Annotated in this window: 50 protein-coding genes (2 of these 50 cut by a window edge); 17 read left to right on the top strand and 33 right to left on the bottom strand. The window is 59.5% G+C overall.

Annotated features, from left to right (window positions below; translation table 11 throughout):
* The 3 genes from pbp4b to LVD11_RS06360 form a co-directional block, all read right to left on the bottom strand.
* Positions 1–813, bottom strand: the 5' portion of a protein-coding gene (pbp4b, locus tag LVD11_RS06370; protein ID WP_237057320.1) for a penicillin binding protein PBP4B. Its footprint begins 546 nt before the window's first position; 813 of the gene's 1,359 nt are visible here — the first part of the coding sequence; the start codon lies at positions 811–813; its stop codon lies off the left edge, out of view.
* A gap of 101 nt (positions 814–914) precedes the next feature.
* On the bottom strand, positions 915–1,112 hold the full coding sequence (locus LVD11_RS06365) for a CPXCG motif-containing cysteine-rich protein (protein ID WP_237057319.1): 198 nt from the start codon (positions 1,110–1,112) through the stop codon (positions 915–917).
* Positions 1,112–1,882, bottom strand: coding sequence for an alpha/beta hydrolase family protein (locus LVD11_RS06360; RefSeq protein WP_237057318.1), 771 nt, complete (start codon positions 1,880–1,882; stop codon positions 1,112–1,114). Before LVD11_RS06360 ends, LVD11_RS06365 begins: the two co-directional genes overlap by 1 nt.
* A 308-nt stretch (positions 1,883–2,190) precedes the next feature.
* On the opposite strand from LVD11_RS06360, the gene LVD11_RS06355 reads away from it, so the two are divergent.
* Positions 2,191–3,354, top strand: a complete 1,164-nt coding sequence (locus LVD11_RS06355) for a phosphoglycerate kinase (protein WP_237057317.1) — start codon at positions 2,191–2,193, stop codon at positions 3,352–3,354.
* Between the two features lie 114 nt (positions 3,355–3,468).
* On the top strand, positions 3,469–4,533 hold the full coding sequence (fba, locus tag LVD11_RS06350) for a class II fructose-bisphosphate aldolase (RefSeq protein WP_237057316.1): 1,065 nt from the start codon (positions 3,469–3,471) through the stop codon (positions 4,531–4,533).
* A 122-nt stretch (positions 4,534–4,655) separates the two neighbouring features.
* Here the strand turns inward: fba and LVD11_RS06345 are convergent, their stop codons facing one another.
* A complete protein-coding gene (locus tag LVD11_RS06345) occupies positions 4,656–7,382 on the bottom strand; it encodes a M1 family metallopeptidase (RefSeq protein WP_237057315.1) in 2,727 nt (908 codons plus the stop codon).
* A 433-nt stretch (positions 7,383–7,815) separates the two neighbouring features.
* On the opposite strand from LVD11_RS06345, the gene LVD11_RS06340 reads away from it, so the two are divergent.
* Entirely contained in the window at positions 7,816–9,384 is a 1,569-nt protein-coding gene (locus LVD11_RS06340) for a hypothetical protein (RefSeq protein ID WP_237057314.1), read from the top strand.
* A gap of 45 nt (positions 9,385–9,429) precedes the next feature.
* Here LVD11_RS06340 and LVD11_RS06335 read toward each other — a convergent pair whose 3' ends face one another.
* Positions 9,430–9,753 (bottom strand): DUF4242 domain-containing protein, encoded by a 324-nt coding sequence (locus LVD11_RS06335; RefSeq protein WP_237057313.1) that lies wholly within the window; start codon positions 9,751–9,753, stop codon positions 9,430–9,432.
* A 916-nt stretch (positions 9,754–10,669) separates the two neighbouring features.
* On the opposite strand from LVD11_RS06335, the gene LVD11_RS06330 reads away from it, so the two are divergent.
* The 3 genes from LVD11_RS06330 to LVD11_RS06320 all read left to right on the top strand — a co-directional run bounded on the left by LVD11_RS06330 (position 10,670) and on the right by LVD11_RS06320 (position 14,890).
* Positions 10,670–11,599, top strand: coding sequence for an alpha/beta fold hydrolase (locus tag LVD11_RS06330; protein WP_237057312.1), 930 nt, complete (start codon positions 10,670–10,672; stop codon positions 11,597–11,599).
* Positions 11,600–11,641: 42 nt separating this feature from the next.
* Positions 11,642–12,505, top strand: a complete 864-nt coding sequence (locus LVD11_RS06325) for a hypothetical protein (RefSeq protein WP_237057311.1) — start codon at positions 11,642–11,644, stop codon at positions 12,503–12,505.
* Between the two features lie 171 nt (positions 12,506–12,676).
* Positions 12,677–14,890 (top strand): transporter substrate-binding domain-containing protein, encoded by a 2,214-nt coding sequence (locus LVD11_RS06320; protein ID WP_237057310.1) that lies wholly within the window; start codon positions 12,677–12,679, stop codon positions 14,888–14,890.
* A 6-nt stretch (positions 14,891–14,896) separates the two neighbouring features.
* Here LVD11_RS06320 and LVD11_RS06315 read toward each other — a convergent pair whose 3' ends face one another.
* The 5 genes from LVD11_RS06315 to pepN (LVD11_RS06295) form a co-directional block, all read right to left on the bottom strand.
* Complete coding sequence (locus LVD11_RS06315) at positions 14,897–15,778, bottom strand: Nmad3 family putative nucleotide modification protein (RefSeq protein ID WP_237057309.1); 882 nt, start codon at positions 15,776–15,778, stop codon at positions 14,897–14,899.
* 102 nt (positions 15,779–15,880) lie between these two features.
* Positions 15,881–16,774 (bottom strand): transglutaminase domain-containing protein, encoded by an 894-nt coding sequence (locus LVD11_RS06310; RefSeq protein ID WP_237057308.1) that lies wholly within the window; start codon positions 16,772–16,774, stop codon positions 15,881–15,883.
* A gap of 319 nt (positions 16,775–17,093) precedes the next feature.
* Positions 17,094–17,810, bottom strand: coding sequence for an energy transducer TonB (locus LVD11_RS06305; protein ID WP_237057307.1), 717 nt, complete (start codon positions 17,808–17,810; stop codon positions 17,094–17,096).
* A complete protein-coding gene (locus tag LVD11_RS06300; protein ID WP_237057306.1) occupies positions 17,794–18,594 on the bottom strand; it encodes a tetratricopeptide repeat protein in 801 nt (266 codons plus the stop codon). Before LVD11_RS06300 ends, LVD11_RS06305 begins: the two co-directional genes overlap by 17 nt.
* A gap of 97 nt (positions 18,595–18,691) precedes the next feature.
* Positions 18,692–21,397, bottom strand: coding sequence for an aminopeptidase N (pepN, locus tag LVD11_RS06295; protein WP_237057305.1), 2,706 nt, complete (start codon positions 21,395–21,397; stop codon positions 18,692–18,694).
* A gap of 271 nt (positions 21,398–21,668) precedes the next feature.
* Here pepN (LVD11_RS06295) and LVD11_RS16890 point away from each other — a divergent pair, with 271 nt between their 5' ends.
* Positions 21,669–21,791, top strand: a complete 123-nt coding sequence (locus LVD11_RS16890) for a hypothetical protein (protein WP_255775409.1) — start codon at positions 21,669–21,671, stop codon at positions 21,789–21,791.
* Positions 21,792–21,875: 84 nt separating this feature from the next.
* Here the strand turns inward: LVD11_RS16890 and pepN (LVD11_RS06290) are convergent, their stop codons facing one another.
* Entirely contained in the window at positions 21,876–24,551 is a 2,676-nt protein-coding gene (pepN, locus tag LVD11_RS06290; RefSeq protein WP_237057304.1) for an aminopeptidase N, read from the bottom strand.
* Positions 24,552–25,042: 491 nt separating this feature from the next.
* Here pepN (LVD11_RS06290) and LVD11_RS06285 point away from each other — a divergent pair, with 491 nt between their 5' ends.
* From LVD11_RS06285 to LVD11_RS06260, 6 genes are all read left to right on the top strand, one after another.
* Positions 25,043–26,323 carry a beta-barrel domain-containing protein gene (locus tag LVD11_RS06285; RefSeq protein ID WP_237057303.1) on the top strand — a complete coding sequence of 427 codons (1,281 nt, stop codon included), beginning with the start codon at positions 25,043–25,045 and terminating at the stop codon, positions 26,321–26,323.
* Positions 26,323–28,479 carry a peptidase domain-containing ABC transporter gene (locus LVD11_RS06280; protein ID WP_237057302.1) on the top strand — a complete coding sequence of 719 codons (2,157 nt, stop codon included), beginning with the start codon at positions 26,323–26,325 and terminating at the stop codon, positions 28,477–28,479. Before LVD11_RS06285 ends, LVD11_RS06280 begins: the two co-directional genes overlap by 1 nt.
* A gap of 153 nt (positions 28,480–28,632) precedes the next feature.
* On the top strand, positions 28,633–28,776 hold the full coding sequence (locus LVD11_RS06275) for a hypothetical protein (protein WP_237057301.1): 144 nt from the start codon (positions 28,633–28,635) through the stop codon (positions 28,774–28,776).
* 14 nt (positions 28,777–28,790) lie between these two features.
* Positions 28,791–28,934, top strand: coding sequence for a hypothetical protein (locus LVD11_RS06270; protein ID WP_237057300.1), 144 nt, complete (start codon positions 28,791–28,793; stop codon positions 28,932–28,934).
* A 24-nt stretch (positions 28,935–28,958) separates the two neighbouring features.
* Entirely contained in the window at positions 28,959–29,108 is a 150-nt protein-coding gene (locus tag LVD11_RS06265; protein WP_237057299.1) for a hypothetical protein, read from the top strand.
* Positions 29,109–29,329: 221 nt separating this feature from the next.
* Positions 29,330–30,256 carry an NAD(P)/FAD-dependent oxidoreductase gene (locus LVD11_RS06260; RefSeq protein WP_255775408.1) on the top strand — a complete coding sequence of 309 codons (927 nt, stop codon included), beginning with the start codon at positions 29,330–29,332 and terminating at the stop codon, positions 30,254–30,256.
* Between the two features lie 78 nt (positions 30,257–30,334).
* On the opposite strand, the gene LVD11_RS06255 is transcribed toward LVD11_RS06260, so the two are convergent.
* Complete coding sequence (locus LVD11_RS06255; protein ID WP_237057297.1) at positions 30,335–31,828, bottom strand: CoA-acylating methylmalonate-semialdehyde dehydrogenase; 1,494 nt, start codon at positions 31,826–31,828, stop codon at positions 30,335–30,337.
* Positions 31,829–31,939: 111 nt separating this feature from the next.
* Positions 31,940–33,280 (bottom strand): omega-aminotransferase AptA, encoded by a 1,341-nt coding sequence (aptA, locus tag LVD11_RS06250; RefSeq protein ID WP_237057296.1) that lies wholly within the window; start codon positions 33,278–33,280, stop codon positions 31,940–31,942.
* A 185-nt stretch (positions 33,281–33,465) separates the two neighbouring features.
* On the opposite strand from aptA, the gene LVD11_RS06245 reads away from it, so the two are divergent.
* Complete coding sequence (locus LVD11_RS06245; RefSeq protein WP_237057295.1) at positions 33,466–34,392, top strand: LysR family transcriptional regulator; 927 nt, start codon at positions 33,466–33,468, stop codon at positions 34,390–34,392.
* A gap of 48 nt (positions 34,393–34,440) precedes the next feature.
* Here LVD11_RS06245 and LVD11_RS06240 read toward each other — a convergent pair whose 3' ends face one another.
* The 6 genes from LVD11_RS06240 to LVD11_RS06215 form a co-directional block, all read right to left on the bottom strand.
* Positions 34,441–35,922: a serine/threonine-protein kinase gene (locus LVD11_RS06240; RefSeq protein WP_237057294.1), complete on the bottom strand. Its 1,482-nt coding sequence runs from the start codon at positions 35,920–35,922 to the stop codon at positions 34,441–34,443.
* A gap of 162 nt (positions 35,923–36,084) precedes the next feature.
* Positions 36,085–36,345 carry a hypothetical protein gene (locus LVD11_RS06235; protein ID WP_237057293.1) on the bottom strand — a complete coding sequence of 87 codons (261 nt, stop codon included), beginning with the start codon at positions 36,343–36,345 and terminating at the stop codon, positions 36,085–36,087.
* Between the two features lie 356 nt (positions 36,346–36,701).
* Entirely contained in the window at positions 36,702–37,265 is a 564-nt protein-coding gene (locus tag LVD11_RS06230) for a phosphoribosyltransferase (RefSeq protein WP_237057530.1), read from the bottom strand.
* Positions 37,266–37,289: 24 nt separating this feature from the next.
* Complete coding sequence (locus LVD11_RS06225) at positions 37,290–38,645, bottom strand: NCS2 family permease (protein WP_237057292.1); 1,356 nt, start codon at positions 38,643–38,645, stop codon at positions 37,290–37,292.
* A gap of 27 nt (positions 38,646–38,672) precedes the next feature.
* On the bottom strand, positions 38,673–39,470 hold the full coding sequence (locus LVD11_RS06220; protein WP_237057291.1) for an outer membrane protein OmpK: 798 nt from the start codon (positions 39,468–39,470) through the stop codon (positions 38,673–38,675).
* Positions 39,471–39,722: 252 nt separating this feature from the next.
* The gene (locus LVD11_RS06215; RefSeq protein ID WP_237057290.1) at positions 39,723–41,117 is read right to left on the bottom strand and encodes a MutS-related protein; all 1,395 of its coding nucleotides are present in this window, start codon (positions 41,115–41,117) and stop codon (positions 39,723–39,725) included.
* Positions 41,118–41,392: 275 nt separating this feature from the next.
* Here LVD11_RS06215 and gst point away from each other — a divergent pair, with 275 nt between their 5' ends.
* Positions 41,393–42,094, top strand: a complete 702-nt coding sequence (gene gst, locus LVD11_RS06210) for a glutathione transferase, Atu5508 family (RefSeq protein ID WP_237057289.1) — start codon at positions 41,393–41,395, stop codon at positions 42,092–42,094.
* A 109-nt stretch (positions 42,095–42,203) separates the two neighbouring features.
* Here gst and katG read toward each other — a convergent pair whose 3' ends face one another.
* Complete coding sequence (gene katG, locus LVD11_RS06205) at positions 42,204–44,423, bottom strand: catalase/peroxidase HPI (protein ID WP_237057288.1); 2,220 nt, start codon at positions 44,421–44,423, stop codon at positions 42,204–42,206.
* Between the two features lie 438 nt (positions 44,424–44,861).
* Here katG and LVD11_RS06200 point away from each other — a divergent pair, with 438 nt between their 5' ends.
* The gene (locus LVD11_RS06200) at positions 44,862–45,278 is read left to right on the top strand and encodes a VOC family protein (protein WP_237057287.1); all 417 of its coding nucleotides are present in this window, start codon (positions 44,862–44,864) and stop codon (positions 45,276–45,278) included.
* 77 nt (positions 45,279–45,355) lie between these two features.
* Here LVD11_RS06200 and LVD11_RS06195 read toward each other — a convergent pair whose 3' ends face one another.
* From LVD11_RS06195 to LVD11_RS06180, 4 genes are all read right to left on the bottom strand, one after another.
* Entirely contained in the window at positions 45,356–45,946 is a 591-nt protein-coding gene (locus LVD11_RS06195) for a YdeI/OmpD-associated family protein (RefSeq protein WP_237057286.1), read from the bottom strand.
* 170 nt (positions 45,947–46,116) lie between these two features.
* On the bottom strand, positions 46,117–47,277 hold the full coding sequence (locus tag LVD11_RS06190) for an APC family permease (RefSeq protein WP_237057529.1): 1,161 nt from the start codon (positions 47,275–47,277) through the stop codon (positions 46,117–46,119).
* Positions 47,278–47,526: 249 nt separating this feature from the next.
* A complete protein-coding gene (locus LVD11_RS06185; protein ID WP_237057285.1) occupies positions 47,527–47,997 on the bottom strand; it encodes a DUF6942 family protein in 471 nt (156 codons plus the stop codon).
* A gap of 49 nt (positions 47,998–48,046) precedes the next feature.
* Positions 48,047–48,508: a GFA family protein gene (locus LVD11_RS06180; protein ID WP_237057284.1), complete on the bottom strand. Its 462-nt coding sequence runs from the start codon at positions 48,506–48,508 to the stop codon at positions 48,047–48,049.
* Between the two features lie 271 nt (positions 48,509–48,779).
* Between LVD11_RS06180 and LVD11_RS06175 the strand changes: the two genes are divergently transcribed.
* Complete coding sequence (locus tag LVD11_RS06175; RefSeq protein WP_237057528.1) at positions 48,780–50,537, top strand: ABC transporter transmembrane domain-containing protein; 1,758 nt, start codon at positions 48,780–48,782, stop codon at positions 50,535–50,537.
* 23 nt (positions 50,538–50,560) lie between these two features.
* On the opposite strand, the gene LVD11_RS06170 is transcribed toward LVD11_RS06175, so the two are convergent.
* The 9 genes from LVD11_RS06170 to LVD11_RS06130 all read right to left on the bottom strand — a co-directional run.
* Complete coding sequence (locus LVD11_RS06170) at positions 50,561–50,863, bottom strand: putative quinol monooxygenase (protein WP_237057283.1); 303 nt, start codon at positions 50,861–50,863, stop codon at positions 50,561–50,563.
* Positions 50,864–51,277: 414 nt separating this feature from the next.
* Entirely contained in the window at positions 51,278–51,970 is a 693-nt protein-coding gene (locus tag LVD11_RS06165; RefSeq protein ID WP_237057282.1) for a hypothetical protein, read from the bottom strand.
* A gap of 31 nt (positions 51,971–52,001) precedes the next feature.
* A complete protein-coding gene (locus LVD11_RS06160) occupies positions 52,002–52,835 on the bottom strand; it encodes an FTR1 family iron permease (RefSeq protein WP_237057281.1) in 834 nt (277 codons plus the stop codon).
* 19 nt (positions 52,836–52,854) lie between these two features.
* On the bottom strand, positions 52,855–53,184 hold the full coding sequence (locus LVD11_RS06155) for a cupredoxin domain-containing protein (RefSeq protein WP_237057280.1): 330 nt from the start codon (positions 53,182–53,184) through the stop codon (positions 52,855–52,857).
* A gap of 501 nt (positions 53,185–53,685) precedes the next feature.
* On the bottom strand, positions 53,686–53,895 hold the full coding sequence (locus tag LVD11_RS06150) for a cold-shock protein (RefSeq protein ID WP_091515875.1): 210 nt from the start codon (positions 53,893–53,895) through the stop codon (positions 53,686–53,688).
* A 248-nt stretch (positions 53,896–54,143) separates the two neighbouring features.
* Positions 54,144–55,751: an ABC-F family ATPase gene (locus tag LVD11_RS06145; protein WP_237057527.1), complete on the bottom strand. Its 1,608-nt coding sequence runs from the start codon at positions 55,749–55,751 to the stop codon at positions 54,144–54,146.
* Between the two features lie 210 nt (positions 55,752–55,961).
* Complete coding sequence (locus LVD11_RS06140) at positions 55,962–56,687, bottom strand: polyamine aminopropyltransferase (RefSeq protein ID WP_237057279.1); 726 nt, start codon at positions 56,685–56,687, stop codon at positions 55,962–55,964.
* Positions 56,688–56,902: 215 nt separating this feature from the next.
* Complete coding sequence (locus tag LVD11_RS06135) at positions 56,903–57,508, bottom strand: DUF6624 domain-containing protein (protein WP_237057278.1); 606 nt, start codon at positions 57,506–57,508, stop codon at positions 56,903–56,905.
* 44 nt (positions 57,509–57,552) lie between these two features.
* Positions 57,553–57,671, bottom strand: the end of a protein-coding gene (locus LVD11_RS06130; RefSeq protein WP_237057277.1) for a PH domain-containing protein. Its footprint extends 250 nt past the window's final position; 119 of the gene's 369 nt are visible here — the last part of the coding sequence; its start codon lies off the right edge, out of view; it ends in the stop codon at positions 57,553–57,555.

The raw sequence follows: 57,671 nt of genomic DNA, 5'->3' as shown, positions 1-57,671 counted from the left end.
AAGCTCAGTCGCAGCGAAATCGTCGGGAGCAAACCCTTTTGCCAGCGGGTTGAAGGCGGTTCGCTGCAGGCCCAGGGGCCGGTAGATGTTTTCTTCCACATAGGTGTCCAGGGGAATGCCGGTGATTCGCTCGATAATCAGCCCCAGCAGCATGTAGTCGGTATCACTGTAGGTTGCCCTGGTGCCTGGCTTGTAGCGCAAGGGTGAGCGGGGAATAAAACGGAGCGTTTTTTCCCGCTGCTGCGAATAGAGTGCACCGGATACCGCCGGGTTATGGTATTGCGGGTCGGGTGCAAACCCGGCTGCGTGGTGCAGCAGGTCCACCACCCGCAGACCGGCCTTGCCTGGTACCGGCTCCCCTGCCCGATCCACGAACTCCGGTACATAGCGGCTGACCGGCGCTTCCAGGTCGAGCCGCCCCTCACTCACCAGTTTCTGCAGGGCAAAGTTGGTCGCGAACATCTTGGTGTTCGAGGCCAGGTCGAACATCGTATCTGCGCGGACTTCCTGCAAAGTGTCCAGGGGCCGGTGGCCGTCGAACTTTTTCCTGTAACCATAAAACGACTGCTTGGCGATACGGCCGTCCCTGATGACCACCAGGGCGGCACCGGGAAAGCCCGCCGCCACATCCGCCTCGATCAGCTTGTCCACCCCCGTCAGTCCGGCCGCCGCAAAGCCAGCCGCTTCCGGCGTTGCGGCTCGCTTCAGGGTGGGGAAGTCGCAAGTCGCTTCAGATCCCGTGGCGGGGAATGCCAGCAGCGCCGCCAACATGAGGGCAGCGAGCGGGGTGGCGGTATGGCGGGGCAGGTGCATGGCTGGAACTCGGGGTCCGGATTGCGGCGATAAATTATTCTGAAAATCCCGGATACAGGTGATGGTGCGCGGGTGCTTCCGGGCGGTCAAGCCCGCCCGCTTCAGCCAGCACTGTCCTCGTCCCGCAGGGACACGGAGAAGGTGCCATCGGGCTCCACCGCCATCGAGATCGATATCGGCCGGCAGCACACCTGGCAGTCCTCGATATAGGATTGTGATCCCGCAGACAGGTCCATCAGCAGCGTGATGGGTTCGCCGCAGTAGGGACAGCTGGCCTCGTATTCCTGCAGGGCTTCCATCAGCGGCCCCCCGGCAGGTACCGGGATACCCACGCGGCCATGGTTTCTGCCACGTAGTCCGCGTCCTCCTGGCGGGTCAGCAGGTGGTCGGCATCGTCGAGGCTGATGAAGCTCTTGGGGTGCATGGCCCGGTTGTAGATGTCTGCTGCCTCATCGATGGGCACGGTGCTGTCCCGCGGGGAGTGATAAATCAGCAGTGGCCGACCCAGTGCGCGGATGTAATCCGGCTCATGTTGTTCAAGGTCGTCGAGGAACTGCTTCTTGATGGTGAATGGTCGCCCGGCCAGCTCCACCTCTGCCTGGCCCTGCGACTCGATGATATCCAGGGCGCAGGCAAATTGCTTGATGACGTGGTCCGGGTCGGCCGGGGCGGCGATGGTGACGATGGCCCGGGCCTCCTCGATCTCGCCGGCGGCAGCAAGGACGGCGGCGCCGCCGAGACTGTGGCCGATCAAAAGGTCCACCGGGTGGTGCTCACGGTGCAGGAACTCTGCGGCGCTCAGCAGGTCGCGGATATTGGAGCTGAAATTGGTATCGGCGAAATTGCCCCCGCTGTCACCCAGCCCGGTGAAGTCGAATCGCAGCACCGCACAGCCCAGGTCTGCCAGTCGCCGGGCGATCCGGGAGGCTGCAAGGACGTCCTTGCCGCAGGTGAAGCAGTGCGCGAACAGGGCCCAGGCGCGGGGCTCCCCCCTGTCGGGCATCTCCATGACGCCGGCCAGGAGGTTGCCACTGCCGCCGGGGAAGGTGACTTTCTGCCGCTTTGCCATGCTCTCTCCACGCTTTATCAGGTTGTCCTGGCACGCATGGTATGAACCGCAGGCGCCCCGGGCAATGTCCCGCGGTCCCGGGCCACCGCTGCGGGGCGCCTTGCCATACTGACGTACCGACCTGCCGCGGTGCTGGCCGGGGTCCTGCGGAGAATGCCGGCGAGCGGGGCCGTGCGGGGAGGAATGGTCACTATTGACAGCGTTATCAGGCGGTCAGCAGTCGGCACCGGAGGCCCGCTGTTGATATAATCCGCGCCCACTTTTCTATCTCACCGCAACATTTCACAAAACAGCAGAGGGGATTGGCGATGGCGGTCAAACTGATGTCGGATCTGGACCTGGCGGGCAAGCGCGTACTGATTCGCGAGGACCTGAATGTACCGGTCAAGGGGGGCGAGGTGACCTCGGATGCACGTATCCGCGCGGCCCTGCCCACCATCAAGGCCGCCGTCGACGCCGGCGCCAAGGTGCTGCTGATGTCCCACCTGGGCCGCCCCAGCGAGGGCGAGTACGCCGAGGAGTTCTCCCTGGCCCCGGTGGCCGCGCACCTGGGCAAGCTGCTGGGCCGTGACGTGCCGGTTATCAAGGACTGGCGCGACGGGGTCGAACTGGCCGAGGGCGATGTGGCCCTGCTGGAGAATGTGCGCTTCAACGAAGGCGAGAAGAAGGATGATCCGGAGCTGGCCCGGGCCTACGCGGCCCTGTGCGATATCTTCGTGATGGACGCATTTGGCACCGCCCACCGCGCGCAGGCGTCCACCCATGGTGTGGGCAAGTTCGCCCCGGTTGCCTGTGCCGGCCCGCTGCTGGCTGCCGAACTCGATGCACTGGAAAAAGCGCTGGCCAAGCCGGCCCGCCCGATGGTGGCAATCGTGGGTGGCTCCAAGGTGTCCACCAAGCTGAGCGTACTGGAGACACTCTCTGACAAGGTGGACCAGCTGATTGTCGGCGGCGGCATCGCCAACACTTTCCTGGCTGCCAGTGGCAAGCCGGTCGGCAAGTCCCTGTGCGAACACGATCTGGTGGATACCGCCAGCGCGCTAATGAAAAAGTGTGAGATCCCCCTGCCCGTCGATGTGGTCACCGGCAAGGAGTTCAGTGAGTCCGCTGCCGCCGAGACCAAGCCTGTGGATGATGTGGCGACCGACGACATGATCTTCGATATCGGTCCGGAATCCTCCGCCAGGCTGGCCGAGATCCTGAAGGATGCGGGAACCATTATCTGGAATGGTCCGGTGGGAGTGTTTGAATTCGACCAGTTCGGCGGCGGTACCGAGCGCCTGTCCCGGGCGATTGCGGACAGCGATGCCTTCTCCATCGCCGGCGGTGGCGACACCCTGGCGGCCGTGGACAAGTACGGCATTGCTGACAAGGTCTCCTATATTTCCACTGGCGGTGGCGCCTTCCTCGAATATGTGGAGGGCAAGACCCTGCCGGCAGTGGCAATGCTGGAAGAGCGGGCCGCTGAATAACCCGAGTTGATAACCGGGCCGCATCGACCGGCCCGGTGAAGTTCCCGGTGTTACCCCGGCGAAGATCGGGGAACCATTTACAGAGATGTCAAAACAAAACCAAAGGTACTTTCCATGGCACTGATTAGCTTGCGTCAAATGCTGGACCACGCCGCCGAGCATAGTTACGGCGTGCCGGCGTTTAACGTCAACAACCTGGAGCAGATGCGCGCGATCATGGAGGCGGCGAAGGAAACCGACTCCCCGGTGATCGTGCAGGCCTCTGCCGGCGCCCGTAAATACGCCGGCGCGCCTTTCCTGCGCCACCTGATCCTGGCGGCGATCGAGGAATTCCCGGAAATCCCGGTGGTGATGCACCAGGACCACGGCACCAGCCCGGCTGTGTGCCAGCGCTCCATCCAGCTGGGCTTCAGCTCGGTGATGATGGACGGTTCCCTGCAGGAAGACGGCAAGACCCCGGCTTCCTACGAGTACAACGTCGACGTCACCCGCCGCGCGGTGGAAATGGCGCACGCCTGTGGCGTGTCCGTCGAGGGCGAGCTGGGCTGCCTGGGCTCACTGGAGACCGGCATGGCCGGCGAGGAAGACGGCGTTGGTGCGGAGGGCAAGCTGTCCCACGATCAGCTGCTGACCGACCCGGAGGAAGCCGCGGACTTCGTCAAGAAAACCCAGGTCGATGCGTTGGCGATTGCCTGTGGCACCAGCCACGGCGCCTACAAGTTCACCCGCCCGCCGACCGGTGACATCCTCGCCATCGATCGTATCAAGGAAATCCATGCACGCATCCCCGACACCCACCTGGTGATGCACGGATCCTCCTCGGTGCCGCAGGAGTGGCTCAAGGTGATCAACGAGTTCGGCGGTGAAATCCCGGAAACTTACGGTGTGCCCGTGGAGCAGATCTGCGAGGGCATCAAGCACGGCGTGCGCAAGGTGAATATCGATACCGACCTGCGCCTGGCTTCCACCGGTGCGGTGCGTCGCTTCCTGGCCGAAAACCCGTCCGAGTTCGACCCGCGCAAATTCCTCAAGGCCAGCACCCAGGCCATGAAGGACATCTGCGTGGCCCGCTACGAGGCCTTCGGCACCGCTGGCAACGCCAGCAAGATCCGCCCGGTGAACCTCGAGACCATGTACCAGCGTTACGAGGCTGGCGAACTGGAGCCGAAGATCAAGTAGGCATATCCCCGGTTGGCCCGCTTGGGGCCCGGGGATACGGGAAAGGGCGATCGGGAGATCGCCCTTTTTTATTGGCCAGGCAGAATACAAGACCAAGCTGGGGTTGCCTTGACCCCGGAGAGTCAGCGGGACAGGGCGCGGATAAACTCCGGTGCCTGCTCGCGCTGCGCCATGCACAGCTCGATGGTCTCTTCCGTCTGCGCCATGCTGCGCTGGTATCCCGGCGTCAGTTCACTGTGTCGCTCGAACAATGCCTGTAGCTGGTCCAGCCGGTCGCTGGTGCAGAAGGTGCGGGCAAACGACGGGGTGCGGCGGCGCCACTGTCCGGGAATCTTTTCCACCACAGTGGGGAAGTTGTCCCGCAGCCACTGCCAGTGTTGTTCCTGTACCGCCGGTTGCGCCAAGGCGGTGGCTATCAGGCCGAAGGCCTCGCGCGGACCCATATCCTCACTCACCGCCAGGCGCTGGACATCCTGCACCTGTTCCGGGTCGTTGGCCGCGCCGATGGCGTTGGCGCTGGCATTCTCGAAGCGCGGGTCGTCCAGCTCGCCGCGGATCTTCACCAGGTGTGGCAGGAATTCCCGGCCGGCATCCTGCACCGCGACTACAAGGGCCGGTTGGTACAGGTCGGAATCCAGTGCCCCGGAATCGCGTTCGCGCCTGAAGCCGGTAAAGGCAATCGCCTTGTCGGCGAGAATCTCGCGCGCCTGTGAATCCTCGGCCACCAGTGCCATAAAGGCCAGCAGCTCGCTGTACAGCAGCTTCTGCTCGGCATCATCGCTGCCGGCGGTGCGCTCCAGTACCGGCTGGTAGAGCCCCTGCAGGAAGCGGGTGAAATCCGGCAGGGCTTTTTCCGGCAGGATGTTGCGACGGTACTTTTCCAGGTACTGCAGCGGCGCGGTGATCACCTGCCGGCGCTCGGCGACAGCGGACTGGCGCACCACGTCGAGCACGGTGGCAATCGGCAGCTCGCCGGCCTCGAAGGCCGCAAAGGCGCTGTCGATGATGGAGAGCTGTTCTGTCGGGGTGAAGTCGGCAAAATTCTTCACCAGTGGCTGCCACTGTTCGCCGGCAAGGTTCCAGCGGTAGTAACCGCTGCCGTCGGCATTGGGCAGCAACCACTGCGGGCACTGTTCACTCTCCAGTTCGACCGTCTGCTCGCTGTCCGCCAGCATCAGGCACTGCCGGCTTTGGTCGCTGCGCAGGCACAGGGGAATGGTCCACTGCTGTCCGCTCAACTGGATCGGCGAGCCCAGGGGCTTGTAGCGTCCCTGGCGGATGATGACCTGCGGTTTATCGCCGGTCTCGCAGTCCAGGTTGACCGCCAATTCCGGTACGCCCTTCTGCTCGACAAAACTGCGGAAGGTGTCGGTCAGTTCCGGAGTGTTGGTCTCTTCGCCGATGACGCGGTAGAAATCGTCTGAGTCCGCCACACCGTCGGCAAAGGTCTCGATATAGCGGCCCAGTGCGGGGCGGAAACGGTCTGCGCCAAAGTACTGGTCCACCATATGGATCACGCCCAGGCTCTTGGAATAGGTGATGGAGTCGTAGGCGTTGCGGATATCGTCATTCTTGTCGATGGGCTCGCGAATGGCGCGGGTGCTGGCCAGCGAATCCAGTTGCATGGCGCCAATGGCGCGCACCGCGGCGTTGAGGTCATGGCCACCCTCGGGCTCGAAGATTGTCAGGGTAAGCGGTGTGCCCCAGGTGGAGAAGCCTTCCTTCAGCCACAGATCGTCCCACCAGGGTGGGGTGACCAGGTTGCCGAACCACATGTGCGCGATCTCGTGGGCGTGCACACCCAGCAGTGCCAGGCGCGCGCCCGGTGCCGGCTCATCCCCTTCCACCAGGATACGTTGCTCGCGGTAGGTAATGGCCGCGGACAACTCGGTGGCGCCACTGGGCCACTGCGGCGCGGCGATGATGTCCAGCTTTTCAAACGGGTAGGGGCGCTGCAGTTCCGTCTCGAATATCTCCAGCATGCGCGGCGTGACATCGAGGATATAGTCCAGGTCATCACCGCGGCCCTTGCGGGCGAAGCCGCGCAGCGGGATCGGTTCCTTGCGGTACTTGTTGGGCGGAATGACGTCGCGCTCCACCACGTCGAACGGCCCTACTGACAGGGACAGCAGGTAGGTGGGCGTTGGCCGGGTGGTGGCGAAGGTGACCTTTTCCAGCCCCTCGCCCGCGGGTTCGCGCTTCAGTTCCGCGCCGTTGCTGATGGCGGCATAACCCTCGGGCACGGTCAGGCTGATATCGAACGGCGCCTTCAGGCCTGGCTCGTCAAAGCCGGGCAGGTACTTGCGCGCCTGGATCGACTCGGACTTGGCCAGGGCGTACGCGTCGCCCTGCTCCTCCACCTTGAACAGGCCCGACAGATTGCGATCGAAGTCGGCGCTGTAAGCCAGGCTCAGGGTGAATTCGCCCGCGGGCAGCGGCTCGGCGAAGCTGACCCGCACCACGCCGCTGTCGAGCACCTGCTGGTAGTCGGCGGCAATCGATTTGCCGTTCGCGGTGGTGGCGGTGGCTTCACTGACGCGGATGTCCTTGCCGTGCATCCAGATATGGTCCGCGGGCTCGTCCAGCTGGATATCGATGTCCACGGTGCCGGAAAAATCATCCCGGCGCGGGTCCAGCAGCAGGTCGAGTCGGTAGGCGGTGGGGCGGACTCCCTCGGGCAACCGGCCGTCCGGTGCCTCGGCTTCCGCATCGCCGGAGATCTTCACCAGCTGGGAAGTGGGTGGCTCGCCGCTGGAGTCGGCATTGTCCGCAGGTTGTTCGGACGGGCTGCAGGCGGCCAGTGCCAGTAGCGGCACTGCCAGCAGGCTGCGCAGTGTTATCTTTTTCATAAGCTCCCGTTGCTTGGCAAAAACCTGCATTGTAACGGTTTGGCAGGATCATGGCCCGCCGCCGGGGAGCGACGGGCCCCCGACCAGCAGCGTGAGCGCGGGCACATCGTTCCCGCGCTACAACGCGCTACAAGCAGTCATTAAGTAGTGTCTGCCCGGTTCTGTTGGCAGGCAAGCGTGCCTGAATGGCTAATCGGGCCTCAGGGGCATGTTGGCGACGGCTTTTGGCCCGGTTAACCTGACTGGCAGTTCAATTCGTGGACTGGGCTACTGTAGGGTTGACTGTACGCCGTTTTGCGGTCCCATTTAGTCAGACGAACGCCCGGTTCTCGTCTAAAATTGTTCTTTTTTTGATCAATAAAAACCGGTAGTGTGTGAACCTGTTATTCCCGCCACGGAGGGCCAGAGTAAAACTCACCAAGTGGCCAGAACTATGTTCCATCGCACACTCGCTCTGTTGGTAATATTTTCCGGTTTTATGTTGTCGGCGTGCAGCGCGCAGCAGAACCTGGGAGAGGAAACCTGGTATCAGGTGGACAGCACCAACTTCCGCATCGTTACCAATGGCGACCCGCAGGCAGTGGAAACCCTGGCGCGCGACCTGGAACGCTACCGGGCGGTAGCGCTCAAGCTGCTGGGAGCCAAGGGCGCCCGACAGGAGCAACACAGGCTCACCATTTATGCCACCGCTGACCGGCAGACCTACGCCGGCCTGGTGGGGCCGGAGCTGGCGGAGATGACCAATGGCCTGTTTGATACCACGGCCCAGGGTAGCTACGCGCTGGTGAACCTGGATGGCCGCTCCGGCGAGCGTCAGCTGGAAGCGCGGGAGTTCCTGTTCCACGAGTACACTCACTTCCTCAGCTATAACCGCAACACCACGCATTACCCATACTGGTACAGCGAGGGCTTTGCCGAGTTTATGTCCACCATGACATTCCCGGTGGCCGGCCGTTACAAACTGGGTGCCATCCCGGAAGAGCGGGCCATGACCTTGCTTTACACCAGCCCCATGCCGCTGGAAGAGTTGTTGCGAGCTACGGTGATCAGTACGCCGGATGAAGAGAAGCCGCGTGTCTACGCCAGCGGCTGGATGCTGGCCCACTGGCTGATCATGGAGAGTGGAAAGGTGGACCAGTTCAGGGATTACGTGCGTGCTTACAACAATGGCGCCGATCCCGTGGAGTCCCTGGAAAGCACCTTCGGTGTGAAGCTCGAGGATGTTGAGAAGCGCTATGAGCAGCTGTTCCAGGAGGGTGAGTTCGACATGGTGGGCGGAATTGTGCCGAAGGAATTCCGTGAAGTGTCCCCGGATGTGCAGCAGCTGTCTCCGCAGCGCGCTGTGGCCGAGGTCGGGCATTTCCTTGTGTTGTCCGGTTATAACCTCGCTGGCCTGGGCTCGCTGCTGCAATACGCTCACGCCAATGGCCTGATGAGCCCGGAGCTGATCGCCGTGCAGGCGGATGCCGAGACCCGCATGGGTAATTACGAGGTCGCCGAGGAGCTGCTGGCATCGGTGCCGGTGGCCGAGCGCAACAAGTTCCGCTACCAGAATGTGGACGCCTGGCTGGGACTTACCCGGCAGGCCAACACGGCTGGTGAAGAGCGCGACCGCGACGAACTGAAGAAGGTGCGCGACAAGTTCGTATTCCTGGTTAACAACGACGAGGAAACCGCTTCACACTGGTACGGCCTGGCCATGAGTATGCAGATGCTGGGTTACCCACAGGAAAAATACCTGGAAATGCTGGAACAGGCCTACCTGCGGGCGCCGCGCCAGGTGCATATCGCCCAGTGGCTGGCGCAGGAACTGTACAACAAGCGCGACGCGGACTATTTCGCCCGAGTCGCACAGCCACTGCTGATGGAGCTGGATGACCAGGATGAGTACCAGCAGATGAAGTTGATGTTGGCGGAGATGCGGGCCGAACAGGAACCCGGCGTCAGGGCCCGGGTCGATAACGCCCTGGCCGCCAAGGAGAGCGAAAGTAACGAGGGCTGATGCCCTCCTGGAGCCCCGCCATCGGCGGGGCTTTTTTATGCCGCCTCAGATAGTGGCGCCGCCGGCGGCATCCGGTGACTCCCCGCTGCCCGCATGGTGTTCGGCGGTCGTGGGATCGATGATATTCCGCACCTCCGCCACCGAATCGGCGGGAAAACCGCCCATTTCCGCGTGCTTGATGATCGACTCCCGGTCGGGGGCGATGTAAATGCAGTACACCTTGTTGTCGGTGACGTAGCTCTGTACCCACTGCACCTGGGGGCCCAGCTGATGGAGCACGTCACAGGATTTTTGCGAAATACCAGCCAGCTCCTGCTGGCTGAGCTGGCCGGCATCGGGAATTTCCCGCTCGATGACAAATTTTGGCATGGAATCTCTCCCTGGTAGCGCCCATTGGTCTGCTGCTGTGCCGCGCCGGGCTGGTTTTCCGGTGATCGCACCGAAGTTTGTCGAGAGCAGAAATATAGTCGGTGACTACCCTGCGGGTAAGGCCGTGACAGGAATTTACCGCTGAATTCCACGGTCGCGCTGTTTCAGCTCTCCGCTATGGGTATATCAGCGAATGACTGCCTCCATCCGAGTTGCCAAGGCGATCTCGTTGATGGAAAGCGCGCCGGTACTTTCTGAGGTGCGAAGATGTAGCATGGCACCGGCAAGCGCCTGGGTGATACTGGGTGATGTTGTATCGGGTACGGCCAAAGCGACGTCGGGGCTACCCTGCCCAGTTGCCACCGGCTGCCAGGAAGTCGGAATGGGGTGAAGAATCCATGCCACGGTCTTACCGGCGCAGCGATCAATAGACCTTTATAGTGATATCCCCCAGAGGAATTTTTCGGAGAGTGTTAGTCGATAAAAGCAGTGTCCCGATCCAGGCGCTGGCGATATCTATCGACGATCAATCATTCCCGGAATTCTGTTATCTAATTGAAGGGCGGGCACCACCGGGTTTTGATCGTTCCGCGCCTCTATGGTCATCGCATGAACCCCCCCCTCGTTGCGGTGAAACTTGTATGTGGCCTGCGTGAAGGAAACTGCACGTTCGGAGCGTGTTTAATGGTGCGAGAGCCGGAATTCCTGCCTGAACCCCGGTTGCGAACTACTGTAACTGATTGCGGTCGTAGCGTCTGGTACGGCGTAGGTTTTGCTTCGCCGGCTCATCCTGTTGCCGCCTTTGCTCTCGGGACTAACCCTCGACCGAATCGTGAGGGCGATGCCAGAGGATGATACGATCGTTTGGTCTTGGCCGGGGCTTCGCTGTTGCCCTGGTAATGAGTCGGGCCTGGATATGATGACCTTGCAAGAGTGGCGCAACGGCGCCGGACTTTTCGCCTACGGGGACTGGCCCGTGGTGACCCGCACCGGAGGCAATCCCTCTGGCCCTGCGCTGCTGTTGATTCACGGTTTTCCCACTTCCTCCTGGGACTGGAACCGTCTCTGGGACGCACTGGGGGCGAACTTCAGCCTCTATACGCTGGATATGCTCGGCTTCGGGGATTCCCCCAAGCCCGCCAGTTTTTCCTATCGTATCGCCGACCAGGCTGACCTGATCGAATCCTGGCTGACCCACCAGGGCATCAGGGAATACCATATTCTTGCCCACGATTATGGGGATACCGTAGCGCAGGAGCTGTTGGCTCGGGATGCCGAGCGTCGCCTCGGTGATGTGGCGGCCGGGGCCGGGTTACGCATTGCGAGTGCCTGCCTGTTAAACGGCGGATTGTTTCCGGAAACCCACCGTCCGGCCAGGATCCAGAAACTGCTGTTGTCACCCCTGGGGCCGTGGGTGGCGCGGCGCAGTAGCCGGAACCGGCTGGCCGAGACGATGCGCCGGATTTTCGGGCCCCAGACCCAGCCCAGTGAGGAAGAGCTGGATAATTTCTGGAGACTGGTAAAGGCGCGCGGTGGACGCCGGGTGATGCACAAACTGATACGCTACATGCCGGAGCGCAAACGCCGGTGCTCCCGCTGGGTGGGTGCCTTGTGCACGACGGCGGTGCCGGTAAAACTGATCAATGGCCTGCATGATCCCATCTCCGGTGCACACATGGTGGATCGGTATCGCCAGCTGGTACCCGGGCCGGATATCACCGGGCTGGAAGGCATCGGTCACTATCCGCAGCTGGAGGCGCCGCAGGCGGTGCTGGATGCGTTCCGGGAGTTTATGCAGCGACACGGTTTTGCCGATTACCCGGCGCAGGTCCTGGCCGGGGCGTGAAACGGTATCAGTGGTATTTAATCCACCATGAGCGGAGGGCCGATGGGCTGGTTAAAGCGTAACGGGAAGCTGCTCCTGGTGCTGGCAGTAATCGCCGGCATGGTCGCCCTGCAGTGGCTGGGACGGCGCGGGGACAACCGTATTGCGCCGCCCGGGCCGGACTCTCTTGCCTCTGCCAGCGAGCAGCGGCGGGCGTTGACCGGTGAAGGCGACAGTGAGCGGTCCGGTGACGGTGGCGTGCTTGCCGGGCCGGTCCCGGGTGCCGCATCACCAGCTCCGGGAGATGATGTCGAAGCAAAACAGCGCGTGTTCAGGGAATGGATGTTCCAACGCGGCTTCTACTCATCCGCTGACCTGCAGGGCTATGCCACCTATGACCTGGCGACGCTTCAGCAGCTTGCTGCCGGCGGAGACCTGTTGGCGAACACAGTGCTCTACTCCCGTTATGTAAAGGACGGCCAGGTGGACAGGGCCCACGAGACGGCCTACAACGGCGCCGTGCTGGGATCATTACAGAACCTGCGTCACCTGGCGGGGCCGCACCTGGACAGGGCGCGGGAGTTCCGTGGCACGAATGGGCCTGCGGCTGAGCGGGAGGTACTGGACGTTCTCACCTGGTACCAGGTGGCAATGATGCGCGGTGACCAGCGCGCCCTGCGTGACGGCCTGCGCGTGATCGAGGAATATGGCCTGGAGCTCGATGACGGGGAATTGCGGGTTCTCGAGGGGCGCGCAGCCGCTATTTACGCAGGGCTCGAGAATGCGCGTCTGGAGCGCGGTCTCGGGCCCTTCGACAACAGTGCCCCGCCGGTACAATTCGTAGAACCTGGTGACGAACCGCCGTCCGGCTGGGGGAGTGGGTACTACCGGCGCTTTACTTCTGGCGCCGCTGATAACGCTGAATAACCGGTCCGACGCGTCATAACCGACATTTCCCGACCTTTCCTGCCTTTTGCCGCCATCTCCTGGCGGGTGTGACGTATTTCTCAATCCTTTCGCTTGGTATAGTCGTAGGCAAGTGAGAACGTTGACCATTAAACGGTCGCCTCGATCCATAACAACGCAAAAGGCCCCGTCGTGAAAACCAGACTCTACCGCGCTATTCCTGCCCTGTTGCTATCGCTTGCGCTGGCCGCCTGCGGTCCGGGGCAAGACCAGGGTGCCGCTGGGAAAGCTGCACCGGAAGAAAGTACCGCCGCCCCGGATGCTGAGGACAGTACCGCTGCCAGCGAACCGCTGGCCCCGGCGTTTCGCAACTTCATCGAGCGGGGCGATCTGCCGGCGTTGGCCGAGCATGGTGTGCTGCGGCTGCTGGCCCCTCGTGGAGAAACCGATAACGCCCTTCCCCGTGATGGGTTACCTGGCTCGGCCTGGCGGGAGCTGGCAGAAAAGTTTGCCCACAGTCGCGGCCTGGACCCGCAGTGGGTATACGTGGAATCCTTTGCCGATCTGGTACCGGCGTTGCTGGAAGGGCGGGGAGACGTGATTGCGATCAATTTCTCCCGCACAGAGGGGCGTGCCGAGCAGGTCGCATTCACCCGGCCACTGCAGTATGTCCGAGAGCTATTGGTCACTCGCAATACCGCAGAGGAAGCCGCGACAGATAGCAAACCGATGCTGGTGGCGGTGCGGCGGGGCAGTGCATTTGCGCGCACGCTGGAGGCACAAAATCGGGCGGCAGCCAAGGAGGAAGACGGTGCCGCTGACGGGCGCGGACGCTTTGCCATCACTTATCTCGATGAACCCGTCAATCACGACACGCTGCTATCGGGTGTTGTCGACGGCAAGTACCAGGCCACGGTGCTGGACAGTAACCTGGCCGATGCGTTGCTGCCTGACTATCCGCGGTTGCGGGCAAGTGACAGCCTGGGCTCGCAGCGTGCCATTGCCTGGGCGGTGCGCCAGGAGAATCCGCAGCTGGAACGGGCACTGAATGAATTCCTGACCTCCGAGCATGTTGTCGCGCGGCAGATGGCTGAACGTCCCCGGCGCGACTGGGCCGACATTCAGTCGAGCCGCACGCTCCGGGTGCTCACCCGTAACCATCCCGCCTCTTACTTTATGTGGCAGGGCGAGCTCATGGGGTTCGACTACGACCTGCTCAAGCAGTTCGCCCGGGAGAACAACCTGCGCCTGAGCATGGTGGTGCCAGGTCCGGATGTGGACCTGACCGAGGCACTCGAGTCCGGCCTTGGTGATATGGTGGCCGCCTCGATGACTGTCACCGATGAGCGCCGCGAGCAGGGCATCGAGTTTACCCGCTACTACCTGAAAGTCACCGAGCAGGTGATTGCAGCCGAGCCCCTGCCGGAGAAGCAGGCGGACAAACCGGTGGCCGAGCTGTTGGCGGGCAGTGAAGTGGCGGTCAATCCCCTGACCAGCTTTTACGGCAACCTGCAGGCACTGGCGGCAGGCCAGGAGCAGCCTGTGGAAATCGTACCGGTTAAGGGCGCGGCAACCGAGCACCTGATCGACGCCGTGGTGCAGGGCAAATACCCCTACACCATTGCCGATTCACACCTGGTGGATATCGAGCGCACCTATCGCCGGGATTTCCATGTGGTCGGAGAGTTGCCTGGCAAACGCGAAATCGCCTGGGCTGTGCGCCCGGACCAGCCGCTGTTGCTCAAGCAGCTCAACAGTTTCCTGAACAAGCACTATCGTGGCCTGTTTTTCAACGTTACCTACAACAAGTACTTCAAGCAGGCCAAGCGAACCCGGACGCGCATTGCCGAACGGTTACGCAGTACCGACGAGCTATCACCGTACGATCCCCTGGTACGCGAATATGCGTCACGCTCGGACCGGGACTGGCGCATGATTGTGGCGCAGATGTACCAGGAGAGCCAGTTCGATCCGCAGGCGCGCTCCTTTGCCGGCGCGCGCGGGCTGATGCAGGTGCTGCCACGCACAGCGGCGCAGATGGGTGTCAATGACTTGTTTGTGCCGGAGAACAATATTCGAGCGGGGATTACCTATCTGGACTGGCTGGAAGAGCGGTTCCCGCGGGATCTGGAGTTTGACGAAAAAATCTATTTCACCCTCGCGGCCTATAATGCCGGCCATGGCCATGTGCGGGATGCGCGCAGGCTGGCGGAATCCCTCGGCAAGGACCCGGACCGCTGGTTTGGCCATGTGGAAGAGGCAATGCTGAAATTGTCCGAACCTGAGTATTACCGCAAGGCGCGCTTTGGTTACGTGCGCGGGCGAGAGCCGGTGAATTACGTGCGCCAGATTCGCAGTCGCTACCTGGGCTACCTGTCGGTGGCGCGTAACGAGGGTGCACAATAGCCGCCGCTACTGGCGCCAGCTTTCTCCCAGCTTGCGGATGAGGCCGGCAAGCCACTCTGTGGCACCGGGATACTGGTCTATATCCAGCACGAACTCCTGTCCCCGGGCCGCACTCTGCAGGCGGCAATAGGTTGCCGGATCCTCCTTATCCGGCTCCCAGCGCCAGCGGTTGGTGTGATAGGTCAGTGGCTCCCGGCCCGGTTCGGGGTACAGGCATTTGGGCAGTCGCCAGGCCGATGGCCGGCTGGACCCCGGGTGGGTGAGGACCAGTCGCTCATCCAGGCGGGGGAAAATCCCGGCTCCGGGCAGCGATTGTCCTTGGCCGGGCAGGGCAGCCCGGTCCCCGCTGATGTAGAGCGTATTGTTGGCGTCAGGGCCGAGATTGAAATGGGGGTGGTAGCGGGCCCAGCCAAGCGTATTTCCCTCCAGCTCGTCTACCGCGGCCACCCGCCCGACGGCCATCCATCCCCAGAGTATGTGCCGCGCCGGCGAACCTTTTACGAAGTGCCACTGCCCGCCGGCTTTTTCCACCGGACGGAACAGCCCGAAGTACAGGAACAGGTCGCCCCCGGTTACTCCCCGGCGACGCAAGTGGCCCTGGGCCGCGCCGGTCTGCCCCAGGAGTGGTCTCCAGCCTCGTTCGCGAGCCAGGGCATCCCGGTACATATCCGGGTCCAGGTGGGCGCCCTCGTCTCCGGCATGGCGCCTGCGGGTCAGATCCTCCACCAGGCTGCCGATATTCTCCCCCGCGAACTCCAGTGCATTGAATGGGATTGTGGACAGGGGATCGGGTATCGGCAGTGGATACAGGGAACCATCGGGAAAGATCGGGCTGGGGCAGCCGCCGGCAGAGGAGTCGAAGCCCTTGCGGCTGAGTATCAGGCGCATCTATTCCTCTTCAGTTCGGGGTGCTCGGTATGAGAGTACGCGAGCTTAACCCCGAAAAGTGGGAGAGGGAAGTGCAGCCTGTAGGGCTTCCGGTGGATACTGCTAGATGGGTTGTGGCCTGTAGTTGCCCGTACCTGGTGCCGGAGGTGGCTCCTGCTCGTGAGTGCGAGCCTGGCGGAGGATGCGAAGGTTGTGCCGCGCGACACTATCCTCATTGTTCAGTGCCAGTGCGTGTTGGTAGCTCTTCCTGGCGAGCTCTAGCTGCCCACTTCGACGATAGACTGTGCCCAGGCCCGCCCAGAGATAACTGGCCTCTTCATTATTCAGGATCGCCTCCCGGCTATAGTGGAAAGCTTCGGCGTATTCCTCGCGGCGTACCGCCTCCATGGCGAGATTGTTGAGGTAGATGGCATAAGCCTCCCGGTCACTCAGCTGTGACAGATATTTCCCTGCAAAGATACGGAAATCCTCTTCGATGACATAGGGCCTGCCATCCGATATGACCACCGCATTAATATGGCGGATATTCTGCACATACCCCGATTCAGCAGTATTCGCCGCCAGTTGCTGGCGCACCGGTATGGCTGCCTGGTTGAGTCGAGCCTCGGCACCCAGGTAGCGTGCCATGCTCACCACCATGGCAGCGAAAGATACGCAGTTGCCACGTTTTTCGGAAAATGCCTCGGCGGCAGAAGCCGTCTGGTTCAGGTCGTAGTGGAGTCGAAAATCCTTCGCCTTGAGGTCTTTCAGGACAGCGTTCAGACGCACTATGGGAGAATTACCGACGCCAACACGGTCCAGGTAGGCACGCATCTCGCTGCTGACAACAAACAGTTCGCGGCCCGTGATACGACGTCCCTTGCCTCTCTCATTGAGGGTCGGGTGTCCCTCCAGTAGTTGGCCGGTATTGATCCCGGTATTGGCTTTTGCATTAGTGGTCGCTGCCTGCGTGCAGCCGCTGGCCATGACAGCCAGCAAAAAAATCATCCATCGCATTGTTCACGAGCCTCCCTGTCAAACACGTAATAGGATTGCATCGGGAACCGGATTGGTTGCACTGTTGCGGTGAAGCACAGCGTCAGAGCGGTGAGTGGGAATTTGGTGAAATGCGGTGTCAGAGGGGCATCTTTGGTGCTGACCACAACGCATCTGGCACCGCGGTTATTTCGTCGTTCTTACCGAAGTGTCTGCCTTGTCCAGGCAGTTGTGGCGCGAACCTTGCGTCATGTTTTCTGCAAAGCACCAGGCCCCCTTATTTGGGCAGCTCCAGGTTCGGCTGGGTGTATAAGGCCGTGTTTGCCGCCAGGTTCCGGGATCACTCAGGGGCGGAAGAGGGCACGACTTCTTCCCTGCTATAGGGGGGAACCTCGAAGCTGAGTCTCTGCTGCACGCCTTTTACCGGAACAGCCTCGCCATTAATCACCCGGGGCAGGTACCGGTGGTGGCTGACGGCGAAAAGGGCAACCCGATCAAATACCCCGGCAGGAGAGGAAGTGATAATCCTCGGGTTTTCAGTGTGACCGCTTTTATCGATATCGAATTCCACTACTACCTGCCCATCCAGGCGCTGCTCAAGGGCATCAATCGGATAAAAGAGTGATCCCTCACGAATCAACCAGTATTCACCATCTATCTGTTCCGGCGCCGGCGCAGCGAGAATACTGCCGTGGAACATATTTGTGTAGACATTGCGGTATTCATCCAGCATTCGTTGCAGAAAGGCTGACTCATCGATTTGCGTACTATTGAGTGTCTGCTCCGCTGAAGCAATCTGCCGCGCTGCACCCTCCCGGTCACCATGGAACAGGTAGCAGCGCACGCGGTAGACGCTGTGCCATGGAGCCTCAACCTTCTTGCGCTTTTCCGCACAGGAAACTTCATGGGCGTATTGTCGTGACTGTGATGTCGAACAGGCGACCAGGGTGATTGCCAGGGCTGCGGCAATTATCCTGCACAGGGAGACTGTATCGGTGCTCAGTACACTGGCATACCGTCCAGGGCTGCCGTGCTGTTGCCTATAAATCCATTTCATGGAGGGTGATTTCGCTCGCATCGGTATTGGTATCGCCGGATTCCTGTGCCTGGCGGATGGCGGCACGCAGAGCGATAACCGTATCCTTGAATGACTTGCGATTCTGGATTGTGTCATCGGCCGCGACCATAGCCTTGAGCGCGCCTGTGGCAGCCCGGAATTTCCCCTGCCGGGTATAGCATCTAGCCCCGGTTAGCATTGCCGTCCAGCTTTCCAGCGTTCCCGCCTCATCCATGAACATGGCCTGGTCCAGGGCAGTGATGGCCTGTTGGCAGTCGCCCATGCGGTAGGCTGCGACTGCTGCACCACGATAGGCCCGGGCGGTGGGCTCGGCGTGCAGGGCAGCCAGCAGGCTGCGGTAAGCTTCCTGGGAATTGCCCTCGGACAACAATACTTCGCCATATAGGGTGGCCGCCCCGGGCTTCTCGGGATAAGCGCTCATCGCTTCCCGCAGGACCTGCTTGGCTACCTCCGGCTTGCCGCCGGCCAGGTAGATACGTGCCCGCAGCAGCTCCGCAGGTTCCGCGTAATCCCCGAAGTCATCCTCATTCGCCAACAGTTGCAGCCCCGCGTTCAGCTTACCGGTGGCGGCATAGAGTTCCGCTGCCTTGAGGCGGGTGAACGGGTCACTGGTACACTGTTCTGGTAGTCGGTTGATGCCCGCGAGCATGTCCGCGTCAGACTTGCCGTAGGCGAGGATGGCCTCGGTGCGGGCCCGGCAGTCATCGGCCCCGTGGGCCAGTGTGGCTAGGCCGGTCAGTAGTATGGAGATAATAAAGCGCATGGCACATCCTTGTTGCGATAAAGGTAGTTGAGGGGCCGGAAAGGCATCTGGCTCCCGAAAAAGCGGCGGTGCCGTTGATCCCGGCACCCCCCGCTGGCTAGAAGTCGATACCTGTACACCGCTGGCTCTGCTGTCTGCGGTTTTTAAGGGCCTTGTCCAGTGTTGGCATCAGCTGTGGGTTGTTTTCGAGCGCAGCGCTGTAGTCACTGATGGTTTCCGGGGTGCAGACGATCGGCAGAATCGCGGCAAAGGCCTTATTGTAAAGAGTATCTGCCGACGCATTCACTTTCGGAATCGCACTGAATACCCGCTCACTCGATTGCTCGAACAGCGCGAGTTGCTCCGCCGGAAACAGGGAGTGGGCCGCAGCCCTGATCTGACTCAGTTTATACTGGTCGCGCCGCTCCAGTATGTTGTCCAGCCATTGCTGCTTGGCTTCTGGTTCTGGCCGAATGGCCTCTGCACGGATAGCGCTGTTGCGGGCGCGGTCGGTGTTATCCTGCTCGAGCTCGAACTTTACCAGAGCCTGGTAGTCGTCGTGCAGGTGACGGTTCAGTAACACGATCAGCTGCCAGCGCTTGTCCTGGTCGATGGCGAGTCCTGCGATGTCCAGCTCGCCGTCCAACAGCTTGCGGGCATTGGCCAGTGCCGTATCGGTATGGGCCACCTCGGTAAAGGCGTCGAGCCACGTTTTCTGCGCATCACTGCCGGCAGGGGCCTCGTTCAGCTGTTGCCAGATAAATTCCTCGATCCCCGCCAGTTGCGGACCGCGCGTGCCTGCGGGAATATCAAGACGGTGCAGGTATGCGTGCGCAGACTGCAGGTGACCACTGATCGCGCGGATAACATTGATGTCGTCCTCCGCCCCGGCATTCTCCAGTGCGAAATTGATCCACTGGCCGAGCGGCATCTTGCCGGCCAGGACACTGTCGTAAAGATTCTGCCACAGCATCAGGCGGGTGAAGGGGTTTTCGATATCATTGATGTGCTGTGAAAGCTGGCCCACGGTCTGTGGGTCCAGTTCCACCTTTACATAGCCCCAATCCTCGTCATTGGGGTTGAGGATCTGCGGGCATGGCAGGCCTTCCGCCGCCTCTACGTGAGTCTGATCCCCACGGTAGGTCACGGGCAGTGTTTCGACCCGGTTCATACTGCCGTCCTGCAAGCGGTAGAAGCCAAGCTGGACGCGTTGGTCCCGAAGCACCGGGTACTCCTCGGGCGCTGTCTGCTCAAGGGTCAATTCGGTGATGCTGTCATTCTCGCACTGGAAACTGGCGCGGATAGTGTTGACTCCAGGCTGGTACAGCCAGGCCCGGGTCCACTTTCCAAGGTCCTCGCCTGCTGCCTCTCCCAGGCTCCCCATAAAGTCCTGCAGGGTGGCATTGCCGTAGGCATATTCATTCAGGTAATTGCGCACACCCTGCTGGAACTCCTTTCTACCCAGGTAGAAAGGTAGTTGCTTCAGCACCGAACCGCCCTTGCCGTAGGTGATACCGTCGAAGTTGGAGAAGGCTTCCGCTGTATTGGCAACCGGCAGTTCGATGGGGTGGGTGGTGACCAGTTCATCGGAGTCGTAGGCCCACTGTTTGGTGCGCAGGTAAAAATTCTCCCAGACATCGGCAAACTCGCTGTTCTCCGCCAGCGCCAGGTAGGCCATGTAGGTGGCGAAGCTTTCCTTGAGCCACAGGCCGTTCCACCAGTCCATGGTGACCAGGTCTCCGAACCACATATGGGCCATTTCGTGGGCGATGACATTGGCGAGGCGCTGTCGCTCGGCCTGGGTCTTTTCCCCGCGGGAGACATAGGCCTCGTTGAAGGTGACTGCGGCTACATTTTCCATCGCACCGATGGTGAAATCAGGCACGATCACCTGGTCGTACTTGCCAAACGGATACTCGATGCCGTAGTAGTCCTGGAAGAATTCGAAAGACTGATTCGTAAAGGTGAACCAGTCATCCGGTTTTACATCGGGAGCCAGGGTCTGGCGTGCCATCAGGCGCAGAGGAATGCCATCCGCCTCACTTTCCCACACTCGGTAGGGGCCGGCATGCAGGGGAAAAATATAAGAGGAAAACTTCTTGGTCTGGGGGAAGTGCCAGAGCCTGTAATCATCTGCAGTGTCCTCGATCTTTTCTTCCCGAGCGGTGGTGACAACCTGCCATTCTGCCGGTGCCTTCACCTGTACGGTATAACGTGCCTTCAGGTCTGGTTGGTCAAAGTGGGGGAAAAACCGGTTGGCCTTGTAGGGTTCGAAGTGGGTGTACAGGTAGACATTGCCATCTTCCGGATCCTGGAAACGGTGCAGGCCAGAGCCATCACTAGAGTAAGGATGGCTGTAAGTAATGGTAATTTTATTGTCGCCCTGTTGAAGGTGTTCCGGGGCGATACTGATGAAATAGCCATTGTACTCGACCGGGATTTCCCTGCCGGACGCGATCACCGCTTCCACGCTGCCACCGGTGAAGTCGATAGTCAGTGGCTGCTCCGGAACTCGCGCCAGCCTGGTGTCGGCGGTCACGGTGCCGGTAAATGCTGGCCCTTCACTGGCCAGTGCTACTGAGATGGAATAATCCACGTCGGCGACCAGCTGCTTGCGCCATTTGGCATATTCGGCGGTCAGTTCAGGGCCGTCGGCACGGCTTACCACCGCGGCGGGGCTGCTCCTGTCCGGGCCGGTGACGGGGGACTCTGTGGGCTTGTCGGTCGCGCCCGCGCTGGACCTGGAGCCGGTGTCGCCGTGGTCACAGGCGGTGAGTATGGCGGCGGACAGCAGGGACGCGGTAAACAGGGACAGCTTTTTCATGGGCACTCCGGTATCTGTCTGCCCAGGGTCACATACCTGCGATGTGCGCACCGGTGACCAGGGCGATGTCTTTATTTTTCGTCGTTTTATATCACGCCATGCCTGCGGCTTCGAGGCATGGGGCAGTGCAAGTGGTCACTAATCGGCGGAAGCCCGCCATCATTGGGGTTGGTGGGGCCAGGTGCATACGGTGCCATTGAGCCGGTAATTGCCGTGCACGCCCGCTGATCGCCTACATTTCCCGGCCCGGGCCACGCTAAATGTGGTAGTGGTGGCAGTGGGACCGCTGCTCACCATGCTGGCGGATACCATGCTGCCCGAAGCCTATGAGGAGGAGCGCGACTGCACCGGTGCATTGGTGGTGACGGGATTTTCGGGCTCGATCGCCCTTTAGCCCGTTAGCATCCTGGTAGCAATTGTATGGCGCACTAAAAAAGGCCCCGGAGGGCCTTTTCGCTTGCCGTGCTCACTGGCGTGCTCAGCCTGCAGCCGGCTCTGCCAGCAGACGGGAGATGGCTATACAGCGCTGGTCGCCATGGCGGCGGTTCTTCAATGCTTTTTCCATCAGCGGGTTCAGCGCTTTATCGCCCTCCAGGACGTCAGTTAGCCGGGCAATACCCGCATCGCTGCAGTTCAGGGGGAATAGGCGTGAGAAGGTGCCGATATACTCCGGACTTGCGGTGGCGTTCACCGCATCGATAGCGGAGATAATGCGCTCGGCATTGTCCTTGTATAGCGCCACCTGTGAGGCCGGGAACAGGCTGCCGGCGGCGGCTTTGAGCTGGCTCAGCTTGAAATCATCGCGGTGCTCGACAATATTCTCCAGCCACTTGGTCTTGACCTCCGGCAATGGGCGCACGGCTTCGGCAGCGATGGCGTTCAGGCGGGAGCGGTCGGAGTCGTCTTTCTCCAGCTCGCGCTGGATCGCCTGTTCGAAGTCCTCGTACAAGTGCTCGTTCTGCAGGTACACCAGGTCCCAGCGCTTGTCCGGATCCAGGTCCAGGCCGTCCACTTTCAGCTCGCCCATAAGCAAATCGCGGGCATTCGCCAACGATTCTTCACTGTGCGCGACGTTGGTGAAGGTGCCGAACCAGGTTTTCTGGGCATCACTACCGGCGTCGGCCTGTTGCAATTGTTGCCAGGCGAAGTTCTCGATGGCCAGCTGCAGACCCTTGCGGCGCTCCTCGTCCATCTCCATCTGCGCCAGGTACGTGTATGCACTGCCCAGGTGACGGGCGATCATGCGGATCACGTTGATATCCCGCTCGGTTCCCGCATTCGCCAGCACGAAGTGGATATATTCGTCCAGTGGCAGCTTGGCGTCATAGACACTGTCATACAGGCTCTGCCATAGCATCAGGCGGGTAAACGGCTTCTCGATATCGTTGATGTGTTCTGACATGTTTTCCACCGATACCGGGTCCAGGTTTACCTTGGCAAAGGCCCAGTCGCCCTCATTGGGGTTAAGGATCTGCGGGCAGGTGAAGCCTTGTGCGGCGGCGACCTCGGTCTTCTCACCTTTGTACATTACCGGCAGTGTCTCGGAGAGCACCATGCTGCCGTCTTCCATGTTATAGAAGCCCAGCTGTGTGCGTTGTTCGCGCAGGGTCGGGTATTCCTGCGGCGCGGCCTGAAACAGGGTCAGGCTGGTAACCTTGCCATCCTCACACTGGAAGCTGGCTTCGATGGTATTCAGGCCGGCCTGGTACAGCCACTGCTGCTGCCACTGGTCCAGGTCCCTGCCGGCGGCCTTACCCAGGTGGCCCATAAAGTCGTCCAGGGTTGAGTTCTGGTAGGAGAGCTCCTTCAGGTAATTGCTCACACCCTTACGGAATTCCTCCTTGCCCAGGTAATAGGGCAGCTGCTTGAGGATGGAGCCACCCTTGCCATAGGTGATGCCGTCGAAATTGGCAAAGGCTTCGTCGGTATTTTGCACCGGCAGTTGTATGGCGTGGGTGGTAGGCAACTGGTCGGACCAGTAGGCCCATTGCTTGGTGCCCAGATAGAAATTTTCCCAGGTATTCTTGAACTCACTGTTCTCAGCTACGGCCAGGTTGGCCATGTAGGTCGCAAAGCTCTCGTTCAGCCAAAGGTCGTCCCACCAGTTCATGGTTACGAGGTCACCAAACCACATATGGGCCATCTCGTGGGCGATGACATTGGCCAGGCGCATGCGCTGGGCCTCGGTTTTTTCCCCGCGGGAGACGTAGGCCTCGTTGAAGGTTACCGCGCCGACGTTTTCCATCGCGCCGGCATTGAAATCAGGCACAATCACCTGATCGTATTTGCCGAACGGGTAGTCCACCTCGAAGTAGGGTTGGAAGAATGCGAATGACTGCTTGGTAAAGGTAAACCAGTCCTCCGGTTTGACATAATCAGCGAGGCTCTGGCGAGCCATCAAGCGCAGGGGAATGCCGTCGGCATCGTCTTCCCAGACGCGGTAAGGACCGGCGTGCAGGGAGAAAATATAGGAAGAGAATTTCGCGGACTGCGGGAAATGCCAGTGATTGCGCTCGCCGTTCTGTTTTACCGCCTTCTCGCGCGTGGCGCTGATGACGATCCAGTCCTTCGGCGCGGTGACGTTCAGGGTATAGCGGGCCTTCAGGTTGGGCTGGTCGAAGTGCGGGAACAACCGGTTGGCATCATAGGGTTCGAAGTCGGTGTACATGTACACACGACCGTCTTCCGGGTCCTCAAAGCGGTGCAGGCCGGAGCCGTCAGTGGAATAGGGGTGCTGGTAATTGATCGTGATTGCGTGAGTGCCAGCCTGCAGGTGTTCCGGGGCGATGCTGATAAAGTAGTCGTTGTACTCGAACGGGACTTCCTGCCCGTCCACCATTACTGCGCTGACACTGCCGCCTGCGAAATCGATGGTCAGTGGCTGGTCCAGGGCCTCATTCAGTGTGGTCTTGGCGACCACCTGGCCGGAAAAGCTCTCGCCCTTGGCGTCCAGCGTGACGGACAGCTCATAGTCCACCGCTGCCACCTGCTGCTTACGCACCCTGGCATAGGCTTCGGACAGGCCCGGTGCCTCGGTGCGGACCGACGGTGGTACTGCCTCTGAAGCTGTTGGGTTATTGCCTGATTCCTGGCCGCAGGCGGCGAGCATTGCACTGACCAGCAATGTGGTCGCAAATTTCCCGTTTCCTATCATGGTCATCCCCCCGGATGTTTGTTGCTTTGGTATTTGTAACTGCGCGGTTATAACACAGCTGATCAAAAAAAATCGGTCACTTATCTCAGGATAAAGGCCATCTATCGTTAAGATTCGGCCGGACTTGCCGGCTGCCCCGAGCCCTCCCTTCCGCGTCACTGACTGCCGTGATGTCCGGGCGCAGCCTGGCCACCGGAAGGGCATGGCTTCTCCTGTGGCGGCACAAAAATTTCGCGCCCGTAGTCCACTACTGGCCCGGTAAGCCTCTTTTATCCTGCCCAGCCGGCAGCGCCGGGAAAAATTCTGGGTGGACTGGCTTAAATAAGTTGACTAGGTGGGATGAGATTGCCGAAAAATTCCATCTATATGAAAGGAGGAGTGCAACCCAACATATATTGAAAAGTAGCAAAATAATTACCGCTAAATATTAGATCTGGGTAATTGCTTGTAATAAAACATGGTTTTAATGGATTTTTATCCTAGGTAGAATTTTGCGAAACAATAAGGATGTTGGGGTTTTTGGGGTGAAAGGTCTGTTCCGTCACCAGGCGGTCGATGCGCAGCGCGAAAGGCTGTTGGGGGAAATATCCCTGGCGCAGCCTGTATCAATGCAGGTGACGCTAACCTGTATTGTCTTCCTGGTCGTCCTCGTTCTTCTGTTTCTCTCTGTTTCAAATTATTCAAGAAAGGAAACCGTTCACGGATACCTTAATCCGAGTCACGGCGTGCTCAAGGTATATTCAAAGCAGGGCGGAACGCTGGAGAACTTGCATGTTTCCGAAGGCAAGTATGTGCAGAAAGGAGATGACCTGGCGACTGTAGTCCTGACCATGAATTCAATATCAGGAGAAAGTGTCGCAAAATATGGTATCGAAAAGCTTCAGGAGCAAATAGAAAGCATTGGAAGGGAAAGGGAAAATTACCTGTATATTTTTTCCCGGGAAAAGGAAAAACTCCAGAGAAGAATAAAAAATGCGAGGGAGACACTGGTGGCAGTCATTCGGCAGGAAGAGTTGGCCCGCCAGAAAGTCGCGCTTATAAGTGGGGAGTCCAAAAAATACCAATCACTGCATTCGCAGGGATATATTTCAGAAGCTGACCTGAAGGCCCTTGAAGAACGATCGATCGCCGCAAGGCAGGATCTGGAGAGGCTGACATCGTCCAGGATTGGTCTCAAGTCAGATCTTAATACCTACGAGTCGGATCTCGAAATACTGCCCGCCCAGAAAAAAATTAAGCTTGCAGAGTATCGTCAACGTGAATCAGGGCTTCACAATCAATTGATCCAGGCGCGTAGCAATTACAGGCACGTGATTAAAGCACCAAAGAGTGGCGTGGTTACAGCGATACAGGTTGTGGAAGGTGAATTTGTAACGTCTGCGCGGCCAATGATGAGCGTAATACCGGAAGAGTCAGACCTATTGGCGGAACTATTTTTGCCGACCAGGTCGGCTGGCTTTGTAAAGGTTGGTGATACCGCCAAGATTCGTTTTGATGCATTTCCATACCAGAGGTTTGGCTTCCTACAGGCTGAAATTGTTCAGATTGATAAAGCCCTTATTTCAAAGGCGGATGCCAACCTGCCATTTCAACTCTCCGAACCGGTGTACCGGTTAAAAGCCAGACTCGATCAGCAGGAAATTGATGCTTATGGTGATAGCTACCCCTTGAAAGCAGGAATGTTGTTCGAGGCCGATATCATATTGGACCGGCGCTCATTGCTGGATTGGTTCCTGAATCCCATCTATAGCTTGAAGGGGCGGGTAGGTTGATGAATGCTTCAGCATTGAGTAGAGAACAGTCCCCTACAGAGCTCCTGGAATTTTCAGGCTTTCGCCGGGTTCCACTTGTACTGCAGGCGGAGATTGCAGAATGCGGTCTTGCATGCCTTGCTATGGTTTCCAGTTTTCACGGCCGCAAGATGGATTTGACCGCTTTGCGGCAGCGATTTACTGCAAACCTGAAGGGGATGAACCTGCAGCAGTTAATCCAGTTGGCCGATTCCATTGGTCTTGCGGGAAGGCCGCTCAAATGTCCACTGGAGGAAATCGGCAAGCTGCAGCTGCCTTGTGTATTACATTGGGACCTTAATCATTTTGTGGTCCTGACCGGTGTAAAAAAGAAAAAAGTTTCGATCAATGATCCCGCTGCGGGCAAGCGGGTCATGAGCCTGGAGGAGTTTTCCCGTCATTACACCGGGGTTGCGCTGGAGCTTAATCCAGCTAGTAACTTCGAAGCGCAGGACGATCGGCGCCAGATGAAGTTGAGTCAGCTCTGGAGTCGGCTGACTGGGCTTTGGCAGGTCCTCACGTCACTGCTGGTTTTCTCGCTGTTACTGCAATTGTTTGCGCTAGCAATGCCCTACTATATGCAGTGGGTCGTTGATGAGGTTCTGGTCAGCTTTGATAAGCCCTTGCTTATCGTTTTGGCGATAGGCTTTGGCCTTGTTGTCTTGATCAACGTAATGACAACTATCGCCCGTAGCTGGCTTGTGCTACGGGTTTCAAGTCTCTTGAACATGCAGATGGGGGTAAATCTCCTTCGACACTTACTAAGATTACCCCTTGACTACTTTGAAAAACGACATGTCGGTGACCTGGTGTCACGGTTCGGTTCCCTTGCCCAGATTCGGGAGCGCTTGACTACAGGCATTGTAGAGACGGTGGTCGATGCAGTGATGTCGATTGCAGTCATTGTCATGATGCTTATATACAGTGCGAAGCTTACCGCTTTGGTGGCTGTTTTTATTGCCCTGTATGCGTTGTTGCGATTCTCATTGTATCGGCCATTTCATCGCGCGACCGAAGAAAAGATCCAGGCAAGCGCGAAAGAGCAAACCAATTTTCTGGAGAATGCCCGGGCCATTCAAACAATCAAGTTGTTCACAAGTGAATCGCAGAGACAAAGTATTTGGCAAAACCGGTATGCTGAGGTTATCAATGCCGAGATCCGGCTGGGTAAGCTCAGGATAAGCTTCGATGCTGCAAATAAGTTTCTTTTTGGGCTTGAGAAGATAGTTGTAGTTTACTTTGCTGCTCTCATGGTTATGGATGGCAACCTTACCATCGGTATGGTGCTTGCCTTCATAGCTTATAAAGACCAGCTGATTGAACGTATATCAAGCTTTATTGAGCAGTTGATAGAGTTCCGGATGTTGCGTCTTCACCTTGACAGGGTTTCTGACATCGCTTTACACGAGCAAGAGAAAAATAGGGAAGGTAGCTCGACACTGAATGAGGTTCTAGGTGAGTTGATCCTGGAAGATGTTCACTTTAGATACAGTGAAAGCGAGCCGGAGATCCTGAGTGGAATTAACCTGAAAGTGCGCGCGGGTGAGTCAGTTGCCCTGACTGGCCCATCAGGTTGTGGCAAGTCAACCTTGATGAAGATCATGCTGGGGTTATTGCGACCAACCAAAGGCCGCGTTCTCCTGGATGGACAGGATATCAATGCGATAGGCCTGCTTGAATACCGCAGACAGGTCGCGGCCGTGATGCAGGATGATACGCTTTTGTCCGGATCGGTCGCAGATAATATTACCTTCTTTGACCCCGTACCCAACCTCATAAGAATGCAAAAATGTGCTCATCTTGCGGCTATTTCGCAGGATATCACCAGGCTTCCTATGGCTTACGACTCGCTGGTTGGAGATATGGGCTCACAATTTTCCGGCGGCCAGAACCAGAGACTCCTTTTGGCGCGAGCGTTATACCAGCAGCCGAGTATTCTATTTCTCGATGAGGCGACCAGTCACCTGGATGTCCGGAATGAATCGATTGTCAGTACGCAGATTGAGCGGCTCTCTATGACAAGAGTAATAATTGCCCATCGTCCAGAAACAATTAAACAGGCGGAGACAATCTATCGATTGGAGAATGGACACCTCTGTGAGGAAGAGGATACCGAAAGCGTAGCCAGGCATATCTAAACGATCTGGCTGAAGAATTTGGCTGCAGTACCTGCTTATGCAGGGAGCCAAAACCGGGAGCAGAAGCTATGGCTTATCTCCCTGAACTGGAGCCTGTGGGGGGAATCAAGAACCATCCCTGGGCATTGGAAACTATGACATAAGGAAGATGTTATGTTGGAACTTACGCTCGAAGAGCAGGTGGAAGTCAATGGTGGCTTTGTCTGCGGTGGTCTGTGTGTGGGCGCGGCGGCCTTTGCTGCTGGTGCTCTCTTCGGGGCCGGCCTGGTTATCGGCTATAAATCTGAAGCCAAGTAGTAAGGATGTATGTCATGAACACTAATATTGAATTGATGGCAGAGAACGAGCTTCAGCTGGTTAATGGCGGTATCGTCTGCGGCGGGCTTTGCGTAGGTGGCCTTTTTGCCCTCGGCACACTCGTCGGCGGCGGTATTGCTTACCTGGCACTTGATTAAATATAAGATTGTTAAGGAAATACAATGAAAGAATTGACTGTTGTTGAAGCTACCCAGGTTAATGGTGGATTTGTTTGCGGTGGCCTTTGCGTAATTGGCGCAATTTCCGCTGGTATCGGTTTTATGACTGCCGGTATCTCTATCGGCGCGGCAGTAGCCAAAGCGACTAATTAATCGCTTCTGATGAGCATTCACGGCTGCAGACGTGAGTGCTCTGAACTTCTCGGAGGGTGTGAAAATGCAAAACCTGGTTTCTGAATTTCTCAGTAATCGTACGAGCGGTGAAGTCACGCTTATGGCTATAGGTCTTGGAGTGGTTTTCCTGTTCCTGGGGGTTAAGGTAGGGCAGATGGCTGCTCACCTGGTCAACATGCTTTAGTGGTGGGTGGGAAAAAATGGATAGTTGCTATGATGTAGTGGTGATCGGGGGTGGGCCAGCGGGAATGTCGGCTGCCCTGGTCATGGCGCGGGCACTGGTCAAGGGCTGTGTTATTAATGATGAAACTCCCCTCGAAAAGTTCCAGGATCCGACATACAACTTCATTACCAATGACGGGCTTTCCAAGTGTGAAATCCTGGAAAAATCAAAGTCCGATATCGGACGCTACGACAATTTCAGTTACATCGATGATCTGGTCGAGGAAGTTGGGATTGACATAGATGGCTATCGTATCCGGCTGAAGAGCGGTCTCTCCCTTCGGGCAGGGAAAGTGATATTTGCCCTGGGTGATAAACTTGATCCCTCGTCACTCGGGATTGAGGGTATTGAATCCATATGGGGGCGTTCCCTCTTCACCTGTCCATATTGTCATGGATATGAGATTCAGGGGAAGGACGTGGTTGTTCTTTTCCAGGGGCAGGCCGACGTCAATCTCATCAAGTTGCTCGGCATCTGGGCCGGGGCGATCAGGGTGTTTGTGGGGCCGGGAGTGGAGCCGCGAGATGTGTTTGCTGCGATTGGCCGGGTAGCCGAGAAAACGGACGTTTCGGAGGCAAGAATAGCCAGCGTAAACTCAGAAAGCGGCCAGCTGAAAAGCCTCATTACTGAGGAGGGGGAGGTCATCCCGGCGGATGCAATCTTTGTGTCCGACATGGAATCCCATCCAAATCACCTGATCGACAGTATCTATACCAGTAAAAAACTGAACCCGATGACGAACAGGGAGCTGTATGAAACTGACCAGTTCGGGCGTACCGGTTTGGGTGACGTGTTTATTGTGGGGGATGCAAAGACGCGCTTTTCGACGCTTATAGGCGCGGCGCATGAAGGCTTTATCGCCGGGGTGATGGTAATCAACGATCTCCTGGATAATCCGGCATAGAGCACTTGTTGCAGGACCTGGCCGGGTAGCCGGCAGGGGGAGCCAACCGCATCGGTGATGCGGTTGGCCTGAGCTTATTCAGTTACTCGGGAACGAGAACTGGGCCCCCTCACGCACACCACTGGACGGCCAGCGCTGGGTGATGGTCTTGCGGTTGGTGTAGAAGCGCACACCGTCCGGGCCGTAGGTGCCCAGGCTACCGAACAGCGAGCGCTTCCAGCCGCCGAAGCTGTGGTAGGACACCGGCACCGGCAGCGGTACATTGATGCCCACCATCCCCACCAGGATGTTGTCGCTGAAGTACCGGGCGGCCTCACCGTCGCGAGTAAAAATGCAGGTACCGTTGCCGTATTCGTGGTCGTTGATCATCTCCATGGCTTCTTCCATGCTCGCGGCGCGTACCACCAGCAGCACCGGCCCGAAGATCTCCTCCTCATAGCAGGTCATGCCCGGCTTCACATTATCGATCAGGGTACCGCCGACAAAGAAGCCGTTCTCATAGCCCTTCACCTGCGGATCGCGGCCATCCACTACGATAGTGGCTCCCTGCTCCGCAGCACTGGCGATATAACCGTCGACCTTGTTCTTGTGGGCCTCTGTGATCACCGGGCCGAAATCGTTACTGCTGTCGGTGTAGGCGCCCACTTTCAGCTTTTGCATTGCCTCACTCATTTTGCCAACCAGCGCATCCGCAGCCTCGTCGCCCACGCACACGGCGACTGACAGGGCCATGCAGCGCTCGCCGGACGAGCCGAAGGCGGCCCCGGTGAGAGCGGCGACGGCGTTGTCCATATCGGCATCGGGCATCACAATGGCATGGTTCTTGGCGCCGCCCAGGGCCTGGCAACGCTTGCCGTGGGCACTGGCAGTGGCGTAGACATACTCGGCAATCGGGGTGGATCCCACAAAGCTCACCGCCTGCACGCGCTCGTCAGTCAGCAGGGTATCCACTGCGACCTTATCGCCGTTGACGACATTGAGCACGCCGTCGGGCAGGCCGGCTTCCTGCATCAGCTGGGCCAGGAACAGCGCGGCGGACGGGTCGCGCTCGGAGGGCTTGAGTACAAAGGTGTTACCGCACAGGATGGCCAGCGGGAACATCCACAGTGGCACCATGGCGGGGAAGTTGAACGGCGTGATGCCGGCCACCACGCCCAGCGGCTGCATTTCGCTCCAGGAGTCGATGTCCGGCCCTACATTGCGGCTGTGCTCGCCTTTCAGCAGGTTGGCGCCACCACAGGCGTATTCGACATTCTCGATACCGCGGGTCAGCTCGCCCATGGCATCGTGGGAGATCTTGCCGTGCTCCTCGCCAATCAGGGCACAGATCTTGCCGGCATTCTCTTCCAGCAGATGCTTGAAGCGGAACATGATCTTGGCCCGCTTGGCCGGGGGGGTGCGGCGCCAGGCGGGGAAGGCGGCCTGGGCCACGGCGATGGCCTCTTCCACGGTATCCTTCGCGGCAATCGCCACCTGTTTGGTGACTTCGCCAGTAGCCGGATTGAAGACGTCCTGGGTGCGCTCGGCGGCCTCGCTGACCTGCCCGTTGATGTAATGACCCACAATATTCATGAGTAAACCTCTTTCTATTCTTAAATTTTCTGATCTGTTTTTATTGGTAACGCCGGTGACTATAACCCCGGGGCGCAGCGCGTTGCCCGGGCTTCTTGCCGGGCGCTTCCCTCACTGGGAGTCGGCAACCTGCTTGATAACATCGCCCAGGGCGCTGACCAGGTTATCGATCTCTTCCGGCTGGGCCACAAAGGGCATACCCAGCTGCACGGTGTCCCCACCGTAGCGCACATAGAAGCCTTTCTCCCACATCTTCATCGCAATCTGGTAGGGCCGCAGCAGCGGTTCGCCCGCTGCCGCCTCGATGGTCAGGCCCGCGGCTACGCCGCAGTTGCGGATATCTGTGACCAGTGGCGTACCGCGCAGCTGGTGCACACGGTCTTCCAGTATCGCGGCCAGCTCGCCTGCGCGGGCAAACAGGTTTTCCTTTTCCAGGATTTCCAGGGACGCCAGGGCCGCAGCACAGGCCACCGGGTGAGCGGAATAGGTGTAGCCGTGGGGCAGTTCCAGCAGGTAGTCGTGGCCACCCTGCTCCATAAAGGTGTCGTAGATCTCCTGCCGGGCGATCACTGCGCCCATGGGCACGGCGCCATTGGTCAGCTGCTTGGCGGTGTTGATGATGTCCGGTGTCACGCCGAACGCCTCGGCGCCGGTGGCGGCGCCCATGCGGCCGAAGGCGGTGATGACCTCGTCGAAGATCAGCAGGATATTATGCTGGTCACAGGTTTCGCGCAGGCGCTGCAGGTAGCCCCGGGGCGGCGGCAGTACCCCGGCGGAACCGGCCATGGGTTCGACGATCACCGCGGCGATGTTGGAGGCATCGTGCAGGGCCACCAGCTCCAGCAGCTCATCCGCCAGGTGCGCGCCCTCATCGGGCATTCCCTTGCTGAAGCGGTTCTCCGGCAACACCGTATGGGCGAGGTGGTCGGCATCCACCGCAGCGCCATAGAGAGCGCGGTTGGCGCCGATGCCGCCGACGCTGATGCCGCCGAAGTTCACCCCGTGGTAGCCCTTGGCGCGGCCGATCAGCTTCGTCTTTGACGGCATGCCCTTCTTGCGCCAGTAAGCGCGGGCGATCTTCAGCGAGGTTTCGGCGGACTCGGAACCGGAACCGGTGAAGAAGACCCGGTTCAGGCCCTCGGGCATGAACCGGGTGATACGCTCGGCCAGCTCGAAGGCTCCGGGGTGCCCGAACTGGAAGGCGGGGGAGTAGTCCAGCGTGGACAGTTGCCTGCTCACCGCCTCGGCGATTTCCGCGCGGTTGTGGCCAGCGCCACAGGTCCACAGGCCCGAGAGGCCATCGAAGATGCGGCGGCCGTCGGCACTGGTGTAGTAGCAGCCATCGGCGCCGGTGATGATACGGGGATCCCGCTTGAACTGGCGGTTGCCCGTGTAGGGCATCCAGTGGGCATCCAGCTGTGACTGGCTCAGCCCGGCGTACTTTTCACTCATTCTTATTCTCCCGGAATACGCGGATCTGTTGTGTCGATGGAGGGACTTTAGGTGAGTGTGAAAGTTGCATAAACTGCAAGTTATCGATCTTTAGTTTCATCAATATGCAACCAAGGTTCCGCGAGCTGCCCGGCCTTGTGATGAGGCTGGCCGGGGCCGTTCAGGGGCAGGCGCATGGGGGAAATATGGCACGTACACAGGCGGCCCTGCTGGGTCAGCTCTCCGACATCGACCTGCGCCTGCTGCGAGTCTTCCGGGCAGTAGCCGAGGCGGGAGGCTTCTCCGCGGCCGAGCTGGAGCTGAACGTGGGGCGCTCCACCATCAGCCGCCATATCAAGGACCTGGAAGTGCGGCTGGGAGTGACCCTGTGCCGGCGCGGACGCGGTGGTTTTGCGCTCACGGATGAGGGACGCCAGATCTACCAGGCGACACTAAAGCTGCTCGCCTCACTGGAGGCGTTCCGGGGCGAGGTGGCGGATGTGCACAAGCGCATGACCGGGCACGTATCCATCGCCCTGTTCGACAAGATGGTCACCAACCCCGCGGCCCATATCGCCGATGCCCTGCGTCACTTTGACGACCTGGCGCCGGAGGTTAGCCTGGATATTCACATCGAGCCGATCAACGAGATCGAGCGCGGGGTCATGGAAGGCCGCTTCCAGCTGGGGGTGATCCCGGCCCACCGCGCCTCCCCCAGCCTCGAATACCAGCACCTGTTCGAGGAGCAGATGTACCTCTACTGCGGCTGGCGCCATCCCCTGTTCGATACTGCGGATATCTCAATCGACGACGATGCAGTTCGTCGCTGCAAGTATGCCGGCCTGGGTTACCACTCCCCGAACATGGAAGTGGGTAACCGGCTGGGCCTGGAACGGGATATCACCGTCAACGACCAGGAGGCCATCGTCCATTGCCTGCAATCGGGCCGCTATATCGGCTACCTGCCCGATCACTATGGGGAAACGTTTGTAAAAAACGGGGAAATCCGGACGATCTGTCCGCAGCGTTACCAGTACCGGTGCGAGTTCGTGGCGATCCAGCGGATATCCCCGAAGCCCTCACGGATCGTGGCTACCCTGTGGGAGTGTCTTGCCGAAGCGCACGCTCACTGATGGGAGGGGGGCAGAATGCTTCATATTGCTGCGACCTGGCGCAACCGATCAGCCTTCTTCGCTGTCGACCGCCTCGCGCAGCTTGCCGAACACGTCGCGAATAAATTTCTTCGCCGCCGGCATCTTCTCGTCCAGCTCTGAACGCAGGGCCAGCAGATCCCGGTTATCCGGGCTGATGCGCAGGCCCCATTTCACGTTGTAGTCCGCACGCTCCAGGTCATCCTCGAGCAGTCCCGCGCGGGCGCGGCGGATATATTCCGCGGTCACCTGCCCGATCCCGGCTGTGGCCTGGGGGTTGTCGGGATCCAGGGTCAGGGCCTCGCGATAGTAGTGGATGGCATTGTCATCCTTGGGGCGGTGCAGGCGATCGTGCTCCAGTGCCTCTGCGCCAAGGATAACCAGTGCCTCGATGCGCTTCTTTGTTACCGCCCGCAGTCCCCGGGCCGCTGCTGGATTGTTGTCATCCAGCAGCAGTACCTGGCGGTAGTAATAGCGCGCGTTGTCCTGCTCGGGGGATATATAGCGGCCCTCTGCCAGCCCCTGCTCCGCGCGCTGCAGCAGTTCGCGGATCCTGCGGTCGGTCTCGCTCTCGTAGGTCAGTGCCATGATGACACATGCGATTGCCACCAGGCCGGCGCCGGCGCCGGCAAGGGGGACCATTTTCCCTTTCAGCCAGCGGGGGGGCACCAGTGCTGGCGCACGGGCAGTCGTGGTACGCACCCCGGCCGGGGCATCCGCCATTGTTGCAATGGTGTCCGCCAGCTCGTGACAGGACTGGAACCGGTCCGCCGGTTGCTTGGCCAGCATGGGGTCGAGCAACGGCTGCAGGTAGGCGAACTCGTCCGGCAGTGCCGGTATCGGTCGCTGGATATGGTTGATGGCGGTACTGGTATGGCTGTCACCCCGGTACGGGTTATAGCCGAGCAGCAGCTCCAGCAGGATGACGCCGAGGCTGTAGATATCGGTGGTGATATCCAGCGGTTGTCCCTGGGCCTGTTCCGGGCTGCTGTAGGCAGGGCTGCCCAGGCTGGAGCCCGCCTGGGTCAGGTCGGAATTGTTATCCACATCCTTGGCGATACCGAAGTCGGTCAGCACCGCCGTGCCATCCTCGCGGAAAAGGATATTGGCCGGTTTGACGTCGCGGTGGATGATGCCACGATCATGGACCACGGCCAGACCCTGGGCGATTTGCCGGATCAGCTGCAATATTGCGGCGGGCTCGCGAAAGTGGTGCCGGTTATCCGCCAGGTCGCCATCGCCCACATATTCCATGGCGATATAGTAATCGCCGTTCGCCAGGGTCGAGATATCGTGGATGGTAATGATGTGCGGGTTGGCCAGGCTGGCGATAAAGTGCGCTTCCTTGATGAAGCGCTCGTTGACACCATCTTCTGCGCTGTTGCGCAGTACCTTGATGGCCACCTTGCGGTTGAGGGATTCCTGGGTGGCAAGGTAAACCGAAGCCATTCCACCGTGGCCGATCTGCCCATGGATCGTGTAACCGGGAATGTGGATGTCGGGGTAATTCATAAGTGCCGGGCTTGCCTGCCATCAACCGAAGTCGCTTATCTGGTAACCAGATGCCAGTAACTTCTACTCTTGTACTATTGCGGGCAAGGATACCGTTCCGCCGGCGCCAGATAAACCGGGCACGCTGACCTGTTGCACTTTTATTTAAGCATTGGCTGCCGGCTAGGCCCCCCCATCGCCGCCACCGTCCCCGCCCCCCGCATGTTCTCCATGGGAAATACCCGGGGAGTCGGCAGAGGAGTAGTGGCTAACGGTCACGCGCTGATTCCGGCCAAAGGCAACGATCAGCCAGAGCAGGCTCGATATCAGGAAGAATGAAAAAATGACCGGGGCAATTCCCGATCGCATGACGTTATCCGACGCGACGTCGATCAGGTGCCAGGAGCCGACCAGTCCCGTGACATTGATAAGCAGTGCTTTCATCCGTAAATCCTTTTCCCCGGCGGAGGCGACCGGTCAGGTTTCCGGCACGCTGTGACGGCCGCTGTGCCACGTGTGTTCCTCTCTGGCATGTTTTATAGCATTCACGTACAAGTGGTACGAGCCGATGTAAGCCCCTGTAATTCTTTCGGGTACGATAGTGCAATTTGGTTGGGCGGGTAATTCATTTGTAGTCGACACACCCGATATTTTTGCCCGCGGCTGTAGTGAGCTTGCTGGTCCTCTGCCGCCGGATGGGGGAGGGATGCTTTCTGGTATGGGGCGTGGCGTGGGGCGAGGGTTGCGCAGAGTATCAGCGCAAGTGCCCGGGGCGCGGGTGCGCCCCGGGCCTGGCATTATCAGGCCGGTGTGGCAATACGGTCGATATAGGGGGCCAGCTCCGGTTTGTACTCGAGGATTTCCTCGCGGGACAGGCCGTCAATCTCGTGCGGGAATACCAGCCATTCACTGGTTTTGTGAATGTAGTAATCAGGCTCGCGCTCGGTCTTGTTGTTTGCCGGCTTGTAGTAAGGGGTGGCCACGCGGATTTCCGGCGTGTTTTTCTTGCAGGCCTTGTGCAGGTCCTTGATGGTCTGGTCGATGCTCAGGCCGGAATCGTGTACGTCATCCACAATCAGCAGGTTGTCGTGGGACTCCAGGCGCTTGATCAGGTAGGTCAGGCCGTGCACGCGCACGTGCTTGTCCCGCTGGCCGATGCCGGTGTAGGACGAGGTGCGGATGGCGATATGGTCCGCATCCACGCCCATCACGTGCAGCAACTCCTGCACGGCGATGCCCACGGGCGCGCCGCCGCGCCACACGCCGACGATATAGTTGGGGCGAAAGCCGCTCTGGAAGACCTGTTCCGCCAGTGCATAGGAGTCGGTCAGCAGTTGATGCGCGCTGATAAAATGCTTCTTCACGTTGTTGCTCATTGGAAGGACCCCTTAGAAAAACATGAACTTGGCGATGAACAGGGCCGCCAGGAAGTAAACGCTGATGCTGACATCCCGGCTGCGGCCGCTCAAGGTCTTGATCACCGCGTAGGCGATAAAGCCCAGTGCAATGCCGTTGGCGATGGAGAACGACAGCGGCATCATCACCGCGGCGATGACCGCCGGTGCGGCTTCGGTGATGTCATCCCAGTCGATGGAGGACAGGCCGGAAGTCATCAGCACTGCCACGTACATCAGGGCTCCGGCGGTAGCATAGGCGGGCACCATGCCCACCAGCGGCGAGAAGAACAGGGCCAGCAGGAACAGGCCTGCACAGACCACGGCAGTCAGTCCGGTGCGGCCGCCGGCGGCGACGCCCGCTGTGCTTTCCACATAGGTGGTCGTGGTGGAGGAGCCCAGCAGTGAGCCCACGGCCGAAGCGGAGCTGTCTGCCATCAGGGCCTTGCCCATGCCCGGCAGCTTGCCCGCTTTATCCAGTAGCTTGGCGCGGTCGGCGGTGCTCAGCAGGGTACCGGCGGTGTCGAAAAGGTCCACGAACAGGAAGGCGAAGATCACGCTGATCATGCCCACTTCAAAGGCGCCGGCGATATCCAGCTGCATAAAGGTGGCCGCCATGCTTGGCGGGGCGGAGACCAGGCCGGCGTACTCCACCTTGCCAAGTACCAGCGAGATTGCAGTGGTGACAAGAATGCCGATCATCACAGCGCCCAGCATGCGCCGGAATGCCAGTGCGGTAATCAGGAAGAAACTCAGCGCGGCGAGGATGGCATTGCTGGAAGTCATGTCGCCCAGGGTCACCAGGGTGGCCGGGCTGGCGACCACGATACCCGCGCTCTTCAGGGCGATAATCGCCAGGAACAGGCCCACACCCGCCGCCAGCGCCTGCCGCAGCGACATGGGTATACTGTCGATGATCCACTGCCGCACCTTGAAGATGCTCAGCAGCAGGAATACCACGCCGGAGATAAACACCGCGCCCAGGGCCACCTGCCAGCTATAGCCCATCTCGCCGACGACCACGAAACTGAAGAAGGCATTCAGGCCCATGCCCGGCGCCAGGGCGAACGGGTAATTGGCGTAGAGCCCCATAATGAGGCAGCCGACGGCGGCCGCCAGGCAGGTTGCCGTGAACACGGCGCCCTTGTCCATGCCTGCAGCAGCCATGATATTCGGGTTTACAAAGATGATGTAAGCCATCGTCAGGAACGTGGTTACGCCGGCGATCACTTCCTGGCGCACGCTGGACTGGCGCTCGGACAGCTTGAAGAGGCGTTCCAGCAGTGGGGGTTTCCCGATCGACTGGGGAACTGCGGACTTGTCGGTCGCGGAAGCAGGAGTCTGGTTCATGGTCTGGTTAAATCCCGGAGGTAATACTTAAAAGTGATACTTGAGCAGCAGGTTCACATTGCGCTCATTGGAGTCGATACCAAAGGAACCGTCCTTGATACCGAATTTATCGTTCCAATGCACGTACTCTATGCCTGCATACAGGGATTTCGGCTGGCCCCAGTGGGCGCCGACATCCCATTTCAGCTGGGATGCAAAATTCATACTGGGGTGCGCGTCCGCTGAAGCGCTGGTCCAATCGATAAAACCGTCGTAGAGGAAGTCCGCCCCAGCCAGGGCAAACGGCAATGCCCACACGAGGGTCAGCTGCTCGTTATCGGCCCTGTCATCATTGTTGCGGTGGTAGAAATTGGCCTGCACATAATTGAAGCCCGGCACCGCCAGGTCAAAGCCGACGCCGGCCAGCTTGTTGGTGAAGTGGGGGCCGGTGGCAGTGAGGCGGTGCGGGTCATCCATATTGCCGAATTCCAGCGTCCCCGCTGCCAGCACATCCTTCACCGGCCCGAATGAAAGGTCCCGTCCGCCCAGCTTGCCCAGGCTCAGGCGCGGTGACACTTCGGTATACAGTTCGTCAGAGCCCGCGTCTGAGGCCAGGTAGTCGGAGAATATAAACAGGTCGCCCCAGCTGTGGCCGCTGGCGTGCTCAAAGGTCACCACGCTGCGACTGGCATCGTCCGTGTCCAGGCTGTAGTCGACCTTGTAGCCATTGCCATACAGGAAGCTCAGGCTGTTGTCCTGCCACTGCATTTCTGCGTGGGCGACAAAGGTCAGGGAGAGGGAGGCAAGGCCTGCGGCCAACAGGGACAGGGACTTGGACAGCTTCATCGGTACCTCTGAGTCGGCAATACGCGGATCATGCGGGCCCCGCGCTGGCGTCTACAGCCGCTCCACTTGGCGGCTGGTTAAAAAATGAGCGCGGAATTTACCGGATTTATGACTGAATTTCCAACTTTTTACCGTGCGGATTGCCCGTCTGGTCATGCTGCCGAAATAGTGGTTCGCAATTATGCAGAGTTCGGGGGAAATTATTCCGGTTTCGAGATGGGCAGTAGGTCCGGCACCGGCCTGGTGGAGTGTTCAGCTCCCTATCGCGGCGCGCCCGGGTTGGACTGCGGTTGAGTGATCGTCGAGGAGTTCGAAAATCCCTTCTTCCCGTAGCACCCGCATACCCAGTCGCTGTTCTGAAATGCCGCTGCGCAGCCGGTAATTGAAGCGCAAGCGTCCACCGGTCTCTTCCGCCTCGAAGTAACGGCAGTCGACCTGGCCGTTGGCGACGTGCAGGTGATCACCGAGTTCAATATGGTGGGATGAGAACATGAACAGGCAGTTCTCCCTCGCGGACAGGCGCTGCAGGATCGCCAGGGAAGCATCAAAGGCGTCCTTGACGTTGGTCCCCTTGAACGGCTCGTCCATCAGGGCCACAACATTCTGCCCCCCTGCCACTGCCTGCGCCACCGCCTTGACGCGCAGCGCCTCGGCACGGAAATAGCTGACGCCTGCGCGCAGGTCATCGGAGAGGGAGATGGAGCTGAACAGCCACTGCACAGGCACGAAGCGGAAACTGGTCGCGGGCACGCCCATGCCCAGGTGGGCCAGGTAAACGGCGGTTGCGAATGCGCGCAGGTAAGTGGTTTTACCGGCCATATTGGGGCCGGTGAGGAAGAGCACCCGTTGGTCCTGGTTGAGGTCAACCGGGTTTGCCACCGGTCGCTCCAGGTAGGGATGTACCAGGCCCTCTACCCGCACCTGCGGTAGCCCCCCTTCAATCACCGGCATACTGAATCCATGCCTGCGCGTGGCCTCCGCCATTGCGAACAGTGCATCGATTTCGTAGGTAAGTTCCAGCAGGCGTGTGACAGTCATCTTTTCCAGCGTCCGCAGGACCTGGTCCAGCCGCAGGATGCGCCACATGCCCCAGTGGCCGATCTCGTGGTCGGGAGCGCGCGATATGAGCGGGCGCTTCAGTAGTGACCGCATTTCCCGGATGAGGGGAACCAGCTCACCGCTGAGCGACGTGAGCTCGGGCTGGCGTAAGAAGGTGCGCAGTGCCCGAATCATCCTGGCGGTAGCCTGCACACCTCGCACGATGCTGAAATAGTGACTGTCCTGGTTGCTCCACATCTGCAGCGCACCCAGCGCGAACTCGATAGGGTTGCGGTAATCCACTGCAGGCAGGATCTCACGTATATAGGCCTCTGTACTGTCGATGACATAGGCCGAAGGCAATTTTCTGAATGCCTGTGGATGGGCGGCAATAAAGGTAAGGGATTCCTGCGTGCTGCGAATCCGCGCGGCAGTGGACCAGGGGTGCTTCATGCGTTGGCGGAGCACAGCGGCACCGCCCTCGGTGCGCGACTGGTTACAGAAGTCGAACAGGCTGGCCTGGCCGGTGCCGGCTTCAAAAATCTCCAGGTCCTTGAATGTATGGCTATCCAGGCCGAGGGTCTCGGCGGCGGCACAGCGTTCGGGCATAGGCAGGAATCCCGTTCAGTCAGGAGGGCTGGCGGTACAACGTGCCGGTGGTGTTGTCGCAGTGGCAGCTGCGCGCTATCAGGCTTTTTTAAATCGCAGCAGACAACATCATGGCAAGTATTTCAGCCGGCGTAAATTTATACGAAGGCTTTATGCGCCAAAATAGCGGCGTTATGGCGTCTCCCGGCGCTTTGCTAAGCTTTAGGCGCCCGGCCGCATCGATTGCCCCGGGCCGGTGATTCCATACCTGAACCCGCCAAGCCAGGGGGGAAGCCTTGCTGGATTACAAACTGTTTTACTGGGACCTGCCGTTTCGTGGCAACTTTATCCAGCTGTTCCTGGAGGAGGTTGGGGCGCAGTATGAACGGCACGACGCCGGGGAAATTTACCCGGAACGCAGCCGGGGACTCCATAACCCTGGCATGGCACCGCCCTATCTCTACGAATGCAAGAGCAAAACCTACTTTGCCCAGATGCCGGCCTGCCTGATGCACCTGGGGCGCGAATACGATTACCTGCCCAGGCGTGCCGAAACCCATACGCTGGCGCTGAAGGCAATCCTGGACTGTAACGACGTGCTGATGGAAATCACCAACAGCAACGGGCAGCTGATGTGGACCCGGGACAGCTGGGACGCATTCCGCTACGCGCGCCTGCCCGAGTGGATGCAGGTATTCGAGAACACGGGCCTGCAGCACGGGCTGAAAGGCGGCGGCAGCAATGGCGCGGGCTTCCTGCTGGGGGCACGGCTGACGGTAGCCGATATCGCCATCACCGCCCTGTTCGGGACCATGATTTATTCGTTCCCGGAGCTGGAAGGGGACCTGCTGGAGAACGCGCCGCATATTGCCGGCCTGTGCCAGCGGGTGGAGGCTCGCCCGCAAATCAGGTATTTCCTGGAGAAGCAGCGGGAGGAAATGGGCCGGGGCTATTGCGGCGGCCGGATCGAGGACTCGCTGCGCAAGATGATTGGCTAGCAGGGTCATCGCGGCACATAGATGCCTGACAAAAGCCATAAAAAAAGGGCGACCCGATGGCCGCCCTTTTGGTTTCCCGCATTGTATCAGCGGTTCACCATCGCCTGGATCAGGATCTCTCCAGGTCGAACCGGTCCAGGGTCATGACCTTGGTCCAGGCGTCGACGAAGTCCTGCACGAACTTCTCCTGGTTGCCGTTCATGGCATACACCTCGGCCACAGCACGCAGTTCGGAGTTGGAGCCGAAGATCAGGTCAACCGGAGTGGCGGTCCATTTCATTTTGCCGGTCTTGCGGTCATAGCCTTCGTACAGGCCGTTCTCCTCGGGAGACTTCGACCACTTGGTGGACATATCCAGCAGGTTGACGAAGAAGTCGTTGGTCAGTGCACCCGGGCGATCGGTAAACACGCCGTGCTTCACGTCATCGTGATTGGCACCGATGGCACGCATGCCGCCGACCAGTACCGTCATTTCCGGCACGCTCAGTGTCAGCAGGTTGGCGCGGTCAACCAGCATGTCCACGGGTGCGAAGTGCGCATCCTCGGTGTAGTAATTGCGGAAGCCGTCGGCCTTGCGCTCCAGGAAGCTGAAGGCCTGGACATCAGTCTGCGCCTGGGTGGCATCGTTACGGCCGGGGGTAAACGGCACCTCGATATCGTGGCCCGCTTTTTCGGCCGCCTGTTCAATGGCAGCTGCACCACCGAGCACGATCAAGTCCGCCAGGGATACCTGCTTATTGCCGGAAGCCTTGCGGTTGAAGTCCTTCTGGATGCGTTCGAGGCGATCCAGCACCCGGTCCAGTTCCGCGGGGTCGTTAACGGCCCAGTCATTCTGCGGCGCCAGGCGAATGCGTGCACCGTTGGCACCTCCGCGCATATCGGTGCCACGGAAGGTGGAGGCAGAAGCCCAGGCGGTGCGCACCAGTTCCGGTACCGACAGGCCGCTCTCCAGCACTTCTGCTTTCAGTTCCCGGATATCGCCATCGTCGACCAGCGTGTAGTCCACTGCCGGGATAGGGTCCTGCCAGACCAGGGTTTCCTCAGGTACCTCGTCACCCAGGTACAACGCTCGCGGCCCCAGGTCGCGGTGGGTCAGCTTGAACCAGGCCCTGGCGAAAGCCTGCTGGAACGCTTCCGGGTTCTCCTGGAAGCGCCTGGCGATCTTCCGGTATTCCGGGTCGAAGCGCAGGGACAGGTCGGTGGTGAACATCATCGGTGCGTGGCGCTTGTTGGCGACATGCGCATCCGGAACGATTTTCACCTGTTCTGCATTTTCCGGCTCCCACTGGGTGGCGCCGGCCGGGCTCCTGGTTTTCTTCCACTCCAGGCCAAACAGGTTGTCCAGGAACTGCGAGCTCCAGGCAATCGGGTTGGCGGACCAGGCGCCTTCCAGGCCACTGGTGACGGTGTCTTCCGCGTTACCCTTGCCGCACTTGTTCTTCCAGCCGAAGCCCTGTGCCTCGATGTCGGCACCGGCCGGGGCTGCGCCCACGCACTCTTCCGGCTTGTGCGCACCGTGGGCCTTGCCAAAGGTGTGGCCACCGGCGATCAGTGCCACGGTCTCTTCATCGTTCATGGCCATGCGGCCGAAGGTTTCGCGGATGCGCTTGGCGGCAGCCTTCGGGTCCGGGTTGCCGTCGGGGCCCTCCGGGTTCACATAGATCAGGCCCATCTGTGACGCGGCCAGGGGCTTCTCCAGCTTCCTGTCGCCCTGGTAACGCTTGTCGTTACCCAGCCATTCGCGTTCGGAGCCCCAGTAAACCACGTCGGCCTCCCAGTCGTCCTCGCGGCCACCGGCAAAACCGAAAGTCTCGAAGCCCATGGACTCCAGTGAAACGTTACCGGCCAGCACCATCAGGTCGGCCCAGGAAATCTTGTTGCCGTACTTCTGCTTCACCGGCCACAGCAGGCGGCGCGCCTTGTCCAGGTTGCCGTTGTCGGGCCAGCTGTTCAGCGGCTCAAAGCGTTGCTGGCCACCACCGGCCCCGCCCCGACCGTCGTATACGCGGTAGGTGCCGGCACTGTGCCAGGCCATGCGGATAAAGAAGGGGCCGTAGTGACCGTAGTCAGCAGGCCACCAATCCTGCGAGGTGGTCAGCACCTTCTCGATATCTTTCTTTACCGCATCCAGGTCGAGACTCCTGAACGCTTCGGCGTAATCAAAGTCCTCGTCCATCGGGTTGGATTTTGCGGCGTGCAGTCGCAGGGGCTGCAGGTAGAGCTTTTCCGGCCACCAGTCCTGGTTGGACATGGGAGTGTCACTGGCGCTCGCGCTGCCGGCAATGGCAACGGCAAGTGCCGCAGCTATGGGTAGGCTTTTCTTGAACATTGGGTTGCGTCCCTTATTGTCATCATCGATTACAACGATGAAGGCTATAGGGTTGCGCAATATGAAGGAAATTAGACCTTGTTATCGCTTTAATAGAGGAGACCAATCTAATGTGATAGAAAAATTATATCTGGCTCATTGATGCTTACTATAAACAGCCGCGCCTCCCACTTCGGGAAGCATTGGAAAATACTTCACCGCCCGCCCGACTGCCCGGCCACCACCGGAGGGTTCCCTGCGCGCGATGTGCATGGATTGAATCCTATCCGGAATCGAGCATGACGCTTAAATCACTATGAGCCGTTTATATCGGCGTTAACTATGATTCTTGCGCCGGCAAAGATATTATTAGGATGTTCATAACATTGTGATAAAGATTGGCGTGACCATATTTCTTTCGCCAAGTCTTTCTAAAAAGAATAACGTGATGGAGGCACCATGAAATCCAACTGTCTGCACCTGGCCATTCCCGCCGGTGACCTGGAAAAAGCCAAGGCGTTTTACTGCGATGTGCTGGGATGCAAGACCGGCAACAGCGAGGAAGGTCGCTGGGTGGATATCGACTTCTGGGGCAACGAGCTGACCCTGCACCAGAGCGAGGAGCAATTGCCCAATGTGCGCCATGAAGTGGATATGGGTGCCGTCGCCGTCCCGCACTTTGGTATCCACCTGCCGGACGATGAGTTCCAGGCGCTGAAAGGTCGTATCGAAGAGGCCGGCCTCGAGTACCTCGACAAGCCCTATCGTCGCTTCGTCGGGGATGAGTACGAGCAGGAAACCTTTTTTATCAAGGACCCGAATGGCAATGTGCTGGAGATGAAATCGATGGTGAACCCGGAATTGATGTTCCGGTAACTGTTTATTGCCAATGCCAGGGGGCTGTCTGAACAGGCCCCCTCACTTACCATTGCGCCGCGCTGCGCCGGATCCGGTTACCGATCGTTCAATCCCCTTCCGTCGAGTATATCCTGGATGCATTTCTCCACCCGGGATGCCCGCGTCTTCGATTGCCTGGCGCCACCAAAGTGAAGCAGGTAGCCACGCTGCCGTCCTGGTGTTAAGGCAGCAAAAGCGGCTTTCAATTCGGGCATGGCATCCAGTCTGCGCTGGAATTCCTCCGGCACGGCAAAGTCTTCTGTCTGCCTGAAGGCCACCTTCCTTCCAGACCTTTCAACATCGATGGCATCGGCAATGTAACGACCGAGGCTGCCTTTTAACTCGTTAATTTGCTGTGCGCTGGTGAAAGGTATGCGGCGTGCCGATTGTGTGTTTTCGCCGGGCTTTTCGAGTATCCAGTCCGGGTCCTGTAGCAGGGCGCCCTTGGTGAACAGGAGGGCGCAGAACTCCTTGAAGCCCTGCATGATGACGACATTACTGTCTCCCAGTGTGTAACAGGGCTTGCCCCACTTCAGCTGTTCGTCCAGTTCACTCTGCAGTAGCAAAGCGCGGAGCGCATTAAACTCATCCTGCCATGATCTGGCAGAAATGAAGAAACGATCGACGTGAGGATTCTTTTTCGTCACGAAAGGTACCCCGGCAGTGAGAGGTCTCAGGCAAGTGTATTCAGTATATGGAGGCAGCTTGCAACCGGAATACCGTAGCGTCTGTTTATTCACTGGTGTGTGACCTGGGCCTCATCGGGATGTAAGGCAACAGGGCTGATTGCCTGCGGGAAAGCGTAACTGGAACCTGCTCAGCCGAATGCCGAGAAGCTCATCAGGCCCAGGCAGGAGAGCAGGCCTGTCGCGGGTATCCAGGCGGGGTAACAGATTACGCCTTCCTCGCGGGCGGCCCCTCCGACCTTGATGGTGAGCAGTGCGCTGTTTACCAGGCAGAATACCAGCAGCATGATAAAGCTGGTGATCTTCGCCAGTGCCGTCAGTGGCAGCCACAGCGCGAAGGTGAGGATCAGCGCGCCGATGAGCAGGGTGGCTATTACCGGTGTACGCGTCCTTGCATTGATGTGTGCCAGGATGCGGGGTGCCATCTTTTGTTTTGCCATGCCGTACGCCAACCTTGACGCCATAATGATCTGTACCAATGCACCGTTGACCACGGCGAACAGGCTGATAACGCCGATAAACGTGGGGGAATAACCCGCGCTGGTTACCATGGTAGCCAGCGGCGCCTCGCTTTGCGCCAGCTCCGCTACCGGTAGGGTGCGCACCGCCAGGGCGGCAATCATCATATACAGCACTGTCGATGTACTGATCGCCAGCAGTATCGCCTGCGGCAGGGTTTTGCGTGGTTCTTTTACTTCCTCGGCGGTGTTGACCATATCCTCGAAACCGATAAACGCATAGAAGGCCAGGAAGCTGCCTACGAGTAGGCCGGGCACGGCACCCCATTCGGGTGGGGCAATAATCTCACCCCACGTATTGGCGGGAATGGCTTGGCGACTGGCATAGATCACGAACAGCAGGCCGCCGACTTCGATCAGTGTTACCAGCATAACGGTGAGGGCAGATTCATTGATGCCCCACAGGGCAATCAGGGTCAGCAGTACAACCAGCAGGGTGATGGCCAGCGCATCCGGTATCTGGATAAAAAGTGCCAGGTAGCCGACAAAGCCGTTGGCGATGGTGGCCGCGGATACAATGCCGGTGAGGGCTACCAGCGTGCCGACCACCTGGGCTGGCCAGCGCCGTTGCCATGCCGCCCGGATATAGGCAGCGGAACCCGCGCTCACAGGAAACCGCGACGCCAGTTCCGCGTAAGACAGGGCCGTAAACCCCGCGATAATACCCGCCAGCAGGAACGCATAGGGAAGCGCCATGCCTGCCGCCCCCCCCACCTTGCCCACCAGCACATAGATTCCGGCGCCGATAATGGTGCCTATGCCGTAGAAGCTCACTACGGGCAAGGACAGAGAGCGCTTCAAACCTATCGGCGCGGGCCTTGGCATACACGTGTATGGATTCAGGGAGGTAGAAAGCAAGTCTAGTCGCCGGCTCCGGTTACGGCTCAGGACGATTAGCAACGGCGAGCCGCAGCTCTCCCTGCCCCCTGCTTACACACGTGGAAGTTGGGGCGTAGAGAAACCGCGGCAGTCGTTATCGTTGCCAGCAGGGGGGGCGGTATTTCTGGCGTTTCGAAGGCAGGTTCAGAATTGATAAAAACGGTAACGTCCGAGCGCCGCGCGGATGTGACTTACCACCTCGTTACTGAGCTGCCGGTAATCCGGGTAAGGTGTCAGCAGCAGCCGCCTGTCAGGGTCGATAGATACAGCAGGACACTCCGGCAGCGGCAGCGCGGTGTTCCCCAGTGCGCCAAAGCGCTGCAGGTTGTCCTTGCCCCCGATCCAGTGCCAGCAGGCGGCGTCACAAAGTTTGGGAGTGAAGCACAGTGCGGCGTGCCGAAACAGTTCTTCATCCCTGAAGCGACGCCAGTCTGCGGCGTCCGGGCTCACAACCTTGGCCAGCAGGGTTACAATCTTGCGCCAGTGATTGGAATTGGCGTCGATTAACCGCTGGCTGCTGGGAGACTCGACAAGTTGTGCCAGGCCATGGGGCCGATTGGGGAGGTACAGCGCCAGCCCCGGTTCAGGGCTGCCCACAAGGTCAATAGACGTCATTTCTTCATTCCGGCCGGCATCGGGTTTCAACTCCACTGGCAATGGGGGGTTAACCCTGGCGCGCGGCAAAGTAAGCGCGAATAGGGGCGCGTACCACCTCCTCCGCCGGCCCTTCCGGCACCTTGATGGTATCCGGGTGGAACGGATGCCAGGCCTCCGCACGGGAAACCCAAAGTTCATGGGTGGGGGTGAAGATACCCTGATCATCCAGGCTGGCCACGGTCAGCATTTCCACCACCGGGGATTCCGGCCAATAGGCCGAAATCGGCGAACCGCACGTACTGCAGAACTGCCGGCGCAACTCCCGCCCGCTCTCCGCCTTTACATCATAGTGATGCATTTGCCCGGAGAGGTAGGTGACCCTGTCCCGCGGGACGAATACAGAGGCCGAAAAGGCGCTGCCGCTGGCGCGCTGGCAATCGCGGCAGTGGCAGATAAACTGCACCAGGGGTTTCGCTGTGGATTCATACCGAACCTGGCCGCAGGCACAACCACCACGCAATGGGTTCATTTCCAGTCTCCTCTGGGAAAGTCTTATCCTTCGACGCCCGGTGAGCGGAGTTGCCTCACCGGTTCGGAAATTGACTCAGCAAGCAGTAACCTGCATTTTGTGTCGGGCCATTGATCCCCCACAAGAAGATCAAAGTCAATACCGGCGTTGCCCGGCCAGTCTGCGATTTACTTTTCTCCCGTACACCAGCCAGCAGGAGCCTATGCCGAATACAGCAGAACCCAGTGTCACCGCCCCAGTTGCGAAAACGCCTGAGCAGAACTCATCAGCGATGAGCTTCCGCGAGATGATGGCGGCGCTCTGGAAGTTCATGCGGCCCTACAAGATGGTGCTGGTGGCTGCCGGGGTGGCGCTGGTGTTTACCGCGGGGGTTACCCTCTCCATAGGTCAGGGAATCCGCCTGCTGGTGGATGAGGGACTGGTGGAAAGCTCCGGTGCCGCCCTGCGAACTGCGGTACTGGTGCTGATGGCCCTGGCCCTGTTGATGGCAGTAGGAACTTACGCGCGCCATTACCTGGTGTCCTGGTTGGGTGAGCGGGTGGTGGCGGACCTGCGCACGGCGGTGTTCGACCATATCGTGACCCTGCACCCCAGCTATTTCGAGACCAATCGCAGCGGCGAGATCATGTCCCGCCTCACCACCGATACCACCCTGCTGCAGCACATTATTGGTACGTCTTTTTCGATGGCGCTGCGCAGTGCGCTGATGTTTGTGGGTGCGCTGGTGTTGCTGCTGTTCACCAACCTCAAGCTGAGCCTGATGGTGCTGGTGGGGGTGCCACTGGTGCTGCTGCCCATCGTGCTCTACGGTCGCCGGGTGCGCAAGCTGTCCCGGGCCAGCCAGGATTCCATTGCCGATGTGGGCAGTTATGCCGGGGAAATCATCCAGCACATCAAGACCGTGCAGAGTTATACGCGTGAGAGCGACGAGAAAAAAGCCTTCGCTGGGGAAGTGGAAACCGCATTCCGCGTAGCCAAGCGGCGCATTCGCCAGCGCGCACTGTTGATGGCGGTGGTGATACTGCTGATGTTTGGCGCCGTCAGCGGCCTGCTGTGGGTGGGCGGCAACGACATGATCGCCGGACGCATGAGCGCCGGTGACCTGGCCGCCTTTGTGTTTTACGCCATGCTGATGGGGTCGGCGGTCGCCACCATCTCCGAGGTCTACGGCGAGCTGCAGCGCGCCACCGGCGCCACCGAGCGGCTGATGGACCTGTTGCAGGTGGAAGCGGAGATCCCCGCGAGCGTGGGCGGCGACGAGAAGGAAGAAGCGCGCGCTGTCGCTCCAGGCCGGGTGGCCTTCGAAGCGGTGGATTTCAGTTACCCCTCCCGGCCGGACCAGCCGGCGATCAGCGAGCTGAGCCTGGTGGTGGAAGAAGGCAAGAGCCTGGCCCTGGTGGGCCCGTCAGGCGCCGGCAAGTCCACCCTGCTGGAGCTGCTGCAGCGCTTCTACGACCCCCAGCGCGGGCGCATTACCCTGGACGGCGTTGATATCCGCGAGCTGGGCACCAGCTCATTGCGCCAGCAAATGGCGGTGGTGCCGCAGCAGCCGGCCCTGTTTACCGCCGATGTCTGGTACAACATCCGCTACGGCCGGCCCGGTGCCACCGATGAGGAGGTGATTGCGGCGGCGAAGGCGGCCCATGCCCATGACTTTATCCAGCAGCTGCCGGAGGGGTACGACAGCCACCTGGGAGAGCAGGGGACCCGCCTGTCCGGCGGGCAAAAGCAGCGCCTGGCTATTGCCCGGGCGATTTTAAAGGACCCGAAAATCCTGCTGCTGGACGAGGCCACCAGTGCGCTGGATGCCGAGAGCGAACACCACGTGCAGCAGGCGCTGCAGGAACTGATGAAGGGCCGCACCACAATCATCATCGCCCACCGCCTGGCGACAATACTGCATGCGGACAGGATTGCTGTATTGGACCGGGGGCAGGTGGTGGCACAGGGTAAGCACCTGGAGCTTATCGACAAATCGCCGCTATACAGGCGCCTGGCGGAACTGCAGTTCCAGGACTCCAGGGTCTAGCCTCTGGGTGCCAGAGGATATTGTTATGGTTTGATATATTGCCAGTAACTTTCGGGTGCCGGTTTTACCAGGATACCTTTTGCGACGAAATCGGCCTCTGCTTTCTGTATATGTGTTGTGTTGACGTGAGCCTGGAAGGCCGCCTCCGAGTCCCAGGTCATGAAAAGCAGGAAAGTACCCGGGTTCTGTCGTGAACGATACCAGCGATATTCCCGCATGCCGGATTCGCGGATGCTGGGCAAGTAGACCTCTTTCACTACTTCTTCCATCTCTTCGACTTTGTCGTTATTGGCCTCAAAAATCACAGTAACGGTGTAGCCATCCATCCCATTATCCTCAAGCGAAGCTTAGCCGTCAGGACATTCAAGAGAGTACCGGCACGGGCGTCAGCTCATGGCCCGGGCCCTCAGGCCATTCTAGACCAGTCGCCCGGCTGGGGATGTCACGATATTGCCACTCCTGGGCCATGTGAACACCCGCGTGAATAAGTGGCAGAGGAAGTTGCGGGCGAATACCGCGATAGCGCCTGGAGAATCGCCTGGCTTACCGAGACAGGCGGGATAACCCCGGCAGTCAATTCTTGGGCCACAGCAAGGTTTCCGCGCGATTGCCCCGGGTTATGGCTCCTTGAACATTTACTCTGGTCTGCAACGCTTACCCTGGGTGTTGCTAAGGGACAAGTTCGACACGCATAAAAAAGCCGCCCGAAGGCGGCTTCTCGACTGAATACGGCAGGCGTATCAGAACTCGAACTCGGTCTGCCAGCGCAGGGTGGCATCCTCGGTTTCGTCGTTCAGGCCGAACATCACGCCCAGCTCCCACTTCATTTTGCTGTTGCCAAAGCGGTTGTTGCCCAGCAGTACCGGGCCGAGGGCCTGGGTATACTCGTCTACATAGTACTCCATCGCAGGCTCCAGGCTCGGGCCCATGCGGTACTTCACCTGGAATGCGCCCACGGCCTCCAGTTCGTCCTCGGTTTTCTCATCGCCAAATTGCTGTTCCAGGAACACGTTGGCGGTGGTCACGAACTTGCCTACGCGCTTCTGCACAATCGGGCCGGCCTTCACTTCCCATGCGTCGTACTCCAGCTTCTTCTCCAGCTCTACCAGCGCACCGAAGTCGGCCCAGTACTCGCCGGCCTCGCTCAGCTGGAACTTACTCTCGATTTCCGCCTCTTCAACCTCGAAGCTGCCGTCCTCTTTCTCGCCAATCAGGTAGCCTTCGACAAACCAGGTCTGGTTCACGCCGTAGCCCAGGCCCAGCTTGACCTCGTGCGCGTCGGAGGACTCGAGACCGTGGGTGCCACGCATCTCCAGCTCCAGCTCGTGCATTTCCACCTGGGGGCCGTACACCTTGTCGATACCGGCGAACGCAGCGGAGGAAGATATTGCCATGGCGAGCGCGGCCAGTGGGATAAATCTGGAAGTAGTCATCAGGGAAGCGTCCTGTAATCTGAGAGTTGTATCAATTTTTCATGGTTGAGGGATCCGGCTCTGCCAGATCCTTCTGTTTGGTCAGGTGCATGCCGAGGCCTATCAGCACCAGCGTGGCCAGGTAGAAGCTCAGGTGAACCGCCGTCGGGCGATCCTGGTATCCCACCAGCACATGCAATACCTGTCCGGCAAAAGAGTGCTGGGAAACCACGTCCGAGGTATTCCACAGTGGGCGGCTGCCGGAGATCACCCCGGCCTGCATCAGGTAGCCCGCGGCGCTGGCCGCCATGCCAGCCGCCAGGAAAAGGATTAGCCAGCCGGTAATGCGGAACAGCTGCGTGGTGGGGATGCGCAATAGGCCGAAATAGATCAGCGCGCCCAGGGCGCAGCCGCCGGCCAGGCCCAGCAGGCCACCGGTGAGCATGGAGACCCCATTGCTGCCGCCGGCCGCAAAGCCGTGCATAAACAGCACGATTTCCGAGCCCTCGCGTAGTACCGCCAGGCCCACCGCGGTGGACAGGAAATACATGGGCAGCTCGCCGGAGGACACGCTGCTGCCCACCCGCTTCAGGTGGGCCACCAGGGTGCGGGCATGGCGCGACATCCAGAGGTTGTGCCATGCCAGCATGGCCACCGCGCTGAACAGCACCGCTGCGTTGAACAGCTCCTGGCCGATGCCCTCGAAGGACATGGCGATTCCCTCTGCAATGCTGGCCACCACTACCGCGCCGGCCACGCCCGCAGCCACGCCGCCACCGATCCACAGGTGCCGCTTCAGCACCCCCTGGGTGGCGGCCAGCACGATGGTAATCACCAGGGCCGCCTCGAGCACCTCACGAAAAACAATAATCGCTGAACTAAACATGAAATGGCCTGCGGCTGGGTTACTGGGCGACGATGGTGCCCTGGGCAGTGGCAGGGTTGAATTCACCGAAGTAGCTGTATTCACCCGGCTCCATCGGGTCCAGGAAGATCACTACCTTGCTGTTGCCGGCGACAATCTTCTCCCGGTACAGGTCGTAGCTCTCGAACTCTTCCGGGGTCGGGTCCTGGTTCACCACCAGCAGCTTCACCTTCTGCCCGGCGGGCACCGTCAGCTGGGCCGGCTCGAACTTGTGATCCTTGATGGTGATCTTGAATTCCTGCACCTCTGCCATTGCGGTAGAGGCGGCGGCCGCCAGGGCCAGGGTCAAAGAGGCGAACAGTCCGCGCATGGGGCTTCTCCTTTTATACGAATAAGAACGCTTCGCATTATAGGTTGCGTTTACTATTCTTCAACCTGTCATTCATGTAGTCCGGGGCCGCTGCCGGGTCAGGGAACGCTGGTTAACGTGCAACATGCCTATAAAGTGCTCAGTGACGACTGGGGTCCGGGAAGCCATTGCGCCTGCGCAGACTCCTTCAGCGTGGGGCAAGAAGTTATTACCAAATATCGTCGCGCATCGGTTGGCGAGGCATTCCGGGTGCGGGCAGTATCGGGTTATCTGATGGGACAGCTGGAGGGGCATAGTCAGTACGCAGGACTGATTAAGATGTCGCTGTTATATATACGGTGGGCGCAGGTGCAACTTCAGGCTTCGGAGAGGAAGAAGCGGGTGGAAGCGGGTGATGGGTTAGCAGGACAGTGAGGCGGTGGAGTAACGGCAGGGCTTCGAGCTTGAAACCCACAAACAAAAACGGGCCCCGAAGGGCCCGTTTTTACATCTGCAGGTGGCTTACAGCACTACGATGTTTTCAGCCTGCGGGCCTTTCTGGCCTTGAGTTACGGTGAACTCAACTTTCTGGCCTTCCAGCAGGGTGCGGAAGCCGGAGCTGGAGATCGCGCTGAAGTGGGCGAAAACGTCCGGGCCGGACTGCTGCTCGATAAAGCCAAAGCCCTTGGATTCGTTGAACCACTTGACGGTGCCGGTAACTGTATTAGACATAACTAATTCCTGAAATTTAAACAGAGTATTGCCTACGGGAGGCGGGTGTTGCTTGGAGGTAAAGACTCTTGAAAACTGCAGGACGAGGTATTACGAGTAAAACAGCGAAGTAGCGGTATCAATAGAGGACTTTCTTTCTAGCAGTGGACACACTACCGGCAAATGGCCGGATTGTCTATATATTGTTCAATTGTTTCTGACGCAGCTCGCCGGTGAGCTGCGTCATCGCCGGCTGGCCCCGCACGCCGTCAGGCCGCGCGGGCTTCCGCTCGCGCCCGGTCCACCAGGTACTCGTCGTAGGTGCCCTGGAAGTCATACAGCCGTTGATCCTTGATCTCCAGCACCCGCGTAGCCAGTGAGGACACAAACTGGCGGTCGTGACTGACGAAGATCAGGGTACCCTCGTACTGGGCCAGCGCGCGGTTCAGTGCCTCGATGGATTCCATATCCAGGTGGTTGGTGGGCTCGTCCATGATCAGCACATTGGTGTCCATCATCATCAGCTTGCCGAAAAGCAGGCGGTTCTTCTCGCCACCGGAGCAGACCCGCGCCTTCTTGTTGGCGTCGTCCGCGGTAAACAGCAGGCGGCCGAGCATGCCGCGCACCGCCAGGTCGTCGTGTTTGGGGGTGCGCCACTGGGACATCCACTCGAAGATGGTGAGGTCGTTGTCGAAGTCCGCACTGCTGTCCTGCGGGCAGTAGCCGATGGCGGCATTCTCCGACCATTTCACCACGCCGCTGTTGGCCTGCAGCTCGTCCACCAGGCAGCGCAACAGGGTGGTCTTGCCCACGCCGTTCTCGCCGATCACCGCCAGGCGCGCGCCGGCTTCCAGGATCATCTCACCGCCGGCAAACAGCGGTTCGCCGTCAAAGCCGTGGGAGAGGTTTTCCAGCGTCAGTGCCTGCCGGTGCAGCTTCCTGCACTGCTGGAAGGTGATATAGGGCTTTACCCGGCTGGAGGGCTTGATCTCGTCCAGCTTGATCTTTTCCATCTTCTTGGCCCGCGAACTGGCCTGCTTGGCCTTGGACGCGTTGGCGGAGAAGCGGTTTACAAAACTCTGCAGTTCTTCCAGCTCCGCAGTCTTCTTGGCGTTCTCCGCGTGCAGCTGCTCCTGGATCAGTGTGGAAGCCGCGACGAAGTCCTCGTAGTTGCCGGGGAAGATGCGCAGCTCGCCGTAATCGATATCCGCCATATGGGTGCAGACCGAATTGAGGAAATGGCGGTCGTGGGAAATGATGATCATGGTGCTGCGGCGCTGGTTCAGCACTTCCGCCAGCCAGTGGATGGTGTGGATGTCCAGGTTGTTGGTGGGCTCGTCCAGCAGCAGGATGTCGGGATCCGCAAACAGCGCCTGCGCCAGCAGCACCCGCAGCTTGCGGCCCGGCGCTACCTGTTTCATCAGGCCGAAGTGCAGCGACTCCTCGATTCCCGCCTCCAGCAGGATCTCGCCCGCGCGACTCTCGGCACTGTAACCGTCCAGCTCCGCGAACTGCACCTCCAGCTCCGCCACGCGCATGCCGTCTTCCTCGCTCATTTCCGGCAGCGAGTAGATTCGGTCCCGCTCCTGCTTGATTGCCCACAGGCGGGCATCGCCCATGATGACCGCATCGACGACGGTATGCTCCTCGAACGCAAACTGGTCCTGGCTCAGGATACCCAGGGTGCAGCCGGGCTCCATGGACACATTGCCCGCGGTGGGCGCCAGGGCACCACTCAGGATCTTCATAAAGGTGGACTTGCCACAGCCATTGGCCCCGATCAGGCCATAGCGGTTGCCGTTGCCGAACTTGGCAGAGATGTTTTCAAACAGCGGCTGGGCACCAAACTGCATGGTGATATTGGCGGTGGTGATCAAGAGCGTATTCCCGGGGACTTCGAGGTGGGCGGTATCAGTGCGATTCGCCATCGCGGATGCGTACGGCGGGCCGCGCACTATAGGGTGCGGGGCGCTGCTTGTCGAGGATTGTGGCTAAAACGTGTACAGCTGCTGGCGGAGCGTGGCTGGCACCGGCCGGTCATCAGCCATTAGCCACCAGCTCTCGGGGCTCTCTCGCGGTCCGGCGCTTCAGGCGCCCTTCACGCAGACATAGACCGAGTTGGTCGATTCGCCACTCAGGAACGGGTTATAGAAAGACACCACATGGGAATCCACCGTCTCGAACACCGTCCGCAGCAATGCCTCAAAGTTCTCTTCCGGCAGGTTCTGCGACCACATGGCAAACACGCCGCCGGGCTTCAGCTGCTCTGCCATCAGCGCCAGGTTCCCGGTGGTATAGAAGCCGGCGTTGGCGGCATTCAGGTATTCGGTAGGGGAGTGGTCGATATCCAGCAGGATGGCATCGAACTTTTTGCCCGGGTTCTCCGGGTCAAAGCCCGTAGCCGGGGCTGTGGCAAGGTCGAAGAAGCTGCCTTGCACATAGCGGTTGCGCTTGTCCGCGTTGAGGACTTCTCCCAGTGGTACCAGCTCGTCTTTATGCCAGCCGATGACCGTATCCAGCGCCTCTACCACCAGCAGCTCGGAAATCCGCTCGTCCTTTAACGCCGCCACGGCGGTATAGCCCAGCCCCAGCCCGCCCACGACAACATCGAGCCTGTCGCCCTGCACACCAGCCAGCCCGAGCGTTGACAGGGCCTCCTCGGCCTCCACAAACATGCTGGACATCAGGAATTCTTCACCCAGCTTCACCTCGTAAATGTCCCTGTCGCCCAGCGCAGGGATGCGTCGCCGGCGCAGGGAAATTTCTCCCAGGGGAGAGGGCTGGCTGTCGATTTCTTCGAATAGGAGGGACATGCGGGATCGTTCCTGAAGTGTTTGGTGGGCCTTGGCTGGCTTGGGGCTGTAACCCAATATTCTATATCGTGCCCGGGCCCCGTTACGACCACCATGGTACCCGATAGCCCTGGACCGGAGTTGGCCGGCGGGCTCGCAGCCTGTCGCCCGGGTTCGCTACGTTGTGGCAGGGCGGCCAGCCATAACGGAAAATCACTGGCCGCTGGTGATACAGGTTACTTGTCTTTAACCGGGCTGGGGATGCCGAAACGCTCTGCATACTCGGCGATGGGACCCAGGTTCATTTTCTCCCTTCTCGCATCCAGCTCCTCGATATCCTGAATCGGGAGGAAGTTGAACGCGCCGGAATCACTCCTGGCCACCTGGGTGCCATACAGCTGCTCCTTGCCATCGAAGACCAGCACCCTGTCTTCCAGCATGGCCAGGTTCCTCAGGTCGGCCTCGCCTTCCTTTGCGGCCTTCCGCATTTCTGGCAGGTACTTTTTCTGGGTCTCGGCCGGTGCATGCTGCACGATCAGGAACGCGGACTTGGCGGCTTTCTCGCCCATATCAGTTTTCCGGGGCCAGCCATATTCGGATACGATCTCTTCCAGCCTGGCAGCGTTGTGCTTATCGATGGGAATCTGTTTTTCCCACAGGGCCTTGACCGAAGGGTGGTCATTTCCGTGCTCCCTGATGGCCGCGATGATTGCCGCGCGATGTTTCTGGTCTGAATCAAGCATGGCTTCCAGCTCAGCCTGAATCGCACTTTTGTCAGTGGCCAGCGTAAATACACTGACCGACAATCCCAGTGCGATAGCGATTATTTTTATTGCTTTCATGGTCTTTCCTTATTGGAAGGGTGGTCCGGGCTTGCCCGTCCGGTTTAAAGGGCATAACGTCCGATATAGTGGGCAATATCCTTGATGCGGGCCTTGCCGCTGAACTCAAACCTTACCCTGCCCACCTCGGAGAAGTAGAGTTCCAGCTCACTGTCTATGTCGA

The organism is Microbulbifer sediminum, assembly GCF_021729035.1.
GTDB lineage: Bacteria > Pseudomonadota > Gammaproteobacteria > Pseudomonadales > Cellvibrionaceae > Microbulbifer > Microbulbifer sediminum.
The sequence above is the reverse complement of the archived record's forward strand: the minus strand, read 5'-3'. Positions and strand labels throughout refer to the sequence as shown.

Excerpts from the sequence above, each read along its gene's own strand:
- fba (WP_237057316.1), top strand. The coding sequence starts at position 3,469 with ATGGCACTGATTAGCTTGCGTCAAATGCTGGACCACGCCGCCGAGCAT.
- aptA (WP_237057296.1), bottom strand. The coding sequence starts at position 33,280 with ATGAGTGAAAAGTACGCCGGGCTGAGCCAGTCACAGCTGGATGCCCAC.
- LVD11_RS06185 (WP_237057285.1), bottom strand. The coding sequence starts at position 47,997 with ATGACGTCTATTGACCTTGTGGGCAGCCCTGAACCGGGGCTGGCGCTG.
- LVD11_RS06255 (WP_237057297.1), bottom strand. The coding sequence starts at position 31,828 with ATGAATATTGTGGGTCATTACATCAACGGGCAGGTCAGCGAGGCCGCC.
- LVD11_RS06270 (WP_237057300.1), top strand. The coding sequence starts at position 28,791 with ATGAACACTAATATTGAATTGATGGCAGAGAACGAGCTTCAGCTGGTT.
- LVD11_RS06360 (WP_237057318.1), bottom strand. The coding sequence starts at position 1,882 with ATGGCAAAGCGGCAGAAAGTCACCTTCCCCGGCGGCAGTGGCAACCTC.
- LVD11_RS06310 (WP_237057308.1), bottom strand. The coding sequence starts at position 16,774 with ATGCGATGGATGATTTTTTTGCTGGCTGTCATGGCCAGCGGCTGCACG.
- pepN (WP_237057304.1), bottom strand. The coding sequence starts at position 24,551 with ATGATAGGAAACGGGAAATTTGCGACCACATTGCTGGTCAGTGCAATG.
- LVD11_RS06330 (WP_237057312.1), top strand. The coding sequence starts at position 10,670 with ATGATGACCTTGCAAGAGTGGCGCAACGGCGCCGGACTTTTCGCCTAC.
- LVD11_RS06340 (WP_237057314.1), top strand. The coding sequence starts at position 7,816 with ATGTTCCATCGCACACTCGCTCTGTTGGTAATATTTTCCGGTTTTATG.
- LVD11_RS06265 (WP_237057299.1), top strand. The coding sequence starts at position 28,959 with ATGAAAGAATTGACTGTTGTTGAAGCTACCCAGGTTAATGGTGGATTT.
- LVD11_RS06335 (WP_237057313.1), bottom strand. The coding sequence starts at position 9,753 with ATGCCAAAATTTGTCATCGAGCGGGAAATTCCCGATGCCGGCCAGCTC.
- LVD11_RS06260 (WP_255775408.1), top strand. The coding sequence starts at position 29,330 with ATGGATAGTTGCTATGATGTAGTGGTGATCGGGGGTGGGCCAGCGGGA.
- LVD11_RS06365 (WP_237057319.1), bottom strand. The coding sequence starts at position 1,112 with ATGGAAGCCCTGCAGGAATACGAGGCCAGCTGTCCCTACTGCGGCGAA.
- LVD11_RS06140 (WP_237057279.1), bottom strand. The coding sequence starts at position 56,687 with ATGTCCCTCCTATTCGAAGAAATCGACAGCCAGCCCTCTCCCCTGGGA.
- LVD11_RS06315 (WP_237057309.1), bottom strand. The coding sequence starts at position 15,778 with ATGCGCCTGATACTCAGCCGCAAGGGCTTCGACTCCTCTGCCGGCGGC.
- LVD11_RS06170 (WP_237057283.1), bottom strand. The coding sequence starts at position 50,863 with ATGGATGGCTACACCGTTACTGTGATTTTTGAGGCCAATAACGACAAA.
- LVD11_RS06300 (WP_237057306.1), bottom strand. The coding sequence starts at position 18,594 with ATGCGCTTTATTATCTCCATACTACTGACCGGCCTAGCCACACTGGCC.
- LVD11_RS06165 (WP_237057282.1), bottom strand. The coding sequence starts at position 51,970 with ATGACTACTTCCAGATTTATCCCACTGGCCGCGCTCGCCATGGCAATA.
- LVD11_RS06305 (WP_237057307.1), bottom strand. The coding sequence starts at position 17,810 with ATGAAATGGATTTATAGGCAACAGCACGGCAGCCCTGGACGGTATGCC.
- LVD11_RS06215 (WP_237057290.1), bottom strand. The coding sequence starts at position 41,117 with ATGCCCGAACGCTGTGCCGCCGCCGAGACCCTCGGCCTGGATAGCCAT.
- LVD11_RS06345 (WP_237057315.1), bottom strand. The coding sequence starts at position 7,382 with ATGAAAAAGATAACACTGCGCAGCCTGCTGGCAGTGCCGCTACTGGCA.
- LVD11_RS06175 (WP_237057528.1), top strand. The coding sequence starts at position 48,780 with ATGAGCTTCCGCGAGATGATGGCGGCGCTCTGGAAGTTCATGCGGCCC.
- LVD11_RS06155 (WP_237057280.1), bottom strand. The coding sequence starts at position 53,184 with ATGCGCGGACTGTTCGCCTCTTTGACCCTGGCCCTGGCGGCCGCCGCC.
- LVD11_RS06160 (WP_237057281.1), bottom strand. The coding sequence starts at position 52,835 with ATGTTTAGTTCAGCGATTATTGTTTTTCGTGAGGTGCTCGAGGCGGCC.
- LVD11_RS06275 (WP_237057301.1), top strand. The coding sequence starts at position 28,633 with ATGTTGGAACTTACGCTCGAAGAGCAGGTGGAAGTCAATGGTGGCTTT.
- LVD11_RS06280 (WP_237057302.1), top strand. The coding sequence starts at position 26,323 with ATGAATGCTTCAGCATTGAGTAGAGAACAGTCCCCTACAGAGCTCCTG.
- LVD11_RS06225 (WP_237057292.1), bottom strand. The coding sequence starts at position 38,645 with ATGAACCAGACTCCTGCTTCCGCGACCGACAAGTCCGCAGTTCCCCAG.
- LVD11_RS06220 (WP_237057291.1), bottom strand. The coding sequence starts at position 39,470 with ATGAAGCTGTCCAAGTCCCTGTCCCTGTTGGCCGCAGGCCTTGCCTCC.
- pepN (WP_237057305.1), bottom strand. The coding sequence starts at position 21,397 with ATGAAAAAGCTGTCCCTGTTTACCGCGTCCCTGCTGTCCGCCGCCATA.
- katG (WP_237057288.1), bottom strand. The coding sequence starts at position 44,423 with ATGTTCAAGAAAAGCCTACCCATAGCTGCGGCACTTGCCGTTGCCATT.
- LVD11_RS06355 (WP_237057317.1), top strand. The coding sequence starts at position 2,191 with ATGGCGGTCAAACTGATGTCGGATCTGGACCTGGCGGGCAAGCGCGTA.
- LVD11_RS06235 (WP_237057293.1), bottom strand. The coding sequence starts at position 36,345 with ATGAAAGCACTGCTTATCAATGTCACGGGACTGGTCGGCTCCTGGCAC.
- LVD11_RS06325 (WP_237057311.1), top strand. The coding sequence starts at position 11,642 with ATGGGCTGGTTAAAGCGTAACGGGAAGCTGCTCCTGGTGCTGGCAGTA.
- LVD11_RS06180 (WP_237057284.1), bottom strand. The coding sequence starts at position 48,508 with ATGAACCCATTGCGTGGTGGTTGTGCCTGCGGCCAGGTTCGGTATGAA.
- LVD11_RS06150 (WP_091515875.1), bottom strand. The coding sequence starts at position 53,895 with ATGTCTAATACAGTTACCGGCACCGTCAAGTGGTTCAACGAATCCAAG.
- LVD11_RS06200 (WP_237057287.1), top strand. The coding sequence starts at position 44,862 with ATGAAATCCAACTGTCTGCACCTGGCCATTCCCGCCGGTGACCTGGAA.
- LVD11_RS06245 (WP_237057295.1), top strand. The coding sequence starts at position 33,466 with ATGGCACGTACACAGGCGGCCCTGCTGGGTCAGCTCTCCGACATCGAC.
- LVD11_RS06135 (WP_237057278.1), bottom strand. The coding sequence starts at position 57,508 with ATGAAAGCAATAAAAATAATCGCTATCGCACTGGGATTGTCGGTCAGT.
- LVD11_RS06240 (WP_237057294.1), bottom strand. The coding sequence starts at position 35,922 with ATGAATTACCCCGACATCCACATTCCCGGTTACACGATCCATGGGCAG.